This is a genomic window from Streptomyces sp. NPDC092045 (assembly GCF_044756005.1).
Lineage (GTDB): Bacteria > Actinomycetota > Actinomycetes > Streptomycetales > Streptomycetaceae > Streptomyces.
This window is the reverse complement of record NZ_JBIVSC010000005.1, coordinates 54,875-108,771: the sequence shown is the minus strand read 5'-3', so window position 1 is coordinate 108,771 and position 53,897 is coordinate 54,875. Positions and strand designations below refer to the sequence as shown.

The following is a 53,897-nucleotide window of genomic DNA, read 5'->3' as shown; positions in this document are numbered from 1 at the left end:
GGGCGGCCAGGTCTTCGGCGAAGACGTCGAGGCCGACGGCCGCGGCGTCCGTCGCGAGCGGGGTGGAGCCGTAACCGCGCAGGTCGGGGGCGATCACCCGGTGCGTGCGGGAGAAGCGGTCGAGCTGGGGCCGCCACATGGTGTGGTCGAAGGGGTGGCCGTGGACGAGGAGGAGGACGGGTCCGGAGCCCCGGTCCTCGTAGAAGGTCTCGGTACCGGCTGTTCGGGAGACGGGCATGACGGCAGGCTAGGCAGCACCGACTTCTCGGTGCAATGAAAACTTTGCCCTCGGTGCAATGGGAGAGGGGTGCCCCGTGGAGGAGTACCGGAGGATCGCGGACCGCGTCGAGGCGGCCGTGCGGGACGGGCGGCTGCGGCCCGGCGACCGGCTGCCGCCCCAGCGCGTCTTCGCCCGGCGGCACGGGATCGCGAACTCGACGGCGATCCGGGTGTACGGGGAGCTGGCCCGCCGGGGCCTGGTCGTCGGGGAGGTCGGGCGCGGCACCTTCGTCCGGGCGGCGCCCCCGTCGCCGGGGCCCGCGCTCGTCGAGGCGACCGGGGCCGCGCCCGTCGACCTCCAGCTCAACTACCCGGTCGCGGAAGGCCAGTCGGAGCTGATGGCCCGCGCCCTCACGGCCCTCGCCCGGCCCGGCGTCCTCACCGGGGCCCTGGTGCGGCCGGCCGCCGCCGACGGCACCCCGGAGGCCCGCGACGCGGCGGCGGCCGTGCTCTCCGGGACCGGCTGGGCCCCGGACCCCGGGAGCGTCCTCTTCGCCGGGAGCGGCCGCCGGGCCGTCGCCGCCGCGCTCTCCGCGCTCGTGCCGCCCGGCGGGCGCCTGGGCGTCGAGGAGCTCACGTACCCCCCGCTCAAGGCCGTCGCCGAACGGCTCGGCATCCGGCTCGTGCCGCTCGCCCTCGACGCGGAGGGGGTGCGGCCCGGGGCGCTCGCGGCGGCCCACCGGACGGCGCCGCTCGCCGCCGTCTACCTCCAGCCGACCCTGCACAACCCGCTCGCCACGACCGCAGGGGAGGAGCGGCGGGCCGCGCTCGCCGAACTCCTGCGCGGGCTCGACCTGACGGCGGTCGAGGACACCACCTGGGCCTTCCTCGACCCCGCCGCGCCCGCCCCGCTCGCCGCGCACGCGCCCGAGCGCGTCGTCCTGGTGGACAGCCTCTCCAAGCGGCTCGCCCCCGGCCTGACCGTCGGCTACCTCGTCGTCCCCGGCCGGCTGCGCGCGGCGGTCGCGGAGGCGCTGCGCTCCGGCGCCTGGACGGCGGACGGGTTCGCGCTCGCCGCCGCGACCCGCTGGGCCGGGGACGGGACGGTCGCGGCGGCCGTCGCCGCCAAGCGGGCGGACGTGACCGCCCGGCACGCCCTGGTCCTGCGGCGGCTCGCCGGACAGGCCTTCCGGACCTCCCCGCACGCCTACTTCTGCTGGTGGGAGCTGCCCGCACCCTGGCGCGCCGAGACCTTCGCGGCGGCCGCCGCCGCACGCGCGGGCGTGGCGGTCACCCCCGGCGGCGCCTTCGCGACGGGCCCGGGGGCGGCGCCCGGCGCGATCCGGGTGGGCCTGGCCTCGCCGCCGCACGCCGTGCTCGACGGGGCCCTCGCCCGCCTCGCGGACCTCGCGGCGTCCGGCCCCGGCTGATCCACTTGCGGCGCACCGGCCGCGGGTGTGCCCTGGAGGGTGCGGGAACCAGGGGGTGAGAGGCGCCGGAGGCGCCCGAGACGAAGGAGCTCCTGCCATGGCCGCACACGCAGCGGTGCCCGCCCGGCGGCGCGGGATCGACACGCACGGCTGGGCCGGCCCGATCGCGATCGGCGTCCTGTACGGCCTCTACGCCTCGACGGTCGCCCGCCACGGCGGCCCCGCCACCCTGAACCAGCTGTGGCTCGGCCTCGTCTCCGCCGTGGTGCTCGCCGCGGGGATCCACGTGCTCCACCACCAGGGCACCTCCCTGCGCCGCGAACTGCGCGCCCCCGCGTGGGGCGTCCTGGTGGGCGGCGCGGTCGGCTTCCTCTTCAGCCTGTCGAACGCCAGCGTCCTGTCGTCGAGCGGGCTCGGCCTCGCCGCCTTCGCGGTCACCACGGTCGCGGCCTACTACTCGTTCTACACCCACGAGGACGCGGCGGGCCGCCCCGCGCCCCGCTGACCGGAGCCCCGCCGACGGGACGAACGGGGACGACGGAGGAACCGCATGACCGACCTCGCCATCGAGACCGAGGGCCTGGTCAAGGTCTTCGGCACCAACCGGGCCGTGGACGGCGTCGACCTGCGGGTCCCCGCCGGAACCGTCTACGGCGTCCTCGGCCCCAACGGCGCCGGCAAGACGACCGTCGTCAAGGTGCTCGCCACCCTGCTCCGGCCCGACGGCGGCCGGGCCGGCGTCTTCGGCAAGGACGTCGTCGAGGACGCCGACGCCGTGCGCGGGCGCGTGAGCCTCACCGGCCAGTACGCCTCCGTCGACGAGGACCTGACCGGCACGGAGAACCTGGTGCTCCTCGGCCGGCTGCTCGGCCACTCCCGGCCCGCCGCCCGCGAGCGCTCCGAGCAGCTCCTCGCCGCGTTCGGGCTGTCGGAGGCGGCCGACCGGCAGATCAAGAACTACTCGGGCGGCATGCGGCGCCGCATCGACATCGCCGCGTCCATCCTCAACACCCCCGAACTGCTCTTCCTCGACGAGCCGACCACCGGCCTCGACCCGCGCAGCCGCAACCAGGTCTGGGACATCGTCCGCGCGGTGGTCGCCCAGGGCACCACCGTCCTGCTGACCACGCAGTACCTGGACGAGGCGGACCGGCTCGCCTCCCGGATCGCCGTCATCGACCACGGCAAGGTGATCGCGGAGGGCACGAAGGGCGAGCTGAAGGCCTCGGTCGGCTCGGGCTCGGTGCACGTGCGGCTCCGGGACCCCGAGCGGCGGCGGGAGGCCGAGCGGGTCCTGCGCGGCGCGCTGCGGGCCACCGTCCAGCTCGACCCGGACCCGGTCGCGCTCACCGCCACCGTCGACGGCCACGGGACGGACCTCGGCGCCGCCGAACAGGCGGCCCGGGCGCTCGCGGAGCTGGCCCGGTCCGGGATCACGGTCGACAGCTTCGCGCTCGGCCAGCCCAGCCTCGACGAGGTGTTCCTGGCGCTGACGGACAGGAAGGGAACGGCGGCATGACCACCGTCACCACCGGCAAGGACACGAAGGGCACCGACACCGCCGAGTTCACCGGCGTCAGGGCGGAGGAGCTCACGAAACTGCTCGCCGGACGGTCCCGCCCGCCCCGTCCCGGCGCGCTCTCCGCCTCGATGACGTTCGGCTGGCGGGCCATGCTGAAGATCAAGCACGTGCCGGAGCAGCTCTTCGACGTGACGGCGTTCCCGATCATGATGGTGCTGATGTACACGTACCTCTTCGGGGGCGCGCTGGCCGGTTCGGTCTCCTCGTACGTCCAGTTCCTGCTGCCCGGCATCCTGGTGATGAGCGTCGTGATGATCACGATGTACACGGGCGTCTCGGTCAACACCGACATCGAGAAGGGCGTCTTCGACCGCTTCCGCACGCTGCCGATCTGGCGCCCGGCGCCGATGGTCGGCTACCTCCTCGGCGACGTCGTGCGCTATCTGATCGCCTCGGCCGTGATGCTGACGGTCGGCGTGATCATCGGCTACCGTCCGGCCGGCGGGTTCCCGGGGGTGCTCCTCGGGGTCGCGCTGCTCATGGTGTTCTCGTTCGCCTTCTCGTGGATCTGGACCATGTTCGGCCTGCTGCTGCGCAGCGAGAAGTCCGTCATGGGCGTCTCGATGATGGTGATCTTCCCGCTGACCTTCCTGTCGAACGTCTTCGTCGACCCGAGGACCATGCCGGGCTGGCTCCAGGCCTTCGTGAACAACAACCCGGTGACCCACGTGGCGAGCGCGGTCCGCGAACTGATGGCGGGCGGCTGGCCGGGCGTGGACGTCGCCTGGTCCCTGGGCTGGTCGGCGGTCTTCGTCCTCGTCTTCGGCTGGGTCACGATGCGGCTGTACAACCGCAGGTAGCGGTGCGTCCGGCGGCCAGGAGCCGGCGGCTAGGAGGCGGCCGTGCGCGGAACGGTCTGCTGGACCGACCAGCGGTTGCCGTCGGGGTCGGCGAAGTACACGAAGGAGCCCCAGGGCAGGTCGTCGATCTCGCTGACCTCGACGCCGCGCGCGGCGAGGTCGTCGTGGGCCTCCTGGACGTCGGCGACGACCACCTGAAGGTTGTCCAGGGAGCCCGGCTCCATTCCGGTGACGCCCCTGCCGAGGGCGATCGAGCAGGCCGAGCCGGGCGGGGTGAGCTGGACGAAGCGCACGTCCTCGCTCACGGTGACGTCGTGGTCGGCGTGGAAGCCGACCTTCTCGTAGAAGGCCTTGGCCCGGTCGACGTCGGTGACGGGGACGCCGATCAGCTCCAGCTTGATGTCCATGACGGGCTCCTCACGGGCGGAGCCGCACCGCGCGGCCCCACCGGCATCATGCGCCGGGAGGCCGCGCGCCGCCGCTCGGGGAGGCCCGACGGCGGGGTCCTACTCGCCCCGGACGACCACGACGGGGCAGGGCGCGTGCTGGGCGACCTGGGTGGAGACCGAGCCGAGGACGGCGGCCCGGAAGCCGCTGTGGCCGCGGTCGCCGACGACGAGGAGGCTCGCGCCCTTCGCCGCGTCGACCAGGGCCTGCGCGGCGTTTCCGCCGACCACCGTGCGGGTGGCGTCGGCCGCCGCCTCCGGGGCGAGCGCGTCGGCCAGGGCCTGGTCCAGGATCTGCGCGGCGAGCCGCTCGGGGTCGAACTCCGCCGGCACGCCCGGCATCAGCGTCGCCCAGGAGGCCGGGTACTCCCAGGCGATGACCGCCTCCAGGGAGTCCCCGGTCAGGGCGGCCTGCCCGGCCGCCCACTTCAGGGCCTTCAGCGCGGGCTCCGACCCGTCCACGCCCACCACGATCCTGCCGGCCATCGCCGACCTCCGTCCGTCGTACGGCACATCTGTGCGATCCGCATCCAACGTAACAAATCGGTTGGACCGGCCGGTCAGTCGAGGCGCAGACCTGCCAGTTGGCGTGCGAACGGCACGACCTCGTCCTCGTCCGCCTCCCGGGCCGGCCGGGCCGCGACCGCGTCCGCGAGCTCGTGCCCGGCCCGGTTGATCCTGGCGGGCAGGCCCTCGCCCCCGAAACCGGTCGAGGAGGCCTCGCCGCCGCCCGAACCCCAGTCCTCCGAGGCCGCGTAGACGGCGGTCGGGACGGTCGGGGCCCGCAGGTGGGCGAAGAGCGGCCGCAGGGCGTGGTCGAGGACCAGCGAGTGGCGGGCGGTGCCGCCGGTCGCCCCGATCAGGACCGGGACGCCGGTCAGCGCGGCCGGGTCGACCAGGTCGAAGAACGACTTGAACAGACCGCTGTACGAGGCCGCGAAGACCGGGGTCACCGCGATGACGCCGTCCGCGCCGGTCACCGCGTCGAGCGCCTCCCGGAGCCTCCCGGAGGGGAAGCCGGTGACGAGGTTGTTCGCGATGTCGACGGCCAGGCCGCGGAGTTCGACCACCTCGACGTCGACGGCGTGCTCCTGCTCGGCGAGCCGGTGGCGGGCCGCTTGGAGGAGCCGGTCGGCGAGGAGCCGGGTCGAGGAGGGGCTGCCGAGACCGGCCGAGACGGCGACCAGCTTGAGCGTGCGCATGACGGTTACGCCTCCTTGGCGGCGGTGACGGCGGGGTGGAGCGGGGCGGTGGCGGGGACGCCGGCCGGGCGCAGGTTCGCGAACTCCTTGCGCAGCACCGGGACGACCTCCTCGCCGAGGACGTCGAGCTGCTCCAGGACGGTCTTCAGGGGCAGTCCGGCGTGGTCGACCAGGAACAGCTGGCGCTGGTAGTCGCCCACGTAGTCGCGGAAGGACAGCGTGCGCTCGATGACCTCCTGCGGGGAGCCGACGGTCAGCGGGGTCTCGCGGCTGAACTCCTCCAGGGAGGGGCCGTGGCCGTAGACCGGCGCGTTGTCGAAGTACGGGCGGAACTCCCGTACCGCGTCCTGCGAGTTCTTGCGCACGAACACCTGGCCGCCGAGGCCGACGATCGCCTGCTCGGGCGTGCCGTGGCCGTAGTGCGCGTACCGCTGCCGGTAGAGCCGGACCATCTTCTCGGTGTGCTGCTTGGGCCAGAAGATGTGGTTCGCGAAGAAGCCGTCGCCGTAGTAGGCGGCCTGTTCGGCGATCTCCGGGGAGCGGATGGAGCCGTGCCAGACGAACGGCGGGACGCCGTCGAGCGGGCGCGGGGTGGACGTGAAGCCCTGGAGGGCGGTGCGGAACCTGCCCTCCCAGTCGACCACGTCCTCCCTCCACAGCCGGTGCAGCAGCGCGTAGTTCTCGATGGCGAGCGGGATGCCCTGGCGGATGTCCTGGCCGAACCACGGGTAGACCGGGCCGGTGTTGCCGCGGCCCATCATCAGGTCCACGCGGCCGTCGGCGAGGTGCTGGAGGGTCGCGTAGTCCTCGGCGATCTTCACCGGGTCGTTGGTGGTGATCAGGGTCGTGGACGTGGACAGGGCCAGGTTCTCCGTGCGGGCGGCGATGTGCCCGAGGAGGGTGGTGGGGGACGACGGGACGAACGGCGGGTTGTGGTGCTCCCCGGTCGCGAAGACGTCGAGCCCGACCTCCTCGGCCTTGAGCGCGATGGCGACGGTGTTCTTGATCCGCTCGTGCTCGGTGGGGGTGCGGCCGGTGGTGGGGTCGGTCGTCACGTCGCCGACGGTGAAGATCCCGAACTGCATCGTGCTCACCTCTCGCGTTCCCGGGTGCCTTTCCCGGCTAGTGGTTGAATCTTAAACCATCACGTCCAACGGTGCGACCCCCCTCGCTATTCCGGGCCCCGGCACCCGGGCGGCGGGCCCGTACGCCGGAGGGCGTGACCGGCACCGGAACCGGAACCGGCACCGGAACCGGCACCGGAACCGGCACCGAGCGCTGGAAAGAACGCGGCGTGATGCTCCGCGTCTTCGTGTGCGTCTTCGCCGCGCACGCCTTCGCCGGCTTCGTCCGGATCCTCTTCCACGGGGGGCAGAACGCCCGGGAGCAGCGCCCGGGAGCAGCGTCCGGAAGCGAGGACGGCCGGGGGCGCGGGGACGCGTACGGCGCCGGTGCGGGGCGGTCACGGAGTGAGCGCGGGCGCCGGTGCGGGGCGGGCTCGGCGGCCGGTGAGGGGCGCCGGGAGTGACGACGCCCACGGAGAGGCGGAACCCCGGGCTCCCGTAGAGTTCGGCGGCGTGAACGGTGCGGGTGTGAACGGTGCGATATCGGTCGTCGGGATCGGCGCGGACGGCTGGGACGGGCTTCCCGGAGCCTCCCGCCGCGTCCTGCGCGCCGCCGGGGTCCTGATCGGCGCCCCCCGCCAGCTCGACCTGCTGCCCGGCGGCGACTGCCCCGGCGAGCGGATCGCCTGGCCCTCCCCCCTCCGCCCGGCCGTGCCCGGCCTGCTCGCCGCCCACGCGGGGCGCGCGATCGCCGTCCTGGCCAGCGGGGACCCCTCCTTCTACGGCATCGGCCGCACCCTCGCGGAGGCCGTCGGCGCCGACCGGCTCCGGATCCACCCGCACCCGTCCTCCGTCTCGTACGCCTGCGCCCGGCTCGGCTGGCCCCTGGAGGAGACCGAGACGGTGTCCCTGGTGGCCCGGCCGCTCGCCGCCCTCGCCGCCGCCCTGCACCCCGGGCGCCGGGTCCTCGTCCTCGGCGAGGGCCCCGGGACCCCCGCCGACGTGGCCGCGTACCTCCGCGACACCGGCTGGGGCGGCACCCGGATCCGGGTCCTGGAGCAGCTCGGCGGGCCCCGCGAACGGCTCCTCGACGCGACCGCCGACGCCTGGCCGCACGAGCGGACCGACGCCCTCCACGTCCTCGCGCTCGACTGCGCGCGCGACCCGGACGCGCTCCGGCTCGGCGCCGCGCCGGGCCTGCCGGACGAGGCGTACGAGCACGACGGGCAGCTCACCAAGCGGTACGTGCGCGCCGCCACCCTCGCCGCCCTCGCGCCCGCCCCCGGCGAACTCCTCTGGGACGTCGGCGGCGGCTCCGGCTCCATCGGCATCGAGTGGATGCGGACCCACCGCGCCTGCCGCGCCGTCGCGATCGAGAAGAGCCCCGAGCGGGCCGCCCGCATCGCGCGCAACGCCGACGCGCTCGGCGTCCCCGCCCTGAGGGTCGTCACCGCCCCGGCGCCGGAGGGCCTGGCGGGCCTCCCGGCCCCGGACGCGATCTTCGTCGGCGGCGGCCTGACCGCCCCCGGCCTGCTCGCGGCCTGCTGGGACGCGCTGCCCGCCGGCGGCCGGCTCGTCGCCAACACCGTCACGCTCGAATCCGAGGCGCTGCTCGCCGAGGCCCACCGCCGCCACGGCGGGGAACTCGTCCGGCTCGCGGTCGCCACCGCCGTCCCCGTGGGCGGCTTCACCGGCTGGCGGCAGGCGATGCCGGTCACACAGTGGTCCGTCACGAAACGGTCCGTCATGGAGGGGCCTGTCATGGAGCGGTCCGTCACGGAGGGGTCCGTCACCGAGGGGCCCGTCACGGAGGGGTCCGTCACCGAGGGGCCCGTCACGGAGGGGTCCGTCACCGAGAGGCCCGTCACGGAGGGGTCCGTCGCGCGGCGGCCCGTCACGAAAGGTTCTGAAGAGGGATGACCGTCTACTTCATCGGCGCGGGCCCCGGCGCGGCCGACCTGATCACCGTGCGCGGCGCGCGGACCCTGGCGACGTGCGGGGTCTGCCTCTACGCCGGCTCCCTCGTCCCCGTCGAGCTGCTCGCCGAGTGCCCGCCGGACGCGCGGCTCGTCGACACGGCCCGGATGGACCTGGACCAGATCGTCGCGGAGATCGCCGCCGCCCACGAGGCCGGGCGGGACGTGGCCCGGCTGCACTCCGGCGACCCGTCGGTGTTCAGCGCGGTCGCGGAGCAGATGCGCCGCCTGGACGCGCTCGGCATCCCGTACGAGGTCGTCCCCGGCGTCCCGGCCTTCGCGGCGGCGGCCGCCGCGCTGAAGCGGGAGCTGACCGTCCCCACGGTCGGCCAGACCGTCATCCTCACCCGGATCGCGCAGCAGGCCACGCCGATGCCGGAGGGCGAGGACCTGGCGACCCTGGGCCGCAGCGGCGCCCTGCTCGTCCTCCACCTCGCCGCCCGCTACGTCGACCGGGTCGTCGCCGAACTCGTCCCCCACTACGGCACGGACTGCCCCGCCGCCGTCGTCGCGATGGCCAGCCGCCCCGACGAGGTCGTCCTGCGCGGCACCCTCGACGACATCGCGGCGCAGACGAAGGCGGCCGGGATCACGAAGACCGCCGTCATCATCGTGGGCCGCACCCTGGCGGCCTCCGAGTTCCGCGACAGCCACCTGTACGACCCGGCCCGCGACCGCCACGCCTGCTGACGCCCTCGCACGCGGAGGGGCCCCGGGGAGATCCCCGGGGCCCCTCCGTCACCACGGACCGGCTCAGGTGTTCGGCCGCTTGCCGTGGTTCGCGCCCTTCTTCTTCCGGGCCCGCCGCTTGTTGCCGCGCTTCGACATGAGACTCCCTCTCGATCGCTCGTCGGGTGTTCGCGGCCCAGCCTAGGGGCGGGCCCCCCGGTCCGCACGTCGTGCCGGTCTCACGCCCCCGGCCCCCTCACCGAGGACCGCCCCACCACCGTTCCCGCGCGGTCGACGCAGATCACGTCCACCGCGACCGGGGCGCCGCGCAGGACCGCCAGGGCCTCGTCGCGGGCGCGGGCGGCGACCAGGTCGCCGAGGGGGACGGCGGCGGCCTCGCAGAGGCGGAGGGCGGCCAGACCGGTGTTCGCGGCGGCGATCTCCGCCGCCAGGGACTCGGACGCGCCGCCCGCGCGGGCCAGGTCCGCCAGGAAGCCCTTGTCGACCTGGGAGCGGGCCGAGTGCAGGTCCAGGTGGCCCGCCGCCAGCTTGGAGAGCTTCGCGAAGCCGCCGCAGACCGTCAGCCGGTCCACCGGGTGGCGGCGGACGTACTTGAGGACCGCGCCCGCGAAGTCGCCCATGTCGAGCAGGGCGATCTCCGGCAGGTCGTACAGGCCCGTCACCGTCCGCTCCGAGGTCGAGCCGGTGCAGCCGGCGACGTGCGTGAGGCCGCCCGCGCGGGCCACGTCCACGCCCCGGCGGATCGAGTCGATCCAGGCCGAGCAGGAGTACGGGACGACGACGCCGGTCGTGCCGAGGATCGACAGGCCGCCGAGGATGCCGATCCGGGGGTTCCAGGTGGAGCGGGCGATCTCGGCACCGTCGTCGACGGAGACCGTGATCTCGACGTCCCCCGTGCCGCCGTGCGCGGCGGCGACCCGCGCCACGTGCTCGCGCATCAGCTGCCGGGGCACGGGGTTGATCGCCGGCTCGCCCACGTCGAGCGGGAGGCCCGGCAGGGTGACCGTGCCGACGCCCTCGCCGGCCCGGAAGACCACGCCCGAACCCGGCGGCAGCAGCCGCACCGTCGAGCGGATCACGGCCCCGTGCGTGACGTCCGGGTCGTCGCCCGCGTCCTTCACCACCGCCGCCATGGCCGTGTCCCCGGTGCGCTCCTCGGCCGTGAGCGCGAACGCCGGCGTCTGCCCCTTCGGCAGCGTGATCGTCACCGGATCCGGGAAGTCCCCGGTCAGGAGCGCCGTGTACGCGGCCGTCGTCGCCGCCGTCGCGCAGGCACCGGTCGTCCAGCCCGGGCGCAGACCGGTGTGCTTGAGTTGGGCCTCGCGCCCGCCGTCCGAACTCACGAAGGGGCTCCTGTGCACGTACTCGTTCTGGGCGGGACCACCGAGGCCCGCGCCCTCGCGGGACTGCTCCACCCCCGCGTCCGGGTCACCAGCTCCCTCGCGGGACGGGTCGCCCGGCCCCGGCTGCCCGAGGGGGAGGTCCGGATCGGCGGCTTCGGCGGCGCCGACGGGCTCGCGGCCTGGATCGGCGCGCACGCGGTGGACGCGGTCATCGACGCCACCCATCCCTTCGCCGAGCGGATCAGCTTCAACGCGGCCCTCGCGGCCGCCACCGTCCATGTTCCCCTGCTCGCCCTGCGCCGTCCCGGCTGGGTGCCGGAGGAGGGCGACGACTGGCGCGAGGCGGGCTCCCTGGCGGAGGCCGCCCGGGCCCTGGACGACCTCGGCGACCGCGTGTTCCTGACGACCGGCCGCATGGGCCTCGCCGCCTTCGCCGACCGCCCGGAGTGGTTCCTCGTCCGCTCGGTCGACGCCCCCGGGGCCCCGCTGCCGGCCCGCACCGAGGTCCTCCTCGACCGGGGGCCCTTCACCCTCGACGGCGAACGCGAGCTGCTGCGCCGCCACCGGATCGACGTCCTGGTCACCAAGGACAGCGGCGGCGCGGCCACCGCCCCGAAACTGACCGCCGCCCGCGAGGCCGGCGTCCCGGTCGTCGTCGTCCGCCGCCCGCCGGTCCCGGAGGGCGTACCGGTGGCGACGACCCCGGAGGAGGCCGCCGCCTGGGTACGGGACGGATCCTAGCCGTACCGGCGCGGCGTCCAGGCGATCGTGCGGCCGTCCGCCCGCTCCACCGCCCTGGTCTGCGAGGAGCCGATCAGGAGGAGGGTGCGCATGTCGACCTCGGAGGGGTCCAGGGTCTTCAGGGTCAGCACCCGGACCGACTGCTCGGGGCCGCCCACGTCGCGGGCGACGACCACCGGGGTGTCGGGGGAGCGGACCTCCAGGAGGAGGTCGCGGGCGGCCGCCACCTGGTGGGTGCGGGACTTGGACCCCGGGTTGTACAGGGCGAGGACCAGGTCCGCGACGGCCGCCGCGCGCAGCCGGTCCGCGATGACGTCCCAGGGCTTGAGGCGGTCGGAGAGCGAGATCGTCGCGTAGTCGTGGCCGAGCGGGGCGCCCGCCGCCGCCGCGGCCGCGTTGGCGGCGGTCACGCCCGGCAGGACCCGTACGGGCACGTCCGCGTACTCCGGTTCCGACGCCACCTCCAGGACCGCCGTCGCCATCGCGAAGACGCCCGGGTCGCCGCCCGAGACGACCGCGACCCGGTGCCCGCGCCGGGCCAGGTCGAGGGCGAACTCGGCGCGCTCCGACTCCACCTTGTTGTCGGAGCCGTGGCGCCGCTGGCCGGGGCGCAGGACCGGCACCCGGTCCAGGTAGGTGGTGTAGCCGACCAGGTCGTCCGCGTTGACGAGCGCGCCGCGCGACTCCGGCGTCAGCCAGGGCGCGCCCGCCGGGCCCGTGCCGACCACGACGACCTCGCCGCGCTCCCGCACCGGCGGCTCCTCGTCGACGCGGGAGGGCAGGACGGCCACCGAGAAGTACGGGACGGACTCCGGGTCCACCTCCGCCAGGCGCCCGGTCCGCTCGCCCGCCATGAACGCCCGCTCCACGTACCGCGCGTCCTCCAGGCGCCCGGCCCGCTCCAGGGCCCGTCGCACGGTGGGGAAGGTGCGGCCGAGCTTCATCACGACCGCCGAGTCCGTGCCCGCGAGCCGGGCCGTCAGCTCGTCCTCCGGCAGCGTGCCCGGGACGATCGTCAGGACCTCCTCCGCCTCGCACAGCGGCTCGCCGAGCCGGGCGGCGGCGGCGCTCACCGAGGTGACGCCGGGGATGACGGTCGTGTCGTAGCGGTGCGCGAGCCGCTTGTGCATGTGCTGGTACGAGCCGTAGAAGAGCGGGTCGCCCTCGGCGAGGACCGCGACCGTGCGGCCCGCGTCCAGGTGGGCGGCGAGCCGGGCCGCCGCCTCCTCGTAGAAGTCGTTCAGGGCGCCCCGGTAGCCGCCGGGGTGGTCCGTGGTCTCCACCGTGAGCGGGTACGTCAGCCGCTCCTCGACGTGGTCCTCGCGCAGGTGCGGGGCCGCGATCGAGCGGGCGATGGAGCGCCCGTGGCGGGCCGAGTGGTAGGCGATCACGTCGGCCTCGGCGATGGCCTTCACGGCGGCGAGGGTGAGGAGGTCCGGGTCGCCGGGCCCGAGCCCCACGCCGTACAGCTTGCCGACGGTGTTTCCGGCCGGGTTCCCGGTCACTGCTGGATCTCCGCTTCGTGCGCGAGGGCGTTGATCGCGGCGGCCGTCATGGCGCTGCCGCCGCGCCGGCCCCGGACGACGAGGTGGTCGAGGCCGAGGGTGTTGTCGGCGAGGGCGTCCTTGGACTCGGCGGCGCCGATGAAGCCGACCGGTATGCCGAGGATGGCGGCGGGCCGCCCCGCGCCCTTCGCGACCATCTCCAGGAGGTGGAAGAGGGCGGTGGGCGCGTTGCCGATGGCGACGACGGAGCCTTCGAGGCGGTCCCGCCACAGTTCGAGGGCGGCGGCGGAGCGGGTGGTGCCGAGCTCGGCGGCCAGGGCCGGGACGGCCGGGTCGGAGAGCGCGCAGAGCACCTCGTTGTCGGCGGGCAGCCGCTTGCGGGTGACGCCGCTGGCGACCATCTGCGCGTCGCAGAGGATCGGCGCGCCCGCCCGGAGCGCGGCGCGGGCGCTCGCGACGACGCCCGGCGAGTACGCGATGTCCTGGACGAGGTCCGTCATGCCGCAGGCGTGGATCATCCGGACCGCCACCTGGGCGACGTCGGCGGGCAGGCCCGTGAGGTCCGCCTCGGCGCGGATCGTGGCAAAGGAGCGGCGGTAGATCTCCGTGCCGTCCTTCTCGTAGTCGAACATCCTGTTCTCGCTCATCTCGTTGTGCGGGGCGCGGTACGGGCCGTGGTGACCGCGGGGGCCAGATCGGTGCGGGGGACGGGGGCGCCGTCGACCAGGTAGCCGCCGCCGGGGGCGGCGAGGACGTCGACCCAGTCGCCGTGCGGGTGTCCGCAGCGGCGCTCGCACCCGGAGTAGTGGACGGGCAGGCCGGGGCGGCCGGGGACCGCGTCCGCCCGGACGTCCGCGAGGGACTTGGCGCAGCCGGGCCGCCCGGTGCAGGCGCTGACGCCGGCCCAGGGGGAGTCGGGCCGGGTGATCAGTCCGGCCGCGTCGAGCGCGGGCGCCCGGTCGGGTCCGGCTCCGACGACTACGGCTCCGCGCCAGGGGGTGAGCCGGACCTCGTCGGCGGGCAGCAGGGCGCGGAGCTGGGCGGCGGTGAGGCGGCCGAGGGGGGCGAGCACGTGGAGGGCGGCGGGCCCGAGGGGGCCGGGGGCGGGCGGCGGCCCCTGCGGCAGGACCGGCTCGGACACCTCTTCCGCGGCGAGCGCCTCTCGTCCGTCGCGCCTTGCGTCTCGTACGTCGCGCACGTCTCGTACGTCTCGTACGTCGGGCCCGGAGCCCTCCGGCAGCTCCCGCACGCGCCAGACGCCGGTGCCGGCCGCGCGGGCGGCGGAGAGGAAGACGTGGGCGGCGGCGAGGGCGGCGCGGGGCGCGTCGGCGGCGGCGACGCGCACGGCCCGGCCGCCCAGGTGCAGGAGCGCGGTGCGGGGGTCCACTGCGACCAAGGTCACATCCCCGCCGAGGCCGGTGACGTCGCCGCGGCCGTCGTCCAGGACGAAGAGGAAACGGCCCGAGAGCGCGGCGGCCCAGGGCGCGGCGCAGAGCCGTTCGTCCAGCTCGCGGGCCCACAACTGCACGTCGGCCGCGCCGAGTCCGTCGAGGCCCGCGGCCGGGGAGGCCACGATGTTGCGGACGCGCTCGTGGGTGGCCGAGGGCAGCAGGCCCGCCTCCGCCAGGAGCGCCGCGAGCTCCGCCCCGCAGCCGTCCGCGAGGCCGCGCAGCTCGGCGTTCCCGCGCGAGGTGACGCTGATCCGCCCGTCCCCCAGGGCCTCGGCGGCGTCCGCCAGGACCTCCACCTGACGTGCCGTCAACCTTCCTGCGGGCAGCCGCAGTCGGGCCAGGTGCCCGTCGTCGGCGGAGTGCAGCCGCAGCGCCCCGGGGCAGGCGTCGCCGCGCTCCCGCACACGGGGTGCGCCGGGGGCGGGCTTCGGGGTCGGGACGGGCGGCATGGCGGCGAGCATACCCACGGGAAAACCGGCGGCCGGCGGGGTGTGACCGGCCTGACTCCGGGTGCCGCGGCGGGGGCACGGGGACCGGCTCCCCGGGAGCAGGCGGGGGCACGGGGATCGGCTTTCCACGAGCCGGACGGGTGTGAGCCGGCACGCCCCGGCCCCGCTCCGGTGTGATCCGCCCGACCCTCCCGCTCCCTCCGGCGTCCGGAGTTCACGATCTAGGATGCAAGCGGCATGGGGTCCCAGGACCCCGGGGAGGAAGCCCGGTGAGATTCCGGCGCGGTCCCGCCACTGTGAGCCGGCCCGGCACCTCCGGGCCGGTGAGTCAGGAACTCCTGCCGTCCACACGACCACCCGGGGCGCGGACAACCCCGAGGAAGGCCTGCGCTCGCCATGCTTCTGCTGCTGTCGCACTCCGACACCGACCTGCTCAGTGCCCGCGCGGCCGGCGGACCGGTGGAGTACCGGTTCGCCAACCCGTCCCGGCTCCCGCTCGCCGACCTCGACGGGCTCCTCGACGGCGCCGAACTCGTCGTCGTCCGGCTCCTCGGCGGCCTCCGCTCCTGGCAGGACGGGCTCGACGCGATCCGCGCCGCCGGGAAGCCGGTCGTCGTGCTCAGCGGCGAACAGGCGCCCGACGCGCAGCTCATGGAGGCGTCCACCGTGCCCGTCGGCGTCGCCACCGAGGCGCACGCCTACCTGGCGCACGGCGGCCCCGCCAACCTGGAGCAGCTCGCCCGCTTCCTCTCCGACACCGTCCTGCTCACCGGCCACGGCTTCGAGGCCCCGGCCGCCGCCCCGACCTGGGGCCCGCTGGAGCGCACGCCGAAGGCCACCGAGGGCCCGACGATCGCCGTGCTCTACTACCGCGCCCACCACATGAGCGGCAACACCGGCTTCGTGGACGCCCTGTGCGAGGCGATCGAGGACGCCGGAGCCCGCGCCCTCCCGCTGTACGTGGCCTCCCTGCGCGCCCCCGAGCCGGAGCTGCTCGACACCCTCCGCACCGCCGACGCCATCGTCACCACCGTCCTCGCGGCGGGCGGCACCAAGCCCGCCGAGGCGCAGGCCGGCGGCGACGAGGAGGCCTGGGACGCGGGCGCGCTCGCCGCGCTCGACGTGCCGATCCTCCAGGCCCTCTGCCTGACCGGCTCGCGGTCCGCGTGGGAGGAGAACGACGAGGGCCTCTCCCCGCTGGACGCCGCCAGCCAGGTCGCGGTCCCCGAGTTCGACGGGCGCCTGATCACCGTCCCGTTCTCCTTCAAGGAGATCGACGAGGACGGCCTGCCCGCGTACGTGGCGGACGCCGAGCGCGCGGCCCGCGTCGCCGGGATCGCCGTGCGGCACGCCCGCCTGCGGCACATCCCGAACGCCGAGAAGAGGCTCGCGCTCGTCCTCTCCGCGTACCCCACCAAGCACTCCCGCATCGGCAACGCCGTCGGCCTCGACACCCCCGCCTCCGCCGTCTCCCTGCTGCGCCGGCTGATCGAGGAGGGCTACGACTTCGGGCCCGCCGAGGACCTCCCCGGCCTGGTCTCGGGCGACGGCGACGAGCTGATCTACGCCCTCATCGAGGCCGGCGGCCACGACCAGGACTGGCTGACCGAGGAGCAGCTGGCCAGGAACCCGGTCCGCATCCCGGCCGCCGACTACAAGCGCTGGTACGCGACCCTCCCCGAGGAGCTGCGCACCCACGTCGAGGAGCACTGGGGCCCGGCGCCCGGCGAGATGTTCCTCGACCGGTCGCGGAACCCGGAGGGCGACATCGTGCTCGCCGCCCTGCGGCGCGGGAACCTCCTCGTCCTCATCCAGCCGCCGCGCGGCTTCGGCGAGAACCCGATCGCGATCTACCACGACCCCGACCTCCCGCCGTCCCACCACTACCTGGCCGCCTACCGCTGGATCGCGGCCCGCGCCGAGGACGGCGGCTTCGGCGCCGACGCCATGGTCCACCTGGGCAAGCACGGCAACCTGGAGTGGCTGCCCGGCAAGAACGCCGGCCTGTCCGCCGCCTGCGGTCCGGACGCGGCCCTCGGCGACCTGCCGCTGGTCTACCCGTTCCTGGTCAACGACCCGGGCGAGGGCACCCAGGCCAAGCGGCGCGTGCACGCGACCCTGGTCGACCACCTGGTGCCGCCGATGGCCCGCGCCGACTCGTACGGCGACATCGCGCGCCTGGAGCAGCTCCTCGATGAGTACGCGCAGATCTCCTCCATGGACCCGGCGAAGCTGCCCGCGATCCGCGCCCAGATCTGGACCCTGATCCAGGCCGCCAAGCTCGACCACGACCTCGGTCTGGAGGAGCGCCCGGAGGACGACGGCTTCGACGACTTCCTGCTGCACGTCGACGGCTGGCTGTGCGAGGTCAAGGACGCCCAGATCCGCGACGGCCTGCACGTCCTCGGCGGCGCCCCGGCCGGCGAGGCCCGGGTCAACCTGGTCCTCTCCATCCTGCGCGCCCGCCAGATCTGGGGCGGCACGCAGGCGCTGCCCGGTCTGCGCGAGGCCCTGGGCCTGGACGAGTCGGCCGCGACCCGCACCACCGCCGACGAGGCGGAGGCCAGGGCGCGCGAGCTCGTCGAGGCGATGGAGGCCGCCGACTGGGCGGTGGACGCGGTCGAGGCGGTCGCGGCCGACCACGGCCCCGACGTGCGGGCCGTGCTGCGCTTCGCCGCCGAGCAGGTCGTGCCGCGCCTGGCCGCCACCACCGACGAGCTGGCGCACGCCGTGCACGCGCTCAACGGCGGCTTCGTGCCGGCCGGTCCGTCCGGCTCCCCGCTGCGCGGCCTGGTCAACGTCCTGCCGACCGGCCGCAACTTCTACTCCGTCGACCCGAAGGCCGTCCCCTCCCGCCTCGCCTGGGAGACCGGACAGGCGCTCGCGGACTCGCTCCTGGAGCGCTACCGCACCGACAACGGCGAATGGCCGACCTCCGTGGGCCTCTCCCTGTGGGGCACGAGCGCGATGCGCACCGCCGGCGACGACGTCGCCGAGGCCCTCGCCCTGCTCGGCGTCCGCCCGCTGTGGGACGAGGCCTCGCGCCGCGTGAACGGCCTGGAGCCGATCCCGCTCGCGGAGCTGGGCCGTCCGCGCATCGACGTCACCCTGCGCATCTCGGGCTTCTTCCGCGACGCGTTCCCCCACGTCATCGGCCTCCTCGACGACGCCGTACGCCTGGTGGCCGGCCTTGAGGACGAGTCCGCCTCGGACAACCACGTACGGGCCCACGCGCAGGCCGACCTGGCCGAGCACGGCGACGAGCGGCGCGCCACCACCCGCATCTTCGGCTCCCGGCCGGGGACGTACGGCGCGGGCATCCTCCAGCTGATCGACTCCCGCGACTGGCGCACGGACGCCGACCTCGCCGAGGTGTACACGGTGTGGGGCGGTTACGCGTACGGGCGCGGGCTGGAAGGGCGCCCGGCGCGGGCCGAGATGGAGACCGCGTACAAGCGGATCGCGGTGGCCGCGAAGAACACGGACACGCGCGAGCACGACATCGCGGACTCGGACGACTACTTCCAGTACCACGGCGGCATGGTGGCGACCGTGCGCGCGCTCAAGGGCACGGCCCCCGAGGCGTACATCGGCGACTCGACCCGCCCGGAGACCGTCCGCACCCGCACCCTGGTCGAGGAGACCTCCCGGGTCTTCCGGGCCCGCGTGGTCAATCCGCGCTGGATCGAGGCGATGCGCCGCCACGGCTACAAGGGCGCGTTCGAGCTGGCGGCGACCGTCGACTACCTCTTCGGGTACGACGCCACGACGGGCGTGGTGGCCGACTGGATGTACGACAAGCTGACGCAGGAGTACGTCCTCGACCCGGAGAACCAAGCCTTCCTGAAGGAGGCCAACCCCTGGGCCCTGCACGGCATCGCGGAGCGCCTCCTGGAGGCCGAGTCGCGCGGCATGTGGGAGAAGCCGGACCCGGAGACCCTGGCCGCGCTGCGGCAGGTGTTCCTGGAGACGGAGGGCGACCTCGAAGGGGACGTGGACGGCTCGGACGACTGACGCGCGACCCTGCCGCGCCGTCGCGTACGGCGTCACGGCCCGGCCGACCACTCGGCCGGGCCGTTCCGCGTTCCCGTGCCGGTGCCGTGGCCGCCCCTCCCGTGGTGCGGTCAGGCGGAGGCTATGCGCAAGACCAGGGCGGCCGCCGCGAGGAGGGTGAGGACCGCGACCGGGGCCACCGCGTGGTCCTTCGCGCGCAGGTGGGTGACGAGGGCGCCGAGGAAGTAGAGGACCACGCCGATCGCCGCCGCCACGCCGAGCGCGGGCACGGCCAGGCCCACGAGCAGACCGATCGCGCCGGCCGCCTTCGCGGTCGCGAGCCACGGGAACCAGGATTCCGGGACGCCGAGCTTCGTCATGCTGCCCGTGATCTGCGGATTGCGCGTGAAGGTGAGGAAGACGGAGCCGGAGAGCGCGAGGGCGAGCAGCACCGCGACGACGGCATGGGCGATGAACATGGGAGCACTCCAACGGTAAGTCAGCTTCAATCGTTGAACTGTATCAACGATTCATGGTGCTCCACAATAGGGCCGCTGTTACGGTGGAGGGCATGGCAGCAGCCCTCCCGAACGACCGCCTCGGCTTCCTCCTCTCCTTCCGCGGGGAGCTCACCGGCGCGCGCATCCGCGCCGCCCTGGGCGTCGCGGGGCTGCACCCGAGGAGCGTCATGACGCTCATGCAGCTCGCCCCCGGCGCCATGGGTCAGCGGGACCTGGCCGCCGCCATGGAGGTCGACCCCAGCCAACTGGTCGCGATCCTCAACGAGTTGGAGGACCAGGGGCTCGCGGAGCGGCGGCGCGACCCCGCCGACCGGCGCCGCCACATCGTGGAGATCACGGAGGCGGGCGCGACCGCCCTGGAGCGGGTCGACACGGCGGTGAACGCGGCGGAGCGGGAGCTCTTCGGCGGCCTCACCGACGCCGAACAGGCCCTGCTGCGCAGCCTGCTGGACCGGGTCGTGGTCGACCCGGCCGACCACGACTGCGGGGCCGGGTAGCCCGGGGGGCCGCACCGCCGACCCTCCGCGCCCTCCGGTCCCCCCGCGCCCTCGGCTCCTCCCCACCCTCCGGCCCCCCGCGCCCCGCGCCCCGCGCCCTCCGGCCCCCGCGCCCCGCGCCCTCCGGCCCCCGCATCCTCCGGCCCCGCACTCTCCACCCTCCGGCCCCGCACCCTCCGCCGCACCTGCCTGGCCGACCCTTCGAGGGCGTGGTGAAGGGTGGTCAACGGCGCCTGAAAACCTCCCCTTTGCGCTGATCCGCTCCGTTCGGCGGACGATTCGTGCTGCCCGAGGCCCTCCCCGAAGCCACTTGTTCTAGTAGAGTGCGAACAAGGGAGGTTTTCATGAACCGTGCAACACCTCGTCTCCGCGCACTCGCCGCGCTCCCCTTCGTCCTCGCGACCGTCGCGTACCTGCTGGTGCTCGCCCTCTGGTACGACCGGCTCCCCGACCCCCTCGCCACCCACTTCGGCCCCGACGGCGGGGGCCGCGCCGACGGCTTCACCGGCCTCGCCGCCTACGCCCTCGTCAGCACGGGCCTGCTCCTCGCCGCCGCCGTCGGCTGGAACCTCTTCGTCCGCCGCACCGCCCTCTGGGGCGCCTGGGCCACGGTCGGCTTCACCGGAGGGCTGCTCGTCCTGATCCTGCGGGACAACCTGGACGCCGCCGACGCGGCCGAGGTCGTCTCCCCCCTCTCCAACCTCACCGTCGCGGCCGCCGTCGCCGCCGTCCTCGCCCTCGCGGGCCTGGCCCTGACCCGGCTCGTCCCCCGGGAGGAGCCGGCCCCCGGACCCGGCGCCCCGGACGGCCCCCGGCTCCCGCTCGGCCCGAGCGAGGTGGCCGGCTGGTCCCGCTCCACCGGCTCCCGGACCCTCACCGTCCTCGCGGTGCTCGCCCTCGCCGCCGTCCCCGCCACCCTGCTCCTGGCCCCCTGGCCCGAGGCCTGGCTCGCCCTCCTCGGGCTGGTCGTCGGGGTGCCGGGCCTCGCCCTCGCCCGCGTCCGGGTCACCGTCGACCGGCGCGGCCTCACCGTCCGGCCCGCCCTCGCGCCCCGGCCCCGGGTCCGCGTCCCGCTCGACGAGGTCACCGGCGCCGGCGTCCGCGACGTCGACCCCGTCACCGAGTTCGGCGGCTGGGGCTACCGGGTGTGGCCGCAGCGCACGGGCGTCATCCTGCGCTCTGGCGAGGCCCTCGTCGTACGGCGGGACGGCGGGCGCGAGTTCGCCGTCACCGTGTCCGACGCGCGCACCGCGGCCGCCCTCCTCAACACCCTCGTCGAACGGCGTGGGAGGCTCTGACCGTGCTCTTCCGCGTCGACCCGGCCTCGGCCGTCCCCCTCGGTGACCAGATCGCCGCCTGCGTCCGGGGAGCGCTCGCCGACGGCTCGGCCGCCCCCGGCGAACGGCTCCCGGCCGCCCGGGAGCTCGCCGACTCCCTGGGAGTCAACGTCCACACCGTCCTGCGCGGCTACCAGCGGCTGCGCGAGGAGGGGCTGATCGAACTCCGCCGCGGACGGGGCGCCATCGTCGTCCCCGGCGCCACCGCCCCCGACCGCGCCCGGCTGGTCTCCCGGCTGCGCGAGGCGGCGGCTGAGGCCCGCGGACTGGGCCTCACGGAGCAGGAGTTCCTGGACCTGGCGCGGACGAGCCTGGGATAGGAGGAACCCCGCGCCCCGGGCGGGCCCGCGCCCCGGAAGCGTCACGCACCCCGAACGCCCCCGCACCCCGAACGCCCCCGCGCCCCCGAAGCGTCCCGCGCCTCGGCCGGGCCCGCACCCCGTGCGGGCCCGCGCGTCAGGCCAGTTCGCGGACCGGCGAACCCGCCAGGAACGCCTCGACGTCCTCCACCGCCTGCCCGAAGTACCGTCCGTAGTTCCCCTCCGTCACGTACCCGAGGTGGGGGAGGGCCAGGACGTTCGGCAGGGTCCGCAGCGGGTCGTCGACGGGCAGCGGCTCCGTGTCGTAGACGTCGAGGCCCGCCCCCGCGATCCACCCCTCGCGCAGCGCCCGCAGCAGCGCCCCGCCGTCGACCAGACCGGCCCGGGAGGTGTTGACGAGGTACGCGGACGGGCGCATCGCCCGCAGTTCGGGCTCCCCGACCAGGCCCCGGGTGCGGTCGGAGAGCACCAGGTGCAGGGAGACGAAGTCGCCCTCCGCCATCAGCTCCCGCCGGTCCGCCACGAACCGCACGCCGTGCTCGGCCGCCCGCTCCTCCGTCAGGTTCGGGCTCCAGGCGGCGACGTCCATGCCGAAGGCGAGGCCGATCCGGGCCGCCTTGGCGCCGATCTTCCCGAGGCCGACCAGCCCCAGGGTCCGGCCGGCCAGGTCGGTGCCGACGGTGGACTGCCAGGGCCCGCCCTCCCGCACCGCCCGCGCCTCGGCCGGCACGTGCCGCGCGAGGCCGAGGATCAGCGCCCAGGTCAGCTCGGTGGGCGGCTCGGAGCTGCTGGCCGTGCCGCAGACGGTGACGCCCCGGGCGCGGGCGGCGGCGACGTCGATCGAGGCGTTGCGCATGCCGGAGGTGATCAGGAGCCGCAGCCGGGGCAGCCGGTCGAGGAGCGCCGCGTCGATCGGCGTCCGCTCCCGCATGACGACGAGGATCTCGCAGTCCCCGACGGCGTCGACGAGCGCGTCCCGGTCGGTGAGGTGCTCGCGCAGGACGCGCACCTCGACGCGGCCGTCGAGCGGACTCCAGTCGGCGGAGGAGAGGGCGGCGCCCTGGTAGTCGTCGAGTACGGCACAGCGCAGCTTCATGGGTCCATGATCGCGTACGGGCTCCGCCGGGGGAAAGGGCCGGGCCTGCTCCGGGACCTCCTCGCCCGGCCGGGGCCAAGGGGCAGGACACCCAAGGACCTCCTCGCCCGCCCCGGGGCACCGGTCATGCCTCCCCGGGCCCCGCCTCCCCGGGCCCCACACCCCGGGGCCCCGCCCCCTCCGGGACACCGGCGTCGCCCCTCCGGGACACCGGTCAGGCCGCCCGGGGCTGCCCGTCCACCCCGGGACACGGATCAGGCTCCCCTCGGGAACTCCTCGTCCACCCGCCCCGGAACGAGCGCCGCCCCCGCGATCAGGCCCACCGCGATCGTCGTCACGATCGTGACGAAGTCCATGAGGTCGTGGAAGCCGTGCAGGACGTGCCCGCCCGCCAGGGAGGTGAGCGCCCGGAGGCCCAGCGAGCCGGCGGTGAGGGTGAAGAAGCCGCCCAGGAAGAGCACCAGCCGGGGCGGGCGTCCGGGCCGCCGGGAGAGGAGGTCCGCGACGGCGGCGAGCGCCGTCGCCGCGACGAAGGTGCCCGCCACCTCCCCGACCAGGGCCGTGCCCGCCGCCTGCACCCCGAGCGCCAGGTACACCAGGCCCGTCAGCCACCCCGCGGCCCGCCACGGCACCCCGAAGGCGAGGACCAGGCCGAGCGTGAACACCGCCCAGCTCGCCACGATCACCCACCGGGACAGGTCCGGGTCTCCCGTGGTGTCGAGGAGCGCGGTGGTCGGGGTGCCCGTGACGGCCACGCCGAGCAGCACGCCCGCGTACAGCTGGAGGAGCAGGACGAAGGCGTAGACGAGGCGGACGGCGCCGGTCGTCAGGAATCCGCCGACGAGTTCGGCGGCGGCCGCGCTGAGCAGGTCGCCGGGCACGAAGAAGAACAGCGCCGGAAGCATGATCATCACCGGTCCGCCGTGGCCGGCGTCCGGCCGGAGCACTCCGAGGGTCACCAGCGAGACCAGGGTCGCGGCGAGCAGCGGCAGGACCCGGGCCAGGCGGGGGTGTCGCTCGGAGAGGACGGTGAGGGCCGCGACCAGGGCGGCGAGCAGGGCGGTGGTGCCGATCTCGTACCAGGTGGGCTGTACGGCGGGCGCGAAGCCGACGGCGAAGAGCACGATGCCGAGGAACCGGGCCCAGCGGGGCACGGGGGAGGGCAGCGTCTCGATCCGCCGCAGCCCGGCCGCCGCCCCGGGCAGGGCGGGCCGCTCGGTCCGCAGGCGCTCGACGAACTCCTTGAGGGCGACGGCCCGGTCGAGCCGGGCGACGTCCGGGAAGGCCGTGACGGCGGAGGTGAGGGTGCGGCCCCCGGCGGTCACCGACAGCACGGCGCCGTCCGCGACGACCACGGTCTCGGCCCGTCCGCCGTACGCCCCGGCGACGCCCCGGACGATCCGGTCGACCCCTTCGGCGCCCTCGCCGCTGAACCGCAGCATGAAGCGGGCGAGTTCGCGGAGGAAGTCGTGGAGGGCGTCCGGGTCGGGGGCGGGCGGCGGGGAGGACGGCGGGAGGGGCGGTTCCTCGTGGCCCGCCGACGGCGTCCCGCCGCCCGTCGGCGTCCCGCCGCCCGTCGGCTCCCCGCCGCTCACCGCCCCCCGCCCCTCACCGGCGTACGGTGCCGTCGGTCTTGAGGTCCGCGAGCTCTTCCTCGAATTCGTCGAGCTTGTCCGGGCAGTAGACCTTCAGGACGATCCGCTCGGCCTCGACGGCCTTGTCGTCGGAGATGACGGGCCGCTGACCGGGACCGGTGGCGCCGTTGGACTGCTGGATCTTCCACAGCGCCGTCTTCAGGGCGTTGCCCGGAGCCTCGCAGACCTGCCCGCCGTCCGTGCCGAGCAGCCGCTCCACGGTGTCCGTGTCGGGGGACGGGTATCCGGCCCTGACCAGCTCCTCCTGGAGCTGGTTGGCCTTGGACAGCGTCTCGTTGTTCCGCTTCACGGACTCGTAGCGGATCAGGCCGGTGACGACGAGGGCGACCAGGATCAGGATCGCGCCCCAGTAGATCCACCGGTGCTCGGAGGCGAAGCGGGTGGGGCTCATGCCTGCTCTCCCTCGGTCGCGTCCGGTCCGTCGGCGGCGGCCGTGCGCCAGTCCGGCTTGCGGAACTTCAGGAAGAGCGCCGGGATCAGCAGGCCCAGGACCACCAGACCGCCGCCGATGACGAGCACGTACGACCAGACGCTGCTGCCGCCGAACTGCGACGGCGGGACGAAGCCGATGGCGAGGGCCGCGAGGGAGGCGAGCAGGCCGACCGAGCACAGCAGGCCCAGGGCGGGCGCCCGGTAGCCGCGCGGATGGTCCGGCCGGGTCTTCCGCAGGCGCATCGCGGCGACGAACATCAGCAGGTAGACGATCAGGTACACCTGCGTGGTGATGGTGGAGAAGATCCAGTACACGCTGGACACGTTGGGGATCAGGGCGTAGAGCAGCGCGATGACCGAGGTCACGACGCCCTGCGTGACCAGGATGTTCTGCTGGATGCCGTACTTGTTGAGCTTCTGGAGGAACGGCGGCAGGTAGCCCTCGCTGCGGGAGATCTCCAGGAGGCCCTTGGACGGCCCGGCGAGCCAGGTCAGCATGCCGCCGAGGGAGGCGGAGATCAGCATGACGGCGGCGATCGGGGTCATCCAGCCGACGTGGAAGTACGAGAAGAAGGCGTTGAAGGCCTGCATCACGCCGGCCGTCAGGCTGAGCTGGTCGGAGGGGACGACCCAGCTGATCGCGAGCGCCGGCAGGATGAAGATCAGCAGGACCAGGCCCACCGCCAGGAACATCGACTTCGGGTACTCCTTCGCCGGGTCCTTGAGCGAGGAGACGTGCACGGCGTTCATCTCCATGCCGGAGTACGACAGGAAGTTGTTGACGATCAGGACGAGGCTGGCGAGGCCCGTCCACTGCGGCAGCAGGTGGTTCGCGCCCATCGGCGCGGCCGACGCGTTGCCCTGCCCGAGGAAGACCATGCCGAGGACGACGAGGACCGTGCCGGGCACGAGGGTCCCGATGATCAGACCCCAGCTGGAGAGCCCGGCGAGGGCCTTCGTGCCGCGTGACGAGACCCACACGCCGGTCCAGTACAGGACCATGATGACGATCGCCGTGTAGACGCCGTTCGAGGCGAGGGACGGGTCGATGACGTACGCGATGGTCGAGGCCACGAAGGCGAGCAGGCTCGGGTAGTAGAAGATCGTCATCGCGAACTGGCACCAGACCGCGAGGAACCCGAGCGGCTTGGAGAGGCCCTCGGACACCCAGCGGTAGACGCCGCCGCTCCAGCCGGAGGCGAGCTCGGCGGAGACCAGGGCCGTGGGCAGCAGGAACACGATGGCCGGGACGAGGTACAGGAACACGCAGGCCAGGCCGTAGACGGCCATCGTCGGCGCGGCCCGCAGGCTCGCCACCGACGCGGTCGTCATCAGGGCCAGCGTCACCCAGGTGAGGGTGGTGGGCGCGGGCCGCGTCGCCGCCGCCCGTGGTCGGGGGACGTCGGCCGGGGTGTCGATGCTGCTCATGGGCCCTCCGGGCGTGGGCGTCGGCGTCGCGCGTCGGACGATCGATCTCCTCACGCTCGAACGGCCCGGGTGGTACGGCAAGGCGGGGACGCCCGGAAGAGCTAACCGCGCCCGCTCCGCCCCGCTCCGTCGGCGCCGGGGCCGGTTCCTGGGCGGTGTGTCCCGGTGTCCGCCCGGCCGGCCCCTCCGGCCGACGCCCGCGCCTACTCCTCCGCGGCCCGTTCCGCCGCCCGCCGGTACTCCGCGTTGATGCGCTGGGCCTCCTCCAGCTGGTCCTCCAGGATGACGATGCGGCAGGCCGCCTCGACCGGAGTGCCCTGGTCGACGAGTTCCCGGGCGCGGGCCGCGATCCGCAGCTGGTAGCGGGAGTAGCGGCGGTGGCCGCCCTCGGAGCGGAGCGGGGTGATCAGGCGGGCCTCGCCGAGCGCGCGCAGGAAGCCCGGGGTCGTGCCGAGCATCTCGGCGGCCCGTCCCATGGTGTAGGCCGGGTAGTCGTCGTCGTCGAGCCGGCCGCCGAGCGGATTGTCCGCTGTCATCTGCACCTCTTCCGGGGAACGCTTCGGGGCCCCGGTGCCGCACGGCTTCGGGGCCCCGGGGCGCATTCAACCACCGGAGGGCGCGCCGCCTAGAATCGGCTCTCATGTCGAAGCCTGACGAACTGCTGATTGACATTGCCGCCACGGTGGAGTCCGGGCAGAGCAATCAGATGTCCCTGACCGTGGTCGCGGGGGGCGTGGTCATCACCGGGCGCCTGGCCCCCGAGGCCCTCTGGAGAGAGCGGGTGTCGGAGGTCCTGACGGACTCCGCCCGGCTGGGCGAGTTCTCCGGGGTCTTCACGCCCTCCGCACAGAAGGGCGGCGAACGTCCCACGCACCTCCACTTCCACCTGGCCCGGATCCTCCAGGGCACGGTGGGCATCCCCGAGACCGGCGGCATGTACCGCGTCGCGATCGCGGACGTCAGCGCGTGGACGGTGGGCGACTTCCGGTACTCCGACCACTGAGCCGCCGCCGGACGCACGGCGAGGGCCCCACCGGAACGTTCCGGTGGGGCCCTCGCCGTTCCCCGGGCGTCCGGGGCGGGGTCAGCCGGTCCCGGCGGCCGTCTGCACGGGGAACGTCCCGCAGGTGAAACCGAGGCGGGTCATGGCCCGCACGACCTCGCCGACGCTGAAGTCGCGCCGGTCCTGGCGGGTGAGGACCTCACCGACCTGCTTCGCGGGGTACTGGCGGCGGCCGATGGTGACGAACTCGCCGGTGCCCGGCTCGGGCTTGACGCCCTTCATCGACTCCAGCACGCCGCTCTTCGTCAGGTCGAAGGGGAAACGGGCGATGACACAGCGCATGATGCCTCTCAGGGGGTGGTGGGGACGTCGGGCGAAGGGGTGTTGCGGCGGGCGGGGCGACCGGTGCTCCGGGCGTTCCGGTCCGCCGGGCGCGCCTCGGCGTGCGCGTGCGGAGCTCCTACGCGGCGTCGCGCGCGGCGGGCCGGCGGTCGGTCCGGTGGGGGCGGCGGCCGCGGCGTGAGCGGGCGGGGGCGCCGTCGCGGCGCCGTTCGGCCGCCGGGGGCGCGATGACGACGGGGACGCCGGACGGGGCCTGCGCGCCGGTGATGCGGCGCAGTTCGTCCCCGCCGGAGCGGACCTCGGTGACGCGGGGCCGGATGCCCGCGTCCGCCATGAGGCGGACCATGCCCCGGCGCTGGCCCGGAGTGACCAGGGTGACGACGCTGCCGGACTCGCCCGCGCGGGCGGTGCGGCCGCCGCGGTGCAGGTAGTCCTTGTGGTCGGCGGGCGGGTCGACGTTGACGACGAGGTCGAGGTGGTCGACGTGGATGCCGCGGGCGGCGACGTTCGTGGCGACGAGCACGGACACGTGCCCGGTCTTGAACTGCGCCAGGGTGCGGGTGCGCTGCGCCTGCGACTTCCCGCCGTGCAGCGCGGCGGCCCGTACGCCGCTGAGGAGCAGGTCGCGGGTCAGCCGGTCGACGTCGTGCTTGGTGTCGAGGAACATGATCACGCGCCCGTCGCGAGCGGCGATCTCCGTCGTGGCGGCCTGCTTGTCGGAGCCGTGGACGTGCAGCACGTGGTGCTCCATCGTCGTGACCGCGCCGGCGGACGGGTCGACCGAGTGGACGACGGGGTCGTTCAGGTAGCGGCGGACGAGCAGGTCGACGTTGCGGTCCAGGGTGGCCGAGAACAGCATCCGCTGCCCCTCCGGCCGCACCTGGTCGAGCAGCGCGGTGACCTGCGGCATGAAGCCCATGTCGGCCATCTGGTCGGCCTCGTCGAGGACGGTGGTCGCCACGTGGTCGAGCAGGCAGTCGCCGCGGTCGATGAGGTCCTTGAGGCGGCCGGGGGTCGCGACGACGACCTCGGCGCCGGCGCGGAGCGCGTGCGTCTGGCGGCCGATCGACACCCCGCCGACGACGGTGGTGGTCCGGAGCCGGAGCGGGCGGGCGTACGGGGCGAGGGCGTCGGTCACCTGCTGGGCCAGCTCGCGGGTGGGCACGAGGACCAGGGCGAGGGGCCGCCGGGGTTCGGCGCGCTTCCCGGCGGTCCGGGCGAGCAGCGCCAGGCCGAAGGCCAGGGTCTTGCCGGAGCCGGTCCGGCCGCGGCCCAGGGCGTCGCGGCCCGCGAGGGTGTTCGGCAGGGTCGCGCCCTGGATCGGGAACGGCACGGTCATGCCCTCGGCGGCGAGGGCGGCGAGCAGCGGGGCGGGCAGGTCGAGCGCGGTGAATGTCTCGACGGCCGGCAGTGCCGGGGTGACCGTCCGGGGGAGCGCGAACTCGGCCGGCGGGCCCGAGGGCGTCCGGCCCCCGCCCGTGGGACGGGTGCGGCCGCGGGGCTGCGAACGGGCGGAGCGGGTGAAATGCGTGTGCGTGCGCGTGCGGTTCATGGCGAACCTTCCTCGATGCGGCACGTATCAAGGAATTTCCGCAGCAGAAATGCAGCACGGACAATTGCGAGACAAGCCGGACCGAAATCGATGGGTCCTTCTATGCAAAGAGCTGGGGCCCGCACCCCAAGGTGCGGGCCCCAGCTCGTGCCGCGCGCAGCGCTTCACGGAGAAGCGCTGCGCGACAGCGACAGCGTCAGGCGGAGACGATGTTCTCCGCGGTCGGGCCCTTCTGGCCCTGCGCGATGTCGAAGTTCACCTTCTGGCCTTCCTGGAGCTCACGGAAGCCCTGCGCGGCGATGTTCGAGTAGTGGGCGAACACGTCGGGGCCGCCACCGTCCTGCTCGATGAAGCCGAAGCCCTTTTCCGCGTTGAACCACTTGACGGTACCGGAAGCCATATCAATTCTCCTTCGGGGCAGTGCCCGGAAATCCACACCGTGCGGATTCCGCGTCGCCGCGATGATCGCCCCAGCCGGAAAAGACCGGCAATTCTCATGACCGTTGATGCTCATGCTTCGGGAACCACAACTGCAACTGCTCACGACAGTAGCACGGTGGATGGCAGGATGCGTGGTGAATAATTCTTTCCGCGTGGTCCGGTGAGAAATTCTCCCGGCGCGTGGTGTCGAATTCTCACTTCGCGAACACAGATTTATTCGTCCGGCGCGCCGCCTCTTCGCGCCAGGCCCGCGGCCTCTTCACGCTCGGCCCGTCACCCCTTCACGCCCGAGACGACCAGGAACGGCGGGTGGTCGGCCTCCGCCGGGCGACTGCCCAGGAGGGACGAGTGCCGGGGGAGCACGGGCTCGTGGACGTCCAGGTCGGTGAAGCCGGCCTTGCCCAGGACGTCGAGGTACGTCTGGCAGGGCCAGTGGTGGTCGGCCAGCTCCAGCGGGGCGCCGCCGCCGGGCCGTTCGAGGAGGGTCGGCCGGAGTTCGCCCTTGGTGTAGACGCGGCCGGGGTCGCCGGTGCGGAAGGTGGAGAAGCGGACGCCGGTGCTGCGCGGGTTGGCGTCGAGGACGGCGTACCGGCCGCCGGGGCGCAGGACGCGGTGGACCTCGGCCGCGATGTCGTGCAGCCCCTCGATCTCCCCGACGGTGACGTAGACGAAGCAGGACATGGCGGCGTCCACGGAGCCGTCGTCGAGGAACGTGAGGCGTCCGTCGTCCTCGATCAGCCGGTGGTCGACCCTCGGGTGCGGATGCCGTTCGCGGGCGACGGCCAGCATGTGCGGCGAGACGTCGGCGGCCACGACGCGCGCGCCGGAGGCCTCGACGACCCGGACGGCGACCTTGCCGGGTCCGCAGCCGTGGTCCAGGACGGTGCGGACGGCGGAGGAGCCGATGCCGAGGGCGTGGAAGACGGCCGGGTAGCCGATGAGGCGCTCGGGGAGGTCGTCGTAGGAGTCGTAGCCGTCGGCGATGTCGCCGGCGTCCTTCCATGCGGTGCTGCTGCTCATGCGGGGTCGCCTTCCGGCCTCGGCTGACAGGGAAACGTCATCGGTGATCCACTTCTCCCGGAACGTACTGCTTGTCCCGTCGTGCCGGTATCCGCCCGATCGGCCGTGTCGTCCTCCCGTGGAAGAGGTGTTCGCGCAGGTCGGAGCGGGTGTGGTGGGTCCGCCGGGGTCCCGGCGGACCTTTCCTTCACCCGTCCAACGGGTGAACCCCCGGTGCGGCCCGTCGTGCGGAACCGCAGGTCAGCGGCGGTGTACGCGTCAAGGCGACGGCGAACGGGCGGCCCGCGCCCGCCCCTCCCTCACCCGCCCGGGCCAACGCCCTTCCCCGCTGCCGGGCGCCGCCCCGCCCCCCGTGGGTTGATGGGGGCACGGGTCCGTCCGCGGTGGGCGTGCCGTCGAGCTGTCGAGCTGTCGAGTGAAGGGGAAGCCGTGGCGCTCCACGAGATGAAGGCCCCGACGAGCACTGACGCGAGGACGGACGTGTTCGCGTCACCGCTCAGCGAGCGGGTCCTGCCGAAGTACCGCATGCCCGAGGAGCCCTCCATGCCGGAGGCCGTCTACGCGATGCTCCACAACGAGCTGCTGCTCGACGGCAACGCGGCGCAGAACCTGGCGACGTTCTGCACGACCTGGTCGGACGACGAGGTCCGCCGGCTGATGGACGAGTGCCTCGACAAGAACATGATCGACAAGGACGAGTACCCGCAGACCGCCGAGATCGAGGCGCGGTGCGTGAACATCCTGGCCGATCTGTGGAACGCCCCCGAGGCCGGGGGCGGCCGTGCCATGGGCTGCTCCACCACCGGTTCCAGCGAGGCCGCCATGCTGGGCGGCCTGGCGCTGAAGTGGCGTTGGCGGGAGCGGCGCCGGGCCGAGGGCAAGCCCGTCGACCGGCCCAACATCGTGGCCGGGCCCGTGCAGATCTGCTGGGACAAGTTCGCCCGCTACTTCGACGTCGAACTGCGCCAGGTCCCCCTGGAGGAGGGCGCGACCGGCCTGCGGCCGCACCAGCTCCGCGAGTACGTCGACGAGAACACGATCGGCGTCGTCGCGATCCTCGGCGTCACCTTCACCTGCGACTACGAGCCGGTCGCGGAGATCGCCGCCGAGCTCGACCGGATCCAGCGGGAGACGGGGCTCGACGTTCCGATCCACGTGGACGCCGCCAGCGGCGGCTTCGTCGCCCCCTTCCTGCACCGCGACCTGGTCTGGGACTTCCGGCTCGAACGGGTCTCCTCCATCAACTCCTCCGGCCACAAGTACGGCCTCGCGCCCCTCGGCGTGGGCTGGGCGGTCTGGCGCAGCGCCGACCTGCTGCCGAAGGACCTGGTGTTCGACGTGAACTACCTCGGCGGGGACCTGCCGACCTTCGCCCTCAACTTCTCCCGCCCCGGCGGCGAGATCGTCGCCCAGTACTACAACTTCCTGCGCCTGGGCCGGGCCGGCTACCGGCGGGTCCAGGGAGTGTGCGCGGAGACGGCCCGTTACCTGGCCGGTCAGGTGGCGGAGATGGGCCCGTTCACCCTGCTCTACGACGGGCAGGGGGCGCTGCCGGCCGTCTCGTACACCCTCACCGATCCGGCGGGCGCGGGCTTCAGCCTGTACGACCTGTCCGACCAGCTCCGGATGCGCGGCTGGCAGGTCCCCTCGTACCCGCTGCCCGCCGACCGGCAGGAGACCGTCATCCAGCGGGTCCTGATCCGGCACGGGGTGGGCCGGGACGAGGTCGACCTGCTCGCCCGGGACATGCGCGACTCCCTGGAACGCCTGAGGAAGGGCAAGCCCGCGGACTCGGAGCGGGCGGGCTTCCACCACTGAGACGGGGCCGGACCCGCGTCGGGCCGGAGACCCGCGTCGGGCCGGAGCCCGGCCGGCGCCGGTCAGGATTCGAGAAGCGGCGCCCGGCAGGGCGGGGCTAGCGTGATGTCCATGGACCTCACCATCCACACCACCTTCCTCCCGCACGACGACCCGGACGCCGCCGTGGCCTTCTACCGCGACGCCCTCGGCTTCGAGGTGCGCGGCGACGTCGGGGAGGGGGCCATGCGCTGGATCACGGTCGGCCCGGCCGGGCAGCCCGGCACGTCGATCCTGCTCGCGCCGCCCGCCGCCGACCCCGGCGTCACCGAGGACGAACGCCGCGTCGTCACCGAGATGATGGCCAAGGGCACGTACGGCTGGATCCTCCTCGCCACCCGCGCGCTCGACACCACCTTCGAGAAGGTGCGGGCCGCCGGGGCCGAGGTCGTCCAGGAGCCGACGGAGCAGCCGTACGGCATCCGCGACTGCGCCTTCCGCGACCCGGCGGGCAACCTGATCCGCGTCCAGGAACTCCGCTGACCCGCCGGAACGGAAGGGGGAACCCGTCATGTGCCACCCCGCGTGGGCCCGTGCCCGCACCGAGGCGCGGCGACCGGAGGACTCGGGGGAGGGGGCGACGGCCGCCGGGCCCCCGGAGGAGGCCCCGCCGCACCCTCCGGGAGAGCGGCGGGGCCGGCGGCTCAGGCCCCCTCTTCCTCCCGACGACCCTGGCGCGCCAGGACCTCCGCGACCCGTGGCGGCCGGTGCCGGTGCCGAGGCCGAAGGCCCGGTGGAACTCGCGGACGAGGTCCTGCGGGGTGGGGGCGGTCATGAGGTCTTCCTCTCGTGCAACTCTCTTTCTTTCCCAGGTGGTTGAATTCCTCTGAAGTGAAGTGAAGTGAAGTGCCGGGCCGGTCCGGGGGAGCGAAGTGAAGTGCCGGGCCGGGGGCGGGAATTCGAGGCCCTGCCGCTTTTCCCCGCACGCGATGGAATCGCACCCCGTCGGGGGAGGGGAGCACGGGGCTTCGGAAGGTTACGGGGGCCCGGACAGGAACAATCGCGTCGCGACGCACGAGCACGGCCGACCGGACCGTTCCGGCCCGCGGTCGTGGAAACCGTCCGGAGCGGAGGTCCGTCCCGCGCAGTGTCCAGGACGACTGGGGGGACCGTCGACCGCGACCGCTGGGTCGCCCGGCCCGACGAGGCCGTGGGACCACGCGGCGACCCTGGTCGCCCGCCGCTCCGGAGCCGTACTGGAGCGACGCCCGGCCGCCCCGGCGCCGGGGACCACGGGAAGTCCGCCCAGTAGTCGGCGAACGTCCAGGACGGACCGCCCCCTTGGGCCCACCGGGAAGAAGGAGGAGCCGAAGAGATGAGCCGATCCCGGGGACACGGGCCCCTCCCGCGCCTGTGGGAGGACTTCGCGCTTCCCGCCGAGGACGCGCTCCACTACGCCGACGGACGCTCCTACGGCGTCGTCCTCGACCCCGCCGCGCCGGGGGGCTTCGCGGTGCTCGCCCCCTTCGACCTCGGCGAGGTGCTGGAGGCCGATCCCGCCCGGGTCTCCTCGGTCGACGGCCTCGCCGTCGCCGACCTGGGAGAGGGGGGCCTGCTGTGGGGCGGCGAGGGCTCCCACGGATCGGAGGGGTTCCTCGCGCGCCTGACCACCGACCGCGCGCTGGTCTGGGCGGTGTTCTTCTCGGAATCCAATCCGTTCTCGCGCGTCCGGCTGTCCGGGAGCGTCGCCGCCTTCACCTCCACCTCGGGCTTCGAGGTCACGGTCGACATCGACGATCCACGGGCCCCGCTCCCCGTGCGGAACCGGACGGTGTGAGGAGGGAACGGCCCGGTCGCACGGAGGCCTCCCCGGCCCGGACCGGCGGCCTCACGAGCACCGGGTCCGCCACCGTGCGCGCGCCGCAGACGCGGAGGAGCCGGCGCAGGTCCTCCCAGGCGAAGAACGGCTCGCCCCAGGTGTCCGCCCGGAGCCGCAGCCGGTCCTCCCCGGCGAGGCTTTCGACGTCATGCGGCATTTCCCGCCCGGTTCCTCCGGCCCACGTCGCTTCCGTCGCTCACGTCTCCCGCTGCTCACGTCGCTCACGGCCCGAGCGGCCCCTTACGGAGAGCTCGACGGCCTGGAGCGCCCCGGGCGCACGGACCGCCGCGCCGGGGAAGGTCCGTCGGCGCGCCGGACGGACGCGTCTCAGGCGGAGGCCGGCGGCTCGGCCGATCCGGTGGCGCGGCGGTACTCGGCGTTGATGCGCTGGGCTTCTTCGAGCTGGTCCTCCAGGACGATGATGCGGCAGGCGGCTTCGAGGGCGGTGCCCCGGTCGACGAGTTCGCGGGCGCGGGCGGCGATGCGCAGCTGGTAGCGGGAGTAGCGGCGGTGGCCGCCCTCGGAGCGCAGCGGGGTGATCAGGCGGTGTTCGCCCAGGGCGCGCAGGAAGGCGGGAGTGGTGCCGAGCATCTCGGCGGCCCGGCCCATGGTGTAGGCGGGATAGTCGTCGTCGTCGAGACGCCCGCGTGTGTCGTCCGCTGTCATCTGCACCTCTCTCTGGAACGCGTCGAGGGGCCCTGGTGCCGTACGGCACCAGGGCCCCGAAGGAACTACTACACCACCTGCCGGCCCTGATACTGCGCCGGCCTCATGTGTCCGCGGGCCCGGTACGACTGCTCCCGGGGCCGCGGGGATCGCGGTTGCTCGACCGGAGACCACCTCACTGACGATGTCCTGCGGTACCCGGACGGGACACTTCCGTCCGGGCGATCCCGATGGCGCTTCGCTCCTCCGTTCTCTTCTCGGTGATCAACTGCTCACTGCTGAAATACCGCTCACCGGCTTCACCGCCGGGTACTGCGTCCACGAGCACCGCGTCTGTCACGACCGCGATCCCGTGCCGGCGGCCCCTGATCACTGCGGGCCACCCGGTCCGGCCGTCAGTCCCGTCGCCGTCCTGCGAAAACCCTGGCTTCGGGACTCCACCGCCGTACCGTCCTGCGACTGCGTGCACTGCTGATACCGCTCGCCGGCAGTTCGTCTCTGCCAGGCCTGTCGTCTTTCTCGGTTACGAGAGAAAACATATCTCCACCCACGCCCAATGTCTACTGTGGCCGTGACAGATTTTCGCGAGCCGGAAGGTGAGGTAATCGGGTACGGACGGTGACGCGGGGGCGTGGAGCGGGTGGGACCGGGTAACGTCCTCGTCGTGTTCTTCCAGCAGCCGGTTCGGGGACGAGGGCGTGACGGGCCTCCGCTGAACACCTTTCGACACCACCGCGTCCGTCCCTCGCCGACGCGCCCTCGGACCACTTCGCACCACCACCGGGAGAACCCGTGACCGACAGCAAGAACATCAACAACCCCGTGGGCCAGGGCGGCGGCCAGCGCAAGAAGCTGTCCCGCGCCGAACGGCAGGACAACGGACCGCACCGCAACCTCGACCGCCGGAACGCGGCCGAACAGAAGGCGGAGCTGGTGCGCAAGATGCGCGAGAAGACGCACACGGCCGAGGACGCCGGACAGACGGGCGACGACACCGCGCGGAGCTGACGCGTCCGGATGCTCCGCCGCGATGCCCGTGACGCACGGACGTGCCGTGGTGGCCGCGGCGGGACATGGCGGTGACGACGTCCAGGGTCTCCTCGGCCCAGCGGCCGCCGAACACCGTGAACGGGTGGGTGGACGTCCCCGTCGTCGGATGCTCGGCGCCGGCCATCGGGAAACGGGTTCCCGTGGCGAGCGCGCAGTGCCTGTCGACGACCAGGCGCTGGGGTCCTAGGCGTAGAGGACGTTGCGGCGCCCGAACTCCGTGGTGCCTGTCGCGGGTCACCGGCGGCGAGCACGTGGGGGACGGACGGCGGACGACGACCGCACCCCGCAAGGGGTGCGGTCGTCGGGGGACGCGGTTACGAGGGCCAGCCGCCGTACGGCACGGTGATGAGCTCCATGGCGTGACCCGCCGGGTCCATGAAGTACACGCCGCGGCCGCCGTCGTTGTGGTTGATCTCGCCGGGCTGCTTCCGCCGGGGGTCGGCGTAGTGCTCGATGCCGCGCTGCCTGATCTGCGCGTACGCCGCCTCGAACTCCTCTTCGGAGACCAGGAAGGCGTAGTGCTGGGGGGTGATGTCGTCCGCGGGGACGGTGGCGAAATCCAGGGTGACGCCGTTGGCCAGGCCGACCGCGACGAACGGACCCCACTCGGCGGTGATCTCAAGACGGAGAAGGCCCGCGAAGAACTCGGCGGACTCCCGGTTGTCCCGGGCGTGGACGATCGTGTGGTTCAACTCGACTGACAAGGAATGCCTCCGAAGGCATGTCCCGACACCTCCATGTCTCACCCAGCCGGTGACCGACACGCGATGTCGCCGTAGACCGTAACCACGTCTACCCAGCGGGTCAAGGATGGTTGAGGCGGTCCGCGACTGTGCCGACGGAGGGGAGAGCACCGGCCCTCGCCTTCGCGGCGGCGGTGCGGGCGACGGCATGCGACCGGCCGGGATGCCGGACCGCGGGTCGACGCGCAACGACGAAGGCCCCGGTCTCCGACCGGGGCCTTCGCAGAAGAGCGGATGACGGGAATCGAACCCGCGCTATAAGCTTGGGAATCACCGTCACTCGACTTGGCCAACCCTGGCTCGAGCTGCGAAAACATGCTCCGAGACGGCTTTTCGAATGCTCTCGAACACTCCCCGAGCACCCCAGTTGACCGCTGTTCACCGCCTTGAAGGGCACGGCCGGGGCACGGTGCCGGAGGCGAACGGGACGCGGCGGCCGGACGGCTTCCCGACAGGGGGCGGTTCGGCGGCGAGATCGCGCGAGTACGGCCACCGGGCGCCGTCCGGCGGGCCGGCCGGGGAGGCTCGCGGTGCCGGCACCGGGCGTGCCGGGCGGGTGGGAGGTAGGTGCCGGTCATGAGGCCGACCCGTCCCCGGGCTTCCGTGAGGGGTACGTACGAGGCGCTCCGGGCACCTCCGACGCACTCCGCGCAGGAGCCCGGCGAGGGCGTACGACCGGGTCCCTCCTCGCGGCCGCGCCGCCGGACACGAGGGGTTTCCGTCATCCACGCCATTCGACGAGGACGAGCGTCGCGTCGTCGGTGGTGGCCCCGTCACGGGCGCGTACGAGCGTGTGGGACAGGTCGCGCGCCACGGCACGGACGCTCCGGTCGGCCCGGTCCAGTCGGTGGACGCAGTCGATCAACCGGTCCTCGCCGAACTGTTCCCGTCCGCTCTCGTGCTCCTCGACCAGGCCGTCGGTGAAGCAGAGGACGCGGTCGCCGGGTTCGAGCGTCACTTCGCCGATCTGCGGCTGGTCCCCTCCGAAGCCGACGGGGAGGGTCGTGGGACTGTCCAGGCGGCGTACGACGCGGTGCTCGCGGACCAGCATGGGGGCGGGATGCCCGGCGTTGACCCACTGGAGGCGGCCGGTGTCCGTGTCCAGCCGCATCATCTGCGCGGTGACGAAGTGGTCGGGGGCGAACTGCTCGGCCACGGCCCGGTCCATGAAGAGGTAGATCTCGGACAGCTCGACGCTGATCCGGCGGGCGTGCCGGTACGCGCCGATGGCCACGGTCGCCATGGTCGCCGCGTCCAGGCCGTGTCCCATCGCGTCGATCACGGCGAGGTGGAGGGCATCGCCGTTCAGGGCGTAGTCGAAGCTGTCGCCGGCCACGTCGTAGGCGGGTTCCAGGACCCCGGCGACCGCGACGCGGGGCATCGACATGGCCAGCGGCGGCAGGAGCGACCACTGGATCTCCGCGGCGACGCTCATCGGTTCGCCGCGGCGGGTGCGGAAGAAGAGGTCGGTGTAGCCGTTCTTGGTCTGCAACAGGTCGGCGACCAGACCCGCGACCCTGCGCAGGATGCGGCGGTCGTCGTCGTCGACCGCGTCCAGGGTGACGGCCAGGACCCCGGCCTGGTCGCCGCCGTCCAGCAGGGGCAGGTGGACCCGTACCCCCTCGGCCGACGCGGTCTCGACCGGGCGTGAGGTGAGGAAGCACCGGCCGGCATCCGAGTGGTCGACCGGCAGCGGCTCGCCGCCCGCCAGTCCTTCCCCGGGAAGGGGCACCAGCCTCTGCTGCCCGTAGTCCTGGAGCAGGATCTGCGACTCCCGGCCCCCGAGCCGGGCCAGCAGGTCGGCGACGGCGGGTCCGACCCGGTCGGGCGGCAGCTCGTGCGCGCGGTCCAGGAGCCCGCCCAGCAGCGCCTCCCCGAAGCCTTCCGAGCGGTCGGGGCCCCCGTGCTCGTACCGTCCGACGGTCATCCGGGGCCTCCAGACGGGCGGCGGGGCGACGACCGGGGCCGGTGCCGGCACGCCGATCCGGCGGCATCGTGGTGCGGCTTCCAGGATGCTGCACGGCGGCCGGGGCCGCCACGCGTATCCGTCGGGGGGAGGACGTCGTACCGTCCTGCCGTCGGGAACCGGTCAGGGTTCCTCGGAGTGGGGGCCGGTGCCGCTCGGGGGCCTGCTGGTGGAGAGCCAGGACCGGGCCGGGCCGGCGGTGCGAGTGGTGTCGACGGTGAGGTGGAGGCGGACGCCTCCGTCCGGAGCGGGGTAGCTGCGCTGCTCGCCGCCTGCGAAGCAGTGGCGGAGGACCTCCGCCACCGCGCGGGCGGCGTCCGGGGTGGCGGCGACGACGCGCACCTCGGCGTGTCCGGGGGCCGGCAGGGCTTCGGGGTCGTTGTGCTCCACGGCGGGCACCGTCCTTTCACCCGGGACGCGTCCGCGAGCGCCCGGAGCGGGCCCGGCGCGCTTCCCGGTACGTCCACCGTACGTCCCCGGTGGTGCCGACCTCCTGCGTCGACGGAGCGGCGCACGCGCGGAACCCCCGGAGTACGGTGAAGGAAACGAGGCCCCGCACCGCCGGTCCGCACCCGTCGCGGTCACACCCCGGGCGGCAGCGACCTCCTGCAGACAGGCGGACCGGTCATGACCGACGCAGGCACTTCCCCCACGTCCCCGCTCCTCCTGCCCGACGAGGCCCACCGTGCCGTCCGGCCGGGCACCGCCCTGCTCCGCCTGGAGACGACGCGGTCCCGGCAGGGCCTCCTCGACGGCGCGTGGTGGCCGCGCACGCGCGACGTCGAACGGGAGTTCCCGCCCTTGGTCACCGCCCTGACCGAGCACCTCGGCCCCCTCACCCGGGTCGGCCTGGACGCCTCCGCCTGGAACGGCATCCCGACCCGTCTGACCGTCGACGGCCGGGTCGTCCACTTCGACTCCTTCCCCGTCGGCGACGACACCGTCCTCATCACCCGCGGCGACGAGGACCACTTCGCGCTGATGGTGGTGCCGCCGGACACCGAGCCCGAGGCCGCGCGCACGGCCATGGCCCGTGCGGTCCGTGCCGACAACGTGGCGCGGGCCGCCGAGATCCTCGTCGCCGTCCTTCCCTCCCCGACGACCGGGCCCGAGGAACCGTCATGACCCGGACCGCGAAAGGAAACCGGGCCCTGTGCTCCCGCCGCTCCGCCTGCCGTCACGCGGCCCGGTGACGGTTGGAGGGGTCCGGGTGGGGGCGAGACCCCGGGCCGCCCGACCCGGGGCTTCGTACGAGAGCGGACGAGGGCGCGCGACCGGTGCGCGTGCCCGTCGGCCCGGCCACGCGTCGCGCTCGGTCCGGGGGGCGGTGGGGAGAGGGCCTCAGTGCGCCGGGCGCCGGCGGTGCAGTACCGACCTCACGGCGAGGTAGAGGGCGCCCACGACGAGGAGGAGCGTGCCGATGGATGCCAGGTACAGCATCCCGTCGACGGCCGCGCCGATGACGATCAGCGTGATCGCGGCGATCAGCAGGAGAATGAGGAGGACCATGGTGTGCCTCGGTTCGTGGACACGGGAACCTCGCGGCGGCGGTCGTCACAACGGCCCCGGCGCGTTCACTACGCCAGGGCCGCCCTTCCGGATCGCCGCACGTGAGAGTGCTCGATCCTGGTTCCATTGCATGACTTCGGGTGGGTTGGTGACGAAAGGTGGAGCGGGCCGCCGGGCGGGTCGTCCCGGGTGCCGGATGCACCGCCCGCGGCCTTCGGCCGGAGGAGTGGTTCGAGGGTCAGGACCGGATGCCCGTGCGTCTGCGGCCGGGCGCCTGTCCCGACGAACTGCGGGTGCTGTGACCCGGTGGCCGGGCGACGGCCGGGAAGGGATCGCCGAAGCGGTGGGCCGCGATGCGCGCGTCGTGCTGGGCGTTGAGCCGGTGGATCAGGAACAGGCCGAGCACGATCAGGGCGGCTCCCGCCGCGAGCGTGATCAGGATCTCCACGTCGTCACCTCCGCACGTTTCCCGGCAAGGAGATCATCCGTGCCCCGACGACCGGGTGCCGGAGGGCCGGCGGGGCGGCCCCGCCATCGGTCTCCCAGGAGTCCTCGCGGCTTCGGGCGTCCCGTGCGCCGCGGCCGGCCACGGCTTCGCCGGACAGCAGTGCGCCGGCGGTGAGGACGCCGCCGGGGACGGTGGCGGCGGCCATGAGCCGGGCTGCCGCGGCGGGTTCGGTCCCGGGCGGGATCACCAGCAGGTCGCAGCGGCCGACGGCGTAGGAGAGCAGGATCATCTTGTCGGGGTCCTGTTCGGTGAACCAGCCCACGTGCACGGTGTGCCCGGTGGCGGGGACCTTGTGGGGGACGACGGGCCAGCGGGCGGGGTTCACCGTGACGCGCGTGATGCGCCCGAAGCGGTCCCGCACCGCGTCGACCAGCGACGGAAGCTCGACTGCCAGATCGCGTGAGCGGGGCCACCATGCGCCGTCCAACAAGGCGGGGGTGGTCCCCGGCGTCAGGGTCAGACGTGCCGGGAGCGGCGGAGCGACGGTGGTCATGATCGCGGACCCATTCCCGGGCCGCTCCGCGGAGCGGCCCAGTGTCTTGATCGCCGGAAACGACGTCCGCATGGCGGCGGATGTACGAGTTACTTCCGGTAATCCCAGCCTACTGCGCCCCGCGGCCGGACGAGTGGTTCCCGGCGAAAGGGTTTCCGCCAGGCGGTTCCCAGGCGTCCGCCCCGACCCGGCCGGTCGGCCCGACGCGCTTCGACGGCGGGGAGCCGCCTGCGGGGCCGGAGCTCGTCAAGCGGAGTGCCGCGGGGTGGGGTTCCGGGATCTCCTCCGGGCGGGCTCCTACGATGTGCACATGGTCGCCCGCGATCCCCGACGGACCGGTTCGGGACCGGAGGAGGCGGTGTCCCGAGATGGCGCCGAAGCCGGCAGTGGCCCTTCCGCACCGGCGGTCGTGGGGCACGGGCCGGCCGGTCCCGCCCCCGGACCGCGTCACGACGGTGCCGCCGAGGGCGCCCGTCCCGCCGCCGGTCCGGCCGAACTGGCCGCCGAGCTTGCGGAACAGGCCAAGCCGAGGCTGCGCGGCTGGCTCCACGCCGGCATGGTCCCCGTGTCGCTGGTGGCGGGCATCGTCCTCATCTGCCGTGCGGGGGAGCCGCGGGCCGTGCTGGCCTGCACCGTGTACTCCGCCACGGCCTGGCTGTTGTTCGGGACCAGTGCCGTCTACCACCTCGGCACCTGGGGGCCACCCGGCGAGGCCGTTCTGCGTCGCCTCGACCACGCCAACATCTTCCTGATCATCGCCGGCACGTGCACCCCGCTCGCCGTCCTCCTGCTCTCTCCCGACCAGTGGTCCGTCCTGTTGTGGACCGTGTGGACGGGCGCGCTGGCCGGCATCACCTTCCGTGTCCTGTGGGTCGGGGCTCCCCGTTGGCTGTACACCCCCTGCTACCTGGCCCTGGGTTGGGCACCCGTGGGGTACCTGCCCGACTTCCTGCGGGGTGGCGGGGCGGCCGTGGTCTCCCTGATCGTGACCGGCGGCCTTCTCTACAGCGCGGGCGCGGTCGTCTACGCCCTCCGGCGCCCCGATCCCTCGCCCCGCTGGTTCGGCTTCCACGAGGTCTTCCACGCGCTGACCGTGGCAGCCTTCGCCGCCCACTGCGCAGCCGTCTTCCTCGCCGTCCACCGGTCATGACGCTCCGTCGGGAGCCTGATCTCGCCCGTGGGCCCCGGTGCCGAAGCGTCCCGTCGGCGTACGAGGGCGACGACCGGGCGCACGGACGGCCGGGGGCGGACCTCGCGCGGGCACGCGGGCTCGAGGCGTCCTGTCCGGGGCCCGGATCGCGAGGGGTGGGGGAGCGGTGGCCGACCTCGACGGGGCGACGCGGGCGGTCCGCGAGAAGGCCGCAGGACGGACGCCACGGAGAGCGTGTGGCGCACGCGTGGTGCGCGGCCCCTGGACGGACTCGGACAACGAAGAAGCCCCGGGCCAGTGGTCCGGGGCTTCACGCAAGAGCGGATGACGGGAATCGAACCCGCGCCACGAGCTTGGGAATCACTCGGCAGTTGGATGGACCAAGGGCATCTGACCTGTGGGAATACTGGTTCGGTGAAAAATCGGGTGCGACCGGTTACCGCAGTGGTGTGGGGTACGGGGGATATGACGATCGTTTTGAACGAGCCCGGCGTCGACGAGCTGACCGGGGCCGTGGACGCGCTTCGCGCATGGCAGGACGACCGGACGCCGCTGCAGCTCCACCCGGGGGACCTCGGCTGGGCCTGGGCCCTGGGCGCGGAGAAGCTGGCGGGTGCCGTACGCACCTGGAGCGCGGACGGGCGGATCATTGCCGTCGGTTACCTGGACGGCCCCGATGTGCTGCGACTTACGACCGCGCCGGACCTGCGACAGAACGAGGCCCTGGCACGTCAGCTGCTGGCGGACCTCGATGATCCGGAGCGCAGGGTCCTGCCACCCGGGAAGGTCGGCCTTGAGGTCCCCGACGGAGCCCTGCTCCGCGAGGTACTCCTTGAGGCGGGCTGGAACCCGGACGAGCCGTGGACGCCGCTGCGCCGCGACCTCTCCAAGCCGGTGGAGGACTCTGGGCTGCGTATCGAGGTGGCCGGTCCGCGGACGGCGGCAACGCGGACCGCGGTGCACCGCTCGGCGTTCGGCAGCCCGGTGTTCACCGAGGAGGTCTGGCACGTCCTGGCGGCCGGGCCGGTGTACGCCGATGCCCGCTGCCTGATCGGCTACGACGACCAGGACAACGCGGTGGCCGCCGCGACGGTCTGGTCGGCCGGACCGGGAAGGCCGGGTCTTCTGGAGCCGATGGGTGTCCACGCCGACCATCGCGGTCGCGGCCACGGGACGGCGATCAGCGTCGCCGCTGCGGCGATGCTGCGCGAGATGGGTGCTTCCAGCGCGCTCGTCGCCGCCGAGAGCTCGAACGTCGGCGCCGTCGCCACGTACAAGGCGGCTGGATACGATCCGTCGCCCGAACGGCTGGACGTCGTCAGGCCCGCCTGAAAGCGGGCTGCGGCCCCGGGTCAGGGCCGCGTCGCTGACCTGGCCGGAGCCGAACGCTCTTTGGGGACATGGGGTCTCTGCGACAGCGACAGAGCCCGACACGGCAACACCGCCCCCCGTGTCGGCCGTCCTCGCCGTCCTGGTCGTGGGTGGGAACCTGCCCTCCGCCGGGTGGGCGGGCATCGCACGCGTCATCGCGTGCCCATGAGAAAGCCCCAGGTCGCCGACCTGGGGCTTTGCAGTGGAGCGGATGACGGGAATCGAACCCGCGCTATAAGCTTGGGAAGCTCATGTTCTACCATTAAACTACATCCGCACAGCGGCCCGATGATCTCTGCCGCATCGTTGCACACTGTACCCCATGTGCCACCCGAGGCGAAGTCGCCTTCGTTCCGGCGCGTGTGCGGAGTGCCGTCCCGGGGTGGGGTCCGCGGTCGCCTAATGTGGCTGTCTCGTTCACCGCATGTGTAGGGGAAGGGACTTGATGGGTTCCATGGAGCGCACCGTCGTCCGCTGTGCCGAGGGGCACGTGTTCAGTACCGCCTCGTTCCCGCTCCAGCAGCTCGGGGCCGGGCGGATCGGGCCCGGGCGGCTCATCCGGTGTCCGCGGTGTGCGCGGTTGCGGCACGCCGTGCCGGTGGAGCTCGAGCGGAGCTGAGCAGGAGGACCGGGGGCGCGGGGCCCCGCCGATTGGGGCGGGCCCGCGCCCCCTGCGTATCGTGGGGGCGTGCTTCTCTCAGACAAGGACATCCGGGCCGAGATCGACGCCGGACGGGTGCGCATCGACCCGTACGACGAATCCATGGTGCAGCCCTCGAGCATCGACGTGAGGCTTGACCGCTTCTTCCGGGTGTTCGAGAACCACCGCTACCCCCACATCGACCCCGCCACCGAGCAGCTCGACCTGACGCGCGAGGTCGAGCCGGAGGGCGACGAGGCGTTCATCCTCCACCCGGGCGAGTTCGTGCTCGCCTCCACCTACGAGGTCATCACCCTCCCGGACGACATCGCGTCCCGGCTCGAGGGGAAGAGTTCCCTCGGGCGGCTCGGGCTGGTGACGCACTCGACCGCCGGGTTCATCGACCCCGGGTTCTCCGGGCACGTGACCCTGGAGCTGTCGAACCTCGCCACCCTGCCGATCAAGCTCTGGCCGGGGATGAAGATCGGCCAGCTCTGCATGTTCCGGCTGAGCTCGCCCGCCGAGTTCCCGTACGGGAGCGAGCGGTACGGCTCGCGGTACCAGGGCCAGCGGGGACCGACGGCCTCCCGCTCGTACATGAACTTCCATCGGACCCAGGTGTGAGGCGGTCGCAGTCATGAGTGAAGTACGCGAGAACCTGACGTACGAGGGGTTCGGCCTCGCCGTCCGCGAGCTGGCGCAGACCGTCGCCGACGACGGCTACGAGCCCGACGTGGTGCTCTCCATCGCCCGCGGCGGCGTCTTCGTCGCCGGCGGTCTGGCCTACGCCCTCGACTGCAAGAACATCCACCTGGTGAACGTGGAGTTCTACACCGGCGTGGGGACCACCCTCGAGATGCCCGTCATGCTGGCGCCCGTCCCCAACGCGATCGACTTCAGCGACAAGAAGGTGCTCATCGCCGACGACGTCGCGGACACCGGCAAGACCCTGAAGCTCGTCCACGACTTCTGCGTCGACCACGTCGCCGAGGTCCGTTCGGCCGTCATCTACGAGAAGTCCCACTCCCTCGTGAAGTGCGAGTACGTGTGGAAGAAGACCGACGAGTGGATCAACTTCCCCTGGTCGGTCGAGCCGCCCGTCGTCCGGCGCGAGGGCCAGGTCCTCGACGCCTGAGCTGAGACGCCGGGCCCCGGGCCCCGGGACGTGGAGGAGGCCCCCGCCGGACGCCGGCGGGGGCCTCCTCCACGTCCGTGCGCGTTACAGCGTGCCCAGCTTGATCAGGCTCAGCAGCGCCACCAGCTGGATCGCCGACGCGCCCAGCGCCTTCGGCCACGGCAGGTCGTGGGAGCGGCTCACCATCACGGTGAGGAGCGCGCCCGCCGCCAGCCAGGTCAGCCAGCCGATGACCTGGACCAGGCCGTTCTCGCCGCCCAGGAAGAGCGCGAAGACCAGCCGGGGCGCGTCCGTGACCGACATGATCAGCATCGACAGGCCGACCGTCGGCTGCCAGGAGCCGTCGCCGCCGAGCTGGCGGGCCAGGGTGTGGGTGACCGCGCCCAGGATCAGTCCGCCGAGGACGAAGCCGAGGGCGGTCATCAGGACGTACGGGACCGCCGTCGACAGGGTCGCGTCGATCGCCTCGTCGCGGGCCTTGTCGAAGCCGAAGATCGCCAGCAGGCCGTAGAGGAAGGTGACGATCAGCGCCGGGCCCCAGACGGCGTGGTCCCGCGTCCGCAGGAACGTGTCGGCGGGGCGCAGCACGATGCCGCTCAGGAGGGCCTTCCAGTGGAGCCGGGGGCCCGTCGGGACGGGGGCCGCGCCGGCGTGGTGGTCCGTGGCCGGGCCGTACGGGTCGTCCACGCTGAACATCTGCGTGTGGCCCGGGTTGTTCGCCGTGGCCGCGTGCGGGTGCTGCTGCTGCCCGTACGGGTCGCCGAAGTACTCCGGCTCGCCGTAGGGCTGCCGGTCACCCTGATGGCCGCCCTGCTGCCCGTACGGCGCCCGGCCCTGGTCCTGCCGGGGCCACTGCTGCCGTGCGTGCGGCGGGGCCGCGTCGTACCCGTACGGCGCCTGCTGCGGTCGTTGTTGCGGGGAGCGGTTGTTCCGGCCGCGTCCGTTCCTGAATCCAGCCACGTCAATGAACGTACCCGCTTCCGCCGGTGGGGCGCTCCTTTGCGGCTGACCTGTGACATCCCCTAGGGGACGGTACGTACGGGAAAGGCCGCCCCGCACAGGACGTGCGGGGCGGCCTTTCCTTTCGTACGCGATGCCGTTACGCGGCGGGCTCCGGCTCCGGCTCGGTCTCCTCCGCCGGCTCCGGGTCGACCGGGTTCTTCACGGAGTCGAGGAGCAGCTGGGCGACGTCGACGACCGTGACGGACTCCTTGGCCTTGCCGTCGTTCTTCTTGCCGTTGACCGAGTCGGTCAGCATGACGAGGCAGAACGGGCAGGCGGTGGAGACGATGTCCGGGTCGAGGGACAGGGCCTCCTCGACGCGCTCGTTGTTGATGCGCTTGCCGATCCGCTCCTCCATCCACATCCGGGCGCCGCCGGCGCCGCAGCAGAAGCCGCGCTCCTTGTGGCGGTGCATCTCCTGCTGGCGCAGGCCGGGGACGGCGGACATGATCTCGCGCGGGGGCGTGTAGACCTTGTTGTGGCGGCCCAGGTAGCAGGGGTCGTGGTAGGTGATGAGGCCCTCGACCGGGGTCACCGGGATCAGCTTGCCCTCGTCGATGAGGTGCTGGAGCAGCTGGGTGTGGTGGATGACCTCGTAGTCGCCGCCGAGCTGCGGGTACTCGTTGGCGATGGTGTTGAAGCAGTGCGGGCAGGTCGAGACGATCTTCTTGGCCGACTTCGGCTTCTTCGTCGACTCGTCCACGCCCCCGTCCTCGTCGAGGGACTCGCCGAACGCCATGTTCAGCATCGCGACGTTCTCCTGGCCGAGCTGCTGGAACAGCGGCTCGTTGCCCAGGCGGCGGGGCGAGTCACCGGTGCACTTCTCCTCGCCGCCCATGATCGCGAACTTGACGCCCGCGATGTGGAGGAGCTCGGCGAAGGCCTTCGTCGTCTTCTTGGCGCGGTCTTCGAGCGCGCCGGCGCAGCCGACCCAGTACAGGTAGTCGACCTCGGAGAGGTCCTCGACGTCCTTGCCGACGATCGGGACCTCGAAGTCGACCTCCTTGGTCCACTCGACGCGCTGCTTCTTCGCCAGGCCCCAGGGGTTGCCCTTCTTCTCCAGGTTCTTGAGCATCGTGCCCGCCTCGGACGGGAACGCGGACTCGATCATCACCTGGTAGCGGCGCATGTCGACGATGTGGTCGATGTGCTCGATGTCGACCGGGCACTGCTCGACGCAGGCGCCGCAGGTGGTGCAGGACCACAGGACGTCGGGGTCGATGACGCCGTTCTCCTCGGCGGTGCCGATGAGGGGGCGCTCGGCCTCGGCCAGGGCGGCGGCGGGGACGTCCTTGAGCTGCTCCTCGGTCGCCTTCTCGTCGCCCTCCACGGTCTTGCCGCCGCCCGCGAGCAGGTAGGGCGCCTTGGCGTGCGCGTGGTCGCGCAGCGACATGATGAGGAGCTTGGGGGAGAGGGGCTTGCCGGTGTTCCAGGCGGGGCACTGCGACTGGCAGCGGCCGCACTCGGTGCAGGTGGAGAAGTCGAGGAGGCCCTTCCAGGAGAACTGCTCGACCTGGGAGACGCCGAAGACGGCGTCCTCGGCCGGGTCCTCCCAGTCGATCTCCTTGCCGGCCGTCGTCATCGGCTGGAGGGCGCCCAGCGCGGTGGAGCCGTCGGCCTCGCGCTTGAACCAGATGTTCGGGAAGCCGAGGAAGCGGTGCCAGGCCACGCCCATGTTGGTGTTGAGCGAGACGACGATCATCCAGACGAACGACGTGCTGATCTTCACCATGGCGGTGAAGTAGATGAGGTTCTGGAGGACGCCCAGGCTCAGGCCCTTGAAGGCCAGGACGAGCGGGTACGAGGCGAAGTACGCGGCCTCGTAGTGCTCGACGTGGTGGATCGCGCCCTCCAGGCCGCGCAGCACGTAGATCGCGAGGCCGATGGTGAGGATGACGTACTCGACGAAGTAGGCCTGGCCCGCCTTGGAGCCGGCGAAGCGCGACTTGCGGCCGGCGCGGCCCGGGAGGCTCAGCAGGCGGATCACGATCAGGGTCGCGATGCCGAGGATCGTCATCACGCCGATGAACTCGATGTACAGCTCGAACGGCAGGAAGCCGCCGATCACCGGCAGCGTCCAGTCGGCCTGGAAGAGCTGGCCGAAGGCCTGCGCCAGGGTCGGCGGCAGGGTCAGGAAGCCGACCGCGACGAACCAGTGGGCGAAGCCGACGACGCCCCAGCGGTTCATGCGCGTGTGGCCGAGGAACTCCCTGACCAGGGTCACGCTGCGCTGGTACGGGTTGTCGGTCCGGGTCCCGGCCGGGACGGGCTGGCCCAGCTTGAAGTACCGGACGAACTGGCCGATGGCACGAGCCAGCAGGGCCACGCCGACCACGGTCAGCGTCAGCGACACAATGATCGCGGCGAGTTGCATGACGGGCTCCTCGAGCGGGCCCGCTCAGTGCCTGAGCTGAGCCTACTAAGCGGTAACTTATTTAGTCCGTGCTGAGATTACCCGTTCGGGGCCCCCTGATGCAGGGGACCTCGCGGTGATCTGTGTCGCTCAGGCAACCCTTGCCGGAGCACGGGCGTCCCCCGCCACGGCCGGGACGGAGCCCGCCGGAGCCCGGGTGGCTCCCGCCGGAGCTCACGCGACCCTCGCCGGACGGCCCGCCACGCGGCCCGCCGCACGGCGTCTGCGCACTGCTGGAAGGGTACGCGCCAGGACGAGCAGGTCCGTCCCCAGCCAGTGGTGGTCCACGTAGTGGAGGTCGAGCAGCTCCCGCTCCTCCCACGGCAGGTCCGACCGTCCGCTGATCTGCCACGGCCCGGTGAGCCCCGGCCGCACGGAGAGCCGGCGGCGCCCCTCGCCCGCGCACTCCCGGTGGCCCGGGGTCAGGGGACACGGTCCGACCAGCGACATCCGGCCCGTCACGACGTGCAGCAGCAGCGGCAGCGCGGCCAGCGGGCTCCTGGTGCGGAAGGTCAGCATCGTGAAGGGCCGGCCCCCCAGGCCCGCCACCGTCCGGCGGCGCAGCACCCCGCGGCCGGGCACCGCCGAGCCGAGCGCGACGGAGAGGGCGACGGCGGCGAGCAGCGGGGACAGGGCGGCGAGGAGGGCGAGCCCGCCCAGGACGTCGAAGGCGCGCTTGGCCGCCGCTCCTCCGCCGACCGCCGCTCCCGCACCGGCTGCCATACCCCCACATCCTTCCGCGTGAGAATCATGGGATATTCGTGGAATATGCCCTCTTTGCCCGGGAAGGGGCACCCGGACTCTCTCATGGGTCGCCCTTCCGGGAGGGGGAATGACGCGCTTCCTCACCCCTCCGGACCGGGCCTTTGAGCGACCGGGCCGACGAAGAGTTGAGCCGACTCGACTCAGGTCTGTTGACTCGGTCCCCGGAGTCGTGCATCCTTGAGCCAGTACCACTCAAGTCAGTCAGCTGGAGGAATCGAAATGGCACGTGCGGTCGGCATCGACCTGGGCACGACTAACTCCGTCGTCAGCGTTCTGGAAGGCGGCGAGCCCACCGTCATCACCAACGCCGAGGGCGCCAGGACCACGCCGTCCGTCGTCGCCTTCGCGAAGAACGGCGAGGTGCTCGTCGGCGAGGTGGCCAAGCGCCAGGCCGTCACCAACGTCGACAGGACCATCCGGTCGGTCAAGCGCCACATGGGCACCGACTGGAAGATCGAGATCGACGGCAAGAACTTCAACCCGCAGCAGATGAGCGCCTTCATCCTGCAGAAGCTCAAGCGGGACGCCGAGGCCTACCTGGGCGAGAAGGTCGTCGACGCGGTCATCACCGTCCCGGCGTACTTCAACGACTCCGAGCGCCAGGCCACCAAGGAGGCCGGTGAGATCGCGGGCCTCAACGTCCTGCGCATCGTCAACGAGCCGACCGCGGCCGCCCTGGCCTACGGCCTCGACAAGGACGACCAGACGATCCTCGTCTTCGACCTCGGTGGCGGCACCTTCGACGTGTCCCTCCTGGAGATCGGCGACGGCGTCGTCGAGGTGAAGGCCACCAACGGCGACAACCACCTCGGTGGCGACGACTGGGACCAGCGCGTCGTCGACTACCTGGTGACGCAGTTCCAGAACGGCCACGGTGTGGACCTGGCCAAGGACAAGATGGCCCTCCAGCGTCTGCGCGAGGCGGCCGAGAAGGCGAAGATCGAGCTCTCGTCCTCGACCGAGACCACGATCAACCTGCCCTACATCACGGCCTCCGCCGAGGGCCCGCTGCACCTGGACGAGAAGCTCACGCGCGCCCAGTTCCAGCAGCTCACCTCGGACCTCCTGGAGCGCTGCAAGGTTCCGTTCCACAACGTCATCAAGGACGCGGGCATCGCCCTCTCCGAGATCGACCACGTCGTCCTCGTCGGCGGCTCGACCCGCATGCCGGCCGTCGCCGAGCTGGTCAAGGAGCTCACCGGTGGCCGCGAGGCCAACAAGGGCGTGAACCCGGACGAGGTCGTCGCCATCGGCGCCGCCCTCCAGGCCGGCGTCCTCAAGGGCGAGGTCAAGGACGTCCTGCTCCTCGACGTCACCCCGCTGTCCCTCGGCATCGAGACCAAGGGCGGCATCATGACCAAGCTCATCGAGCGCAACACCACGATCCCGACCAAGCGGTCCGAGATCTTCACGACGGCCGAGGACAACCAGCCGTCCGTGCAGATCCAGGTCTACCAGGGCGAGCGCGAGATCGCGGCGTACAACAAGAAGCTCGGCATGTTCGAGCTGACCGGCCTCCCGCCGGCCCCGCGCGGCGTTCCGCAGATCGAGGTCGCCTTCGACATCGACGCCAACGGCATCATGCACGTGACCGCGAAGGACCTCGGCACGGGCAAGGAGCAGAAGATGACCGTCACCGGCGGCTCCTCGCTGCCGAAGGACGAGGTCGACCGGATGCGCCAGGAGGCCGAGCAGTACGCGGAGGAGGACCACCGCCGCCGCGAGGCCGCCGAGTCCCGCAACCAGGGCGAGCAGCTCGTCTACCAGACGGAGAAGTTCCTCAAGGACAACGAGGACAAGGTTCCCGGCGACGTCAAGGAAGAGGTCGAGGGCGCTCTCGCCGAGCTGAAGGAGAAGCTCAAGGGCGAGGACACCACCGAGATCCGCACCGCCACCGAGAAGGTCGCGGCCGTCTCGCAGAAGCTGGGCCAGGCGCTGTACGCCGACGCCCAGGGCGCCCAGGCGGCCGGCGACGCCGGTGCCGCGGGCCAGGCGAAGGCCGACGACGACGTCGTCGACGCGGAGATCGTGGACGACGAGCCCAAGAAGGGTGGTCAGGCGTGACCGAGGAGACCCCGGGCTTCGAGGAGAAGCCCGACGTCCCCTCCGGCGCCACCCCTGACGACGCCGCCGAGGCCGTCGAGGACTCCGCCCAGGAGGACGCGACGGCCCCGGCCGGGGACGCAAGCAGCCAGAAGTCGGCCGCCGACGCGGGCCTCACGGCCCAGCTGGACCAGGTGCGCTCCGCGCTCGACGAGCGCACCGCGGACCTCCAGCGGCTCCAGGCCGAGTACCAGAACTACCGCCGCCGCGTGGAGCGGGACCGGGTCACGGTCAAGGAGATCGCCGTCGCGAGCCTCCTGTCCGAGCTCCTTCCCGTGCTCGACGACGTCGGCCGGGCCCGGGACCACGGCGAGCTCGTGGGCGGGTTCAAGTCGGTGGCCGAATCGCTGGAGACCGTCGTCGCCAAGATGGGTCTTCAGCAGTTCGGCAAGGAGGGCGAGCCCTTCGACCCGACGATCCACGAGGCCCTGATGCACTCGTACGCGCCGGACGTCACCGAGACGACCTGCGTGGCGATCCTGCAGCCCGGGTACCGGATCGGCGAGCGGACCATCAGGCCCGCCCGCGTGGCAGTCGCCGAGCCCCAGCCGGGCGCGGCCCCGGCCAAGGACGAGAAGAAGTCGGCCGACGAGGAGAGCGGTGCCCCCGAGGAGGGGTGACGCAACGATCGTCCGGAAGGAGGGACGTCGATGAGCACGAAGGACTTCGTCGAGAAGGACTACTACAAGGTCCTCGGCGTCCCCAAGGACGCCACCGAGGCCGAGATCAAGAAGGCGTACCGGAAGCTCGCCCGCGAGAACCACCCGGACGCCAACAAGGGCGACACCAAGGCCGAGGAGCGCTTCAAGGAGATCTCCGAGGCGAACGACGTCCTCGGTGACCCCAAGCGGCGCAAGGAGTACGACGAGGCCCGCGCGCTCTTCGGGAACGGCGCCCTCTTCAATCAGGGGGGCCGGGCCGGCGGTCCCGGGGGCGGCGGCTCGTTCAACTTCGACCTGGGCGACCTCTTCGGAGGCGCCCAGGGCGGTCCCGGCGGCTTCGGCGGCGGGGGCGGCGGAGGCATCGGGGACGTCTTCGGCGGCCTGTTCAACCGCGGCGGGGGCGGCGCCCGCACCCAGCCGCGGCGCGGCCAGGACATCGAGTCCGAGGTGACGCTCAGCTTCACCGAGGCCATCGAGGGCGCGACCGTGCCGCTGCGGATGTCCAGCCAGCAGCCGTGCGCGGCGTGTTCGGGCACCGGCGACAAGAACGGCACCCCCCGGGTGTGCCCGACCTGCGTCGGCACCGGGCAGGTCTCGCGCGGCAGCGGCGGCGGCTTCTCGCTCACCGACCCCTGCGTGGACTGCAAGGGGCGCGGCCTCATCGCCGAGACCCCCTGCGACGTCTGCAAGGGCAGCGGCCGGGCCAAGTCCTCCCGCACCATGCAGGTCCGCATCCCGGCCGGCGTGAGCGACAACCAGAAGATCCGGCTGCGCGGCAAGGGCGCGCCGGGCGAGCGCGGCGGGCAGAACGGCGACCTGTACGTCGTCGTGCACGTCGACGCCCACCCGGTCTTCGGCCGCAAGGACGACAACCTCACCGTCACGGTGCCGGTCTCCTTCACGGAGGCGGCGCTCGGCGGCGAGATCAAGGTGCCGACCCTCGGCGGCCCCGCGGTCACCCTCAAACTGCCCGCGGGCACGCCGAACGGCCGGACCATGCGCGCCCGGGGCAAGGGCGCGGTCCGCAAGGACGGCACGCGCGGCGACCTGCTCGTCACGGTCGAGGTCGCCGTGCCGAAGGAGCTGGACGACAAGGCACGCGAGGCCCTGGAGACCTACCGCGAGGCGACCGCCTCCGAGGACCCGCGGGCCGAGCTGTTCCAGGCCGCGAAGGGAGCGTGACCCGGTGGAAGGGCGCCGACGCAATCCGTACGAACTGACCGACGAGTCGCCGGTGTACGTCATCTCGGTGGCGGCCCAGCTCTCCGGTCTGCACCCCCAGACCCTGCGTCAGTACGACCGGCTCGGTCTGGTCTCCCCGGACCGCACGGCGGGCCGGGGGCGGCGCTACTCGGCCCGTGACATCGAACTGCTCCGCCAGGTGCAGCAGTTGTCGCAGGACGAGGGCATCAACCTGGCTGGGATCAAGCGCATCATCGAACTGGAGAACCAGGTCGCGGCGCTCCAGAGCCGGATCGCCGAGCTGTCGGCGGCGGTGGACGGCGCGGCG

At 73.2% G+C, this 53,897-nt stretch carries 56 protein-coding genes, 1 tRNA gene and 1 riboswitch (2 of these 58 running past the window's edge); of the genes, 26 read left to right on the top strand and 31 right to left on the bottom strand.

Annotation, left to right across the window (positions count from 1 at the left end; translation table 11 throughout):
- A protein-coding gene (locus tag ACIQKA_RS16330; RefSeq protein WP_383432787.1) for an alpha/beta fold hydrolase crosses the window boundary here: on the bottom strand, positions 1–238 show its 5' end (the start). 560 nt of this gene lie to the left of the window's left edge; only the first 238 of its 798 coding nucleotides appear in the window; it begins with the start codon at positions 236–238; the stop codon falls past the left edge of the window.
- 76 nt (positions 239–314) lie between these two features.
- Here ACIQKA_RS16330 and ACIQKA_RS16325 point away from each other — a divergent pair, with 76 nt between their 5' ends.
- The 4 genes from ACIQKA_RS16325 to ACIQKA_RS16310 all read left to right on the top strand — a co-directional run bounded on the left by ACIQKA_RS16325 (position 315) and on the right by ACIQKA_RS16310 (position 4,031).
- Entirely contained in the window at positions 315–1,649 is a 1,335-nt protein-coding gene (locus tag ACIQKA_RS16325; protein WP_383152686.1) for a PLP-dependent aminotransferase family protein, read from the top strand.
- A gap of 97 nt (positions 1,650–1,746) precedes the next feature.
- On the top strand, positions 1,747–2,154 hold the full coding sequence (locus ACIQKA_RS16320; protein ID WP_402541322.1) for a hypothetical protein: 408 nt from the start codon (positions 1,747–1,749) through the stop codon (positions 2,152–2,154).
- Positions 2,155–2,199: 45 nt separating this feature from the next.
- Entirely contained in the window at positions 2,200–3,168 is a 969-nt protein-coding gene (locus ACIQKA_RS16315; protein ID WP_383432789.1) for an ATP-binding cassette domain-containing protein, read from the top strand.
- A complete protein-coding gene (locus ACIQKA_RS16310; protein WP_383441005.1) occupies positions 3,165–4,031 on the top strand; it encodes an ABC transporter permease in 867 nt (288 codons plus the stop codon). Before ACIQKA_RS16315 ends, ACIQKA_RS16310 begins: the two co-directional genes overlap by 4 nt.
- 29 nt (positions 4,032–4,060) lie before the next feature.
- Here ACIQKA_RS16310 and ACIQKA_RS16305 read toward each other — a convergent pair whose 3' ends face one another.
- From ACIQKA_RS16305 to ACIQKA_RS16290, 4 genes are all read right to left on the bottom strand, one after another.
- Positions 4,061–4,438 (bottom strand): VOC family protein, encoded by a 378-nt coding sequence (locus tag ACIQKA_RS16305; protein WP_383152682.1) that lies wholly within the window; start codon positions 4,436–4,438, stop codon positions 4,061–4,063.
- A gap of 99 nt (positions 4,439–4,537) precedes the next feature.
- Positions 4,538–4,963 carry a universal stress protein gene (locus tag ACIQKA_RS16300; RefSeq protein WP_383152681.1) on the bottom strand — a complete coding sequence of 142 codons (426 nt, stop codon included), beginning with the start codon at positions 4,961–4,963 and terminating at the stop codon, positions 4,538–4,540.
- A 74-nt stretch (positions 4,964–5,037) separates the two neighbouring features.
- Positions 5,038–5,679: an FMN reductase gene (locus ACIQKA_RS16295; RefSeq protein ID WP_402541319.1), complete on the bottom strand. Its 642-nt coding sequence runs from the start codon at positions 5,677–5,679 to the stop codon at positions 5,038–5,040.
- Positions 5,680–5,684: 5 nt separating this feature from the next.
- Positions 5,685–6,764 carry an LLM class flavin-dependent oxidoreductase gene (locus ACIQKA_RS16290; RefSeq protein WP_383152719.1) on the bottom strand — a complete coding sequence of 360 codons (1,080 nt, stop codon included), beginning with the start codon at positions 6,762–6,764 and terminating at the stop codon, positions 5,685–5,687.
- Between the two features lie 134 nt (positions 6,765–6,898).
- Here ACIQKA_RS16290 and ACIQKA_RS16285 point away from each other — a divergent pair, with 134 nt between their 5' ends.
- The 3 genes from ACIQKA_RS16285 (at position 6,899) to cobM (ending at position 9,409) form a co-directional block, all read left to right on the top strand.
- Positions 6,899–7,207 carry a DUF6126 family protein gene (locus ACIQKA_RS16285; RefSeq protein WP_402541318.1) on the top strand — a complete coding sequence of 103 codons (309 nt, stop codon included), beginning with the start codon at positions 6,899–6,901 and terminating at the stop codon, positions 7,205–7,207.
- A gap of 64 nt (positions 7,208–7,271) precedes the next feature.
- Entirely contained in the window at positions 7,272–8,663 is a 1,392-nt protein-coding gene (gene cbiE / locus ACIQKA_RS16280; RefSeq protein WP_402541317.1) for a precorrin-6y C5,15-methyltransferase (decarboxylating) subunit CbiE, read from the top strand.
- The gene (gene cobM, locus ACIQKA_RS16275; protein ID WP_402541315.1) at positions 8,660–9,409 is read left to right on the top strand and encodes a precorrin-4 C(11)-methyltransferase; all 750 of its coding nucleotides are present in this window, start codon (positions 8,660–8,662) and stop codon (positions 9,407–9,409) included. Before cbiE ends, cobM begins: the two co-directional genes overlap by 4 nt.
- Positions 9,410–9,472: 63 nt before the next feature.
- On the opposite strand, the gene ACIQKA_RS16270 is transcribed toward cobM, so the two are convergent.
- Positions 9,473–9,547, bottom strand: a complete 75-nt coding sequence (locus ACIQKA_RS16270) for a 50S ribosomal protein bL37 (RefSeq protein ID WP_372460710.1) — start codon at positions 9,545–9,547, stop codon at positions 9,473–9,475.
- A gap of 80 nt (positions 9,548–9,627) precedes the next feature.
- Positions 9,628–10,752 (bottom strand): cobalt-precorrin-5B (C(1))-methyltransferase, encoded by a 1,125-nt coding sequence (locus tag ACIQKA_RS16265; protein ID WP_383152676.1) that lies wholly within the window; start codon positions 10,750–10,752, stop codon positions 9,628–9,630.
- A 12-nt stretch (positions 10,753–10,764) separates the two neighbouring features.
- Between ACIQKA_RS16265 and ACIQKA_RS16260 the strand changes: the two genes are divergently transcribed.
- Complete coding sequence (locus ACIQKA_RS16260) at positions 10,765–11,493, top strand: cobalt-precorrin-6A reductase (RefSeq protein WP_391094797.1); 729 nt, start codon at positions 10,765–10,767, stop codon at positions 11,491–11,493.
- Here the strand turns inward: ACIQKA_RS16260 and ACIQKA_RS16255 are convergent.
- Genes ACIQKA_RS16255 through ACIQKA_RS16245 form a run of 3 tightly spaced genes read right to left on the bottom strand, consistent with a single transcriptional unit; the run spans position 11,490 to position 14,910 of the window.
- Positions 11,490–12,998, bottom strand: coding sequence for a precorrin-2 C(20)-methyltransferase (locus ACIQKA_RS16255; RefSeq protein WP_383152674.1), 1,509 nt, complete (start codon positions 12,996–12,998; stop codon positions 11,490–11,492). The two genes, ACIQKA_RS16260 and ACIQKA_RS16255, sit on opposite strands and share 4 nt — an antisense overlap.
- Positions 12,995–13,645: a precorrin-8X methylmutase gene (locus tag ACIQKA_RS16250; RefSeq protein WP_402541314.1), complete on the bottom strand. Its 651-nt coding sequence runs from the start codon at positions 13,643–13,645 to the stop codon at positions 12,995–12,997. The genes ACIQKA_RS16255 and ACIQKA_RS16250 overlap by 4 nt, the downstream gene beginning before the upstream one ends.
- Positions 13,642–14,910, bottom strand: a complete 1,269-nt coding sequence (locus tag ACIQKA_RS16245) for a cobalamin biosynthesis protein CobG (protein ID WP_402541482.1) — start codon at positions 14,908–14,910, stop codon at positions 13,642–13,644. The genes ACIQKA_RS16250 and ACIQKA_RS16245 overlap by 4 nt, the downstream gene beginning before the upstream one ends.
- A 210-nt stretch (positions 14,911–15,120) precedes the next feature.
- A riboswitch (cobalamin riboswitch) is annotated at positions 15,121–15,255 on the top strand.
- A 39-nt stretch (positions 15,256–15,294) separates the two neighbouring features.
- On the opposite strand from ACIQKA_RS16245, the gene cobN reads away from it, so the two are divergent.
- Positions 15,295–18,912, top strand: coding sequence for a cobaltochelatase subunit CobN (cobN, locus tag ACIQKA_RS16240; protein ID WP_402541313.1), 3,618 nt, complete (start codon positions 15,295–15,297; stop codon positions 18,910–18,912).
- A gap of 110 nt (positions 18,913–19,022) precedes the next feature.
- Here the strand turns inward: cobN and ACIQKA_RS16235 are convergent, their stop codons facing one another.
- The gene (locus tag ACIQKA_RS16235) at positions 19,023–19,370 is read right to left on the bottom strand and encodes a DoxX family protein (RefSeq protein ID WP_402541312.1); all 348 of its coding nucleotides are present in this window, start codon (positions 19,368–19,370) and stop codon (positions 19,023–19,025) included.
- Between the two features lie 92 nt (positions 19,371–19,462).
- Here ACIQKA_RS16235 and ACIQKA_RS16230 point away from each other — a divergent pair, with 92 nt between their 5' ends.
- The 3 genes from ACIQKA_RS16230 (at position 19,463) to ACIQKA_RS16220 (ending at position 21,566) form a co-directional block, all read left to right on the top strand.
- Positions 19,463–19,909 carry a MarR family winged helix-turn-helix transcriptional regulator gene (locus tag ACIQKA_RS16230; protein WP_383152670.1) on the top strand — a complete coding sequence of 149 codons (447 nt, stop codon included), beginning with the start codon at positions 19,463–19,465 and terminating at the stop codon, positions 19,907–19,909.
- A 344-nt stretch (positions 19,910–20,253) separates the two neighbouring features.
- Positions 20,254–21,207, top strand: a complete 954-nt coding sequence (locus ACIQKA_RS16225; protein WP_402541311.1) for a DUF1648 domain-containing protein — start codon at positions 20,254–20,256, stop codon at positions 21,205–21,207.
- A 2-nt stretch (positions 21,208–21,209) separates the two neighbouring features.
- A complete protein-coding gene (locus ACIQKA_RS16220) occupies positions 21,210–21,566 on the top strand; it encodes a GntR family transcriptional regulator (protein ID WP_383152668.1) in 357 nt (118 codons plus the stop codon).
- 136 nt (positions 21,567–21,702) lie between these two features.
- On the opposite strand, the gene ACIQKA_RS16215 is transcribed toward ACIQKA_RS16220, so the two are convergent.
- The 5 genes from ACIQKA_RS16215 to ACIQKA_RS16195 form a co-directional block, all read right to left on the bottom strand.
- On the bottom strand, positions 21,703–22,662 hold the full coding sequence (locus tag ACIQKA_RS16215) for a D-2-hydroxyacid dehydrogenase family protein (RefSeq protein ID WP_390110040.1): 960 nt from the start codon (positions 22,660–22,662) through the stop codon (positions 21,703–21,705).
- A 254-nt stretch (positions 22,663–22,916) separates the two neighbouring features.
- The gene (locus ACIQKA_RS16210; RefSeq protein WP_402541310.1) at positions 22,917–24,257 is read right to left on the bottom strand and encodes a threonine/serine exporter family protein; all 1,341 of its coding nucleotides are present in this window, start codon (positions 24,255–24,257) and stop codon (positions 22,917–22,919) included.
- 13 nt (positions 24,258–24,270) lie between these two features.
- Complete coding sequence (locus tag ACIQKA_RS16205; RefSeq protein ID WP_383152665.1) at positions 24,271–24,708, bottom strand: hypothetical protein; 438 nt, start codon at positions 24,706–24,708, stop codon at positions 24,271–24,273.
- Positions 24,705–26,177 (bottom strand): APC family permease, encoded by a 1,473-nt coding sequence (locus tag ACIQKA_RS16200; RefSeq protein WP_383152664.1) that lies wholly within the window; start codon positions 26,175–26,177, stop codon positions 24,705–24,707. The genes ACIQKA_RS16205 and ACIQKA_RS16200 overlap by 4 nt, the downstream gene beginning before the upstream one ends.
- Positions 26,178–26,380: 203 nt before the next feature.
- Positions 26,381–26,713, bottom strand: coding sequence for a MerR family transcriptional regulator (locus ACIQKA_RS16195; protein ID WP_376231832.1), 333 nt, complete (start codon positions 26,711–26,713; stop codon positions 26,381–26,383).
- Positions 26,714–26,817: 104 nt separating this feature from the next.
- Here ACIQKA_RS16195 and ACIQKA_RS16190 point away from each other — a divergent pair, with 104 nt between their 5' ends.
- The gene (locus ACIQKA_RS16190; RefSeq protein WP_383152663.1) at positions 26,818–27,180 is read left to right on the top strand and encodes a hypothetical protein; all 363 of its coding nucleotides are present in this window, start codon (positions 26,818–26,820) and stop codon (positions 27,178–27,180) included.
- Positions 27,181–27,261: 81 nt separating this feature from the next.
- On the opposite strand, the gene ACIQKA_RS16185 is transcribed toward ACIQKA_RS16190, so the two are convergent.
- The 4 genes from ACIQKA_RS16185 to ACIQKA_RS16170 all read right to left on the bottom strand — a co-directional run bounded on the left by ACIQKA_RS16185 (position 27,262) and on the right by ACIQKA_RS16170 (position 30,535).
- Positions 27,262–27,522 carry an SCO5918 family protein gene (locus ACIQKA_RS16185; RefSeq protein ID WP_383438192.1) on the bottom strand — a complete coding sequence of 87 codons (261 nt, stop codon included), beginning with the start codon at positions 27,520–27,522 and terminating at the stop codon, positions 27,262–27,264.
- A gap of 118 nt (positions 27,523–27,640) precedes the next feature.
- A complete protein-coding gene (locus ACIQKA_RS16180) occupies positions 27,641–29,074 on the bottom strand; it encodes a DEAD/DEAH box helicase (protein WP_402541308.1) in 1,434 nt (477 codons plus the stop codon).
- 196 nt (positions 29,075–29,270) lie between these two features.
- Complete coding sequence (locus ACIQKA_RS16175; protein WP_345280078.1) at positions 29,271–29,474, bottom strand: cold-shock protein; 204 nt, start codon at positions 29,472–29,474, stop codon at positions 29,271–29,273.
- Between the two features lie 314 nt (positions 29,475–29,788).
- Positions 29,789–30,535, bottom strand: coding sequence for a class I SAM-dependent methyltransferase (locus tag ACIQKA_RS16170; protein WP_402541306.1), 747 nt, complete (start codon positions 30,533–30,535; stop codon positions 29,789–29,791).
- 429 nt (positions 30,536–30,964) lie between these two features.
- On the opposite strand from ACIQKA_RS16170, the gene ACIQKA_RS16165 reads away from it, so the two are divergent.
- From ACIQKA_RS16165 to ACIQKA_RS16155, 3 genes are all read left to right on the top strand, one after another.
- A complete protein-coding gene (locus ACIQKA_RS16165) occupies positions 30,965–32,353 on the top strand; it encodes a glutamate decarboxylase (protein WP_383152659.1) in 1,389 nt (462 codons plus the stop codon).
- Positions 32,354–32,464: 111 nt separating this feature from the next.
- Complete coding sequence (locus tag ACIQKA_RS16160) at positions 32,465–32,875, top strand: VOC family protein (protein ID WP_383152658.1); 411 nt, start codon at positions 32,465–32,467, stop codon at positions 32,873–32,875.
- 832 nt (positions 32,876–33,707) lie between these two features.
- The gene (locus tag ACIQKA_RS16155) at positions 33,708–34,169 is read left to right on the top strand and encodes a hypothetical protein (protein WP_402541305.1); all 462 of its coding nucleotides are present in this window, start codon (positions 33,708–33,710) and stop codon (positions 34,167–34,169) included.
- Positions 34,170–34,538: 369 nt separating this feature from the next.
- Here the strand turns inward: ACIQKA_RS16155 and ACIQKA_RS16150 are convergent, their stop codons facing one another.
- Positions 34,539–34,877: a MerR family transcriptional regulator gene (locus ACIQKA_RS16150; protein ID WP_383152655.1), complete on the bottom strand. Its 339-nt coding sequence runs from the start codon at positions 34,875–34,877 to the stop codon at positions 34,539–34,541.
- A gap of 792 nt (positions 34,878–35,669) precedes the next feature.
- On the opposite strand from ACIQKA_RS16150, the gene ACIQKA_RS16145 reads away from it, so the two are divergent.
- Positions 35,670–35,885, top strand: a complete 216-nt coding sequence (locus ACIQKA_RS16145; protein WP_383152654.1) for a DUF6243 family protein — start codon at positions 35,670–35,672, stop codon at positions 35,883–35,885.
- Positions 35,886–36,241: 356 nt separating this feature from the next.
- Here ACIQKA_RS16145 and ACIQKA_RS16140 read toward each other — a convergent pair whose 3' ends face one another.
- The 3 genes from ACIQKA_RS16140 to ACIQKA_RS16130 form a co-directional block, all read right to left on the bottom strand.
- Complete coding sequence (locus tag ACIQKA_RS16140) at positions 36,242–36,631, bottom strand: VOC family protein (RefSeq protein ID WP_383152653.1); 390 nt, start codon at positions 36,629–36,631, stop codon at positions 36,242–36,244.
- A 760-nt stretch (positions 36,632–37,391) separates the two neighbouring features.
- Positions 37,392–38,597: a PP2C family protein-serine/threonine phosphatase gene (locus ACIQKA_RS16135; protein ID WP_062754034.1), complete on the bottom strand. Its 1,206-nt coding sequence runs from the start codon at positions 38,595–38,597 to the stop codon at positions 37,392–37,394.
- Positions 38,598–38,759: 162 nt separating this feature from the next.
- A complete protein-coding gene (locus tag ACIQKA_RS16130) occupies positions 38,760–39,026 on the bottom strand; it encodes a hypothetical protein (RefSeq protein ID WP_062754037.1) in 267 nt (88 codons plus the stop codon).
- Positions 39,027–39,263: 237 nt separating this feature from the next.
- On the opposite strand from ACIQKA_RS16130, the gene ACIQKA_RS16125 reads away from it, so the two are divergent.
- Positions 39,264–39,761 (top strand): DUF5994 family protein, encoded by a 498-nt coding sequence (locus ACIQKA_RS16125; protein ID WP_402541302.1) that lies wholly within the window; start codon positions 39,264–39,266, stop codon positions 39,759–39,761.
- Positions 39,762–39,977: 216 nt separating this feature from the next.
- Here ACIQKA_RS16125 and ACIQKA_RS16120 read toward each other — a convergent pair whose 3' ends face one another.
- From ACIQKA_RS16120 to ACIQKA_RS16110, 3 genes are all read right to left on the bottom strand, one after another.
- Positions 39,978–40,145: a hypothetical protein gene (locus ACIQKA_RS16120; protein ID WP_167308916.1), complete on the bottom strand. Its 168-nt coding sequence runs from the start codon at positions 40,143–40,145 to the stop codon at positions 39,978–39,980.
- A 238-nt stretch (positions 40,146–40,383) separates the two neighbouring features.
- Positions 40,384–40,593 carry a hypothetical protein gene (locus ACIQKA_RS16115; protein WP_381613873.1) on the bottom strand — a complete coding sequence of 70 codons (210 nt, stop codon included), beginning with the start codon at positions 40,591–40,593 and terminating at the stop codon, positions 40,384–40,386.
- A 4-nt stretch (positions 40,594–40,597) separates the two neighbouring features.
- Complete coding sequence (locus tag ACIQKA_RS16110) at positions 40,598–41,146, bottom strand: DUF5994 family protein (RefSeq protein WP_402541301.1); 549 nt, start codon at positions 41,144–41,146, stop codon at positions 40,598–40,600.
- Positions 41,147–41,456: 310 nt separating this feature from the next.
- Between ACIQKA_RS16110 and ACIQKA_RS16105 the strand changes: the two genes are divergently transcribed.
- Complete coding sequence (locus ACIQKA_RS16105; protein ID WP_402541300.1) at positions 41,457–42,296, top strand: hemolysin III family protein; 840 nt, start codon at positions 41,457–41,459, stop codon at positions 42,294–42,296.
- A 465-nt stretch (positions 42,297–42,761) separates the two neighbouring features.
- Positions 42,762–43,628 carry a GNAT family N-acetyltransferase gene (locus ACIQKA_RS16100; protein WP_402541299.1) on the top strand — a complete coding sequence of 289 codons (867 nt, stop codon included), beginning with the start codon at positions 42,762–42,764 and terminating at the stop codon, positions 43,626–43,628.
- 242 nt (positions 43,629–43,870) lie between these two features.
- Here ACIQKA_RS16100 and ACIQKA_RS16095 read toward each other — a convergent pair.
- Positions 43,871–43,944 (bottom strand) — tRNA-Gly (locus ACIQKA_RS16095).
- 411 nt (positions 43,945–44,355) lie between these two features.
- On the opposite strand from ACIQKA_RS16095, the gene dcd reads away from it, so the two are divergent.
- Positions 44,356–44,931: a dCTP deaminase gene (gene dcd / locus ACIQKA_RS16090; RefSeq protein WP_362104232.1), complete on the top strand. Its 576-nt coding sequence runs from the start codon at positions 44,356–44,358 to the stop codon at positions 44,929–44,931.
- A gap of 13 nt (positions 44,932–44,944) precedes the next feature.
- Positions 44,945–45,442, top strand: a complete 498-nt coding sequence (locus ACIQKA_RS16085; protein WP_383152644.1) for a phosphoribosyltransferase — start codon at positions 44,945–44,947, stop codon at positions 45,440–45,442.
- Between the two features lie 84 nt (positions 45,443–45,526).
- On the opposite strand, the gene ACIQKA_RS16080 is transcribed toward ACIQKA_RS16085, so the two are convergent.
- From ACIQKA_RS16080 to ACIQKA_RS16070, 3 genes are all read right to left on the bottom strand, one after another.
- Entirely contained in the window at positions 45,527–46,402 is an 876-nt protein-coding gene (locus tag ACIQKA_RS16080; RefSeq protein ID WP_402541297.1) for a YIP1 family protein, read from the bottom strand.
- A 139-nt stretch (positions 46,403–46,541) separates the two neighbouring features.
- A complete protein-coding gene (locus tag ACIQKA_RS16075) occupies positions 46,542–48,818 on the bottom strand; it encodes a (Fe-S)-binding protein (protein ID WP_402541295.1) in 2,277 nt (758 codons plus the stop codon).
- 213 nt (positions 48,819–49,031) lie between these two features.
- A complete protein-coding gene (locus tag ACIQKA_RS16070) occupies positions 49,032–49,580 on the bottom strand; it encodes a sugar transferase (protein ID WP_383150067.1) in 549 nt (182 codons plus the stop codon).
- A 261-nt stretch (positions 49,581–49,841) separates the two neighbouring features.
- On the opposite strand from ACIQKA_RS16070, the gene dnaK reads away from it, so the two are divergent.
- The 4 genes in view from dnaK to ACIQKA_RS16050 are tightly spaced (at most 30 nt apart) and all read left to right on the top strand, a layout consistent with a single transcriptional unit that may run on beyond the window.
- On the top strand, positions 49,842–51,686 hold the full coding sequence (gene dnaK, locus ACIQKA_RS16065) for a molecular chaperone DnaK (RefSeq protein WP_383150069.1): 1,845 nt from the start codon (positions 49,842–49,844) through the stop codon (positions 51,684–51,686).
- Positions 51,683–52,345 carry a nucleotide exchange factor GrpE gene (gene grpE / locus ACIQKA_RS16060; protein ID WP_383150070.1) on the top strand — a complete coding sequence of 221 codons (663 nt, stop codon included), beginning with the start codon at positions 51,683–51,685 and terminating at the stop codon, positions 52,343–52,345. The genes dnaK and grpE overlap by 4 nt, the downstream gene beginning before the upstream one ends.
- A gap of 30 nt (positions 52,346–52,375) precedes the next feature.
- A complete protein-coding gene (gene dnaJ / locus ACIQKA_RS16055) occupies positions 52,376–53,569 on the top strand; it encodes a molecular chaperone DnaJ (protein ID WP_383436231.1) in 1,194 nt (397 codons plus the stop codon).
- Positions 53,570–53,573: 4 nt separating this feature from the next.
- Positions 53,574–53,897, top strand: partial view of a heat shock protein transcriptional repressor HspR gene (locus ACIQKA_RS16050; protein ID WP_121830304.1) — the 5' portion only. Its footprint extends 120 nt past the window's final position; only the first 324 of its 444 coding nucleotides appear in the window; it begins with the start codon at positions 53,574–53,576; its stop codon lies off the right edge, out of view.

What these genes read in the sequence shown, in the direction of transcription:
- ACIQKA_RS16320 (WP_402541322.1), top strand. Translation starts at nt 1,747, where the DNA reads ATGGCCGCACACGCAGCGGTGCCCGCCCGGCGGCGCGGGATCGACACG.
- ACIQKA_RS16315 (WP_383432789.1), top strand. Translation starts at nt 2,200, where the DNA reads ATGACCGACCTCGCCATCGAGACCGAGGGCCTGGTCAAGGTCTTCGGC.
- ACIQKA_RS16310 (WP_383441005.1), top strand. Translation starts at nt 3,165, where the DNA reads ATGACCACCGTCACCACCGGCAAGGACACGAAGGGCACCGACACCGCC.
- ACIQKA_RS16305 (WP_383152682.1), bottom strand. Translation starts at nt 4,438, where the DNA reads ATGGACATCAAGCTGGAGCTGATCGGCGTCCCCGTCACCGACGTCGAC.
- ACIQKA_RS16300 (WP_383152681.1), bottom strand. Translation starts at nt 4,963, where the DNA reads ATGGCCGGCAGGATCGTGGTGGGCGTGGACGGGTCGGAGCCCGCGCTG.
- ACIQKA_RS16295 (WP_402541319.1), bottom strand. Translation starts at nt 5,679, where the DNA reads ATGCGCACGCTCAAGCTGGTCGCCGTCTCGGCCGGTCTCGGCAGCCCC.
- ACIQKA_RS16290 (WP_383152719.1), bottom strand. Translation starts at nt 6,764, where the DNA reads ATGCAGTTCGGGATCTTCACCGTCGGCGACGTGACGACCGACCCCACC.
- cobM (WP_402541315.1), top strand. Translation starts at nt 8,660, where the DNA reads ATGACCGTCTACTTCATCGGCGCGGGCCCCGGCGCGGCCGACCTGATC.
- ACIQKA_RS16250 (WP_402541314.1), bottom strand. Translation starts at nt 13,645, where the DNA reads ATGAGCGAGAACAGGATGTTCGACTACGAGAAGGACGGCACGGAGATC.
- ACIQKA_RS16245 (WP_402541482.1), bottom strand. Translation starts at nt 14,910, where the DNA reads ATGCTCGCCGCCATGCCGCCCGTCCCGACCCCGAAGCCCGCCCCCGGC.
- cobN (WP_402541313.1), top strand. Translation starts at nt 15,295, where the DNA reads ATGCTTCTGCTGCTGTCGCACTCCGACACCGACCTGCTCAGTGCCCGC.
- ACIQKA_RS16235 (WP_402541312.1), bottom strand. Translation starts at nt 19,370, where the DNA reads ATGTTCATCGCCCATGCCGTCGTCGCGGTGCTGCTCGCCCTCGCGCTC.
- ACIQKA_RS16230 (WP_383152670.1), top strand. Translation starts at nt 19,463, where the DNA reads ATGGCAGCAGCCCTCCCGAACGACCGCCTCGGCTTCCTCCTCTCCTTC.
- ACIQKA_RS16225 (WP_402541311.1), top strand. Translation starts at nt 20,254, where the DNA reads ATGAACCGTGCAACACCTCGTCTCCGCGCACTCGCCGCGCTCCCCTTC.
- ACIQKA_RS16215 (WP_390110040.1), bottom strand. Translation starts at nt 22,662, where the DNA reads ATGAAGCTGCGCTGTGCCGTACTCGACGACTACCAGGGCGCCGCCCTC.
- ACIQKA_RS16205 (WP_383152665.1), bottom strand. Translation starts at nt 24,708, where the DNA reads ATGAGCCCCACCCGCTTCGCCTCCGAGCACCGGTGGATCTACTGGGGC.
- ACIQKA_RS16200 (WP_383152664.1), bottom strand. Translation starts at nt 26,177, where the DNA reads ATGAGCAGCATCGACACCCCGGCCGACGTCCCCCGACCACGGGCGGCG.
- ACIQKA_RS16195 (WP_376231832.1), bottom strand. Translation starts at nt 26,713, where the DNA reads ATGACAGCGGACAATCCGCTCGGCGGCCGGCTCGACGACGACGACTAC.
- ACIQKA_RS16190 (WP_383152663.1), top strand. Translation starts at nt 26,818, where the DNA reads ATGTCGAAGCCTGACGAACTGCTGATTGACATTGCCGCCACGGTGGAG.
- ACIQKA_RS16185 (WP_383438192.1), bottom strand. Translation starts at nt 27,522, where the DNA reads ATGCGCTGTGTCATCGCCCGTTTCCCCTTCGACCTGACGAAGAGCGGC.
- ACIQKA_RS16180 (WP_402541308.1), bottom strand. Translation starts at nt 29,074, where the DNA reads ATGAACCGCACGCGCACGCACACGCATTTCACCCGCTCCGCCCGTTCG.
- ACIQKA_RS16175 (WP_345280078.1), bottom strand. Translation starts at nt 29,474, where the DNA reads ATGGCTTCCGGTACCGTCAAGTGGTTCAACGCGGAAAAGGGCTTCGGC.
- ACIQKA_RS16170 (WP_402541306.1), bottom strand. Translation starts at nt 30,535, where the DNA reads ATGAGCAGCAGCACCGCATGGAAGGACGCCGGCGACATCGCCGACGGC.
- ACIQKA_RS16160 (WP_383152658.1), top strand. Translation starts at nt 32,465, where the DNA reads ATGGACCTCACCATCCACACCACCTTCCTCCCGCACGACGACCCGGAC.
- ACIQKA_RS16155 (WP_402541305.1), top strand. Translation starts at nt 33,708, where the DNA reads ATGAGCCGATCCCGGGGACACGGGCCCCTCCCGCGCCTGTGGGAGGAC.
- ACIQKA_RS16150 (WP_383152655.1), bottom strand. Translation starts at nt 34,877, where the DNA reads ATGACAGCGGACGACACACGCGGGCGTCTCGACGACGACGACTATCCC.
- ACIQKA_RS16135 (WP_062754034.1), bottom strand. Translation starts at nt 38,597, where the DNA reads ATGACCGTCGGACGGTACGAGCACGGGGGCCCCGACCGCTCGGAAGGC.
- ACIQKA_RS16125 (WP_402541302.1), top strand. Translation starts at nt 39,264, where the DNA reads ATGACCGACGCAGGCACTTCCCCCACGTCCCCGCTCCTCCTGCCCGAC.
- ACIQKA_RS16120 (WP_167308916.1), bottom strand. Translation starts at nt 40,145, where the DNA reads ATGGTCCTCCTCATTCTCCTGCTGATCGCCGCGATCACGCTGATCGTC.
- ACIQKA_RS16110 (WP_402541301.1), bottom strand. Translation starts at nt 41,146, where the DNA reads ATGACCACCGTCGCTCCGCCGCTCCCGGCACGTCTGACCCTGACGCCG.
- ACIQKA_RS16105 (WP_402541300.1), top strand. Translation starts at nt 41,457, where the DNA reads ATGGTCGCCCGCGATCCCCGACGGACCGGTTCGGGACCGGAGGAGGCG.
- ACIQKA_RS16100 (WP_402541299.1), top strand. Translation starts at nt 42,762, where the DNA reads ATGACGATCGTTTTGAACGAGCCCGGCGTCGACGAGCTGACCGGGGCC.
- ACIQKA_RS16085 (WP_383152644.1), top strand. Translation starts at nt 44,945, where the DNA reads ATGAGTGAAGTACGCGAGAACCTGACGTACGAGGGGTTCGGCCTCGCC.
- ACIQKA_RS16075 (WP_402541295.1), bottom strand. Translation starts at nt 48,818, where the DNA reads ATGCAACTCGCCGCGATCATTGTGTCGCTGACGCTGACCGTGGTCGGC.
- ACIQKA_RS16070 (WP_383150067.1), bottom strand. Translation starts at nt 49,580, where the DNA reads ATGGCAGCCGGTGCGGGAGCGGCGGTCGGCGGAGGAGCGGCGGCCAAG.
- dnaK (WP_383150069.1), top strand. Translation starts at nt 49,842, where the DNA reads ATGGCACGTGCGGTCGGCATCGACCTGGGCACGACTAACTCCGTCGTC.
- dnaJ (WP_383436231.1), top strand. Translation starts at nt 52,376, where the DNA reads ATGAGCACGAAGGACTTCGTCGAGAAGGACTACTACAAGGTCCTCGGC.